Genomic DNA, 55,112 nt, shown 5'->3' on the forward strand with positions numbered 1-55,112 from the left:
GCTTGATCAGGTCCGTTCCCTCACACACCGGACATCGCATGCCATCCTCCCTGTCCCAAATCACCAGAACGAAGAAGAACCCGAAAAGCAGCCACGATAAACAGTCCCCCCTGAAGGGGAGGGGCTAACGTCGAAATGCCATCGCGCTCTAGCCACTCGATTCCCTTGGCCTTCGACTTCGCTCAGGCTGAACGGAGGTAGGGGGCAGACGGAGTTAGGCCTTATCGCAACACCTGCCGCGCCAAGGCTCCACAGGGTGCGTTCTGCGCTTTCGGTCCGGTATCCCCGGTGATCGCACGGCCGATCGATTTGAAGATATTGCCGACCGACCGAACTTCGTGCGGAATGACCAGGTCGGGCTTTTGCAGCGTCCCCGTCACCGTGGCGGCCCCGGACAGTTGCAACGTCGCGCCCTGTTTCGCCACGCCGGTCAGCCGCAGCGCCAGCCGCTCCTCGGGGAAGGTCACCGTGCCGGTCCCCTCCAGCCGGCTGCGCGAGGTGTCGACGATCAACGGATCGGCGCGCCCCGTGCCGCCCTTCATGTCCACCCCCAGGATTATGCAGCGTAAGCTCGCGCGGCCGCTATCGCCCATGAACGCCGCCCCCGCATCGAAGCCCAGCGCCACCGCATAGCGATCGGGCAGGGTGCCGTTGGCGACGACGAGCCCGATCCGACCGTTCGAGCGGCCGATCGCGTCGCGCACCGTCTCGCCGCTGCCGGTCAGCCTGGCATGCGCGGCGACCTGTCCGGTGATCTCGGTCTGCCCCGACAGCGACAGCACATTGGCCCCCGACAGCCGCAGGTTCAGCGCCAGTTGCGGCACGCGGCGGCCACCGCGCTGGTCGATCACCGCCTGACCGCGCACCACGCCCTGGCGCAAGGACATGCGGATGTCGTCGATGGTCAGACGCTGGTGATCCATCGTCATCCGCCCGGCGAGTCCGGTGATGGGCGAGGGGCCTTGCGCGCTGACCACCCGGCCGACCTTGAACCGGATCGTGCCGTCGGTCGTGTCGATCTTGCCGATGTCGATCCGGGTATTGGGCACCAGCCGCGGCCCGATCCGCCGTTCCAGCGCGGCGGCCTCCGCGCGCCCTTGTGCCGAGGACAGATCGTCGAAGTCGAGCTGCCCCGCCGTCACCTCGCCGTCCAAGAGCGTCCGGCCGCCCTTCTTGTCGACCGTGAGCCGCCCGGCCAGGTCCGAACGGCCGATCCGCCCCTTCAGATTGGTGATCGTCCAGCGCGGATTGTCGTGCCGGACATGCGCGGACAGCTGGACGGGCCGTGTCTGGAACAGCCCGGCCTCGATCACCGCGTCGATCCGCTTCAGGTCATCGGCGCGCGCGGTCAGGTCGAGCGTCATCGCATCGGTGTCGAGCGGCCGGTCCATCGTGCCTTGTGCGTTCATGGTCAGCCGATCGCCGGTGATCGCGGCCTTGAAGGGCCATGGCCCCGGCCGCACCGGTGCGCCGGTGAAGCGCAGGGCGACGGGGGCGCCGCGAATCCTGCCCTGCCCCTCGGCGCTCAGGCCGTGATCGGGGTCGGCGGCGATGCGGACGACGGCCTCGCGATCCTCCTTGGCGTCGCGGTAGCTGACCACGCCATCGGTGACGACCAGTCCTTGCAGGTCGCTGGAACTGCCGCCGCCCTGCGGCTCGCCGGGGCGCGACCAGTTGGTGCGGCCCTGCTTGTCGCGGACCAGCGCCAGCCGCAGACCGGAGACGCGAATGTCCTCGGGCACGAAATCGCCCCTGAGCAGCGGCCAGACCGAGAAGCGGATCTCGGCCCGCGCGAGTCGCGCGAAATCGCCCTGTCCCGCCCAGGCGGCCTGTGGAATTTGCAGATCCTCGACCGCGATTACCGGATGAAAGCCGATGCCGTCGACCCGGTGCACCGATCCGATCGTCACCGGCCGGCCGAACCGCGCCGTCGCCTCGCGCGCGACCGCCCCGCGCAGGATGCCCCAGGGAAAGACCGCCAGCACCAATAGCAGGATCAGGGGCAGGGCGATCAGCACCCCGATCGCGATCCGCCCCCAATGCCGCCGCCTGCCCCGACGCTCTGCCACCTGTTCCATGTTAAGCGGGACGCGCGGGCCCCAATGTTCGTTCCGCCTGCGTCAGGACCGGAGGGCGTGATTGTTGCCCCGACAGGCCTCGCGCCCTAGATAAGGGCCAATTGCCATCGGGAGCGTCCTCCGTTGATCCTCATCCTTCAGATTTTGCAGATTCTCCTCAACGTCGTCTGGTGGATCATTATCGTGCAGGCGATCCTGTCCTGGCTGATCGCGTTCAACGTCATCAATACCTCGAACGATTTCATCCGCTCGGTCTGGTACGCGCTGCAGAAGATGACCGATCCGCTCTATCGCCCGATCCGGCGCATCCTGCCCGATTTCGGTGCGCTCGACCTGTCGCCGATGGTCGTGCTGCTGGCGGTGATCATCCTGGGCAAGATCCTGGATACCGCGATCGCCAACCAGATGTATGGGGGCGCGGTCGTCGTCGGCTGATGCCTGCCTGGACCTCGCGCGATGATGGCATCCATATCGCGGTCCGGGTGACGCCGCGCGGCGGTCGCGATGCGCTGACCGCCGGGACCGAGGAGCATTTCGCCGCGCGCCTCTCCGCGCCGCCGGTCGACGGCGCGGCCAATGCGGCGCTGATCCCGCTGGTGGCCAAACATTTCGGGGTGCCCAAGCGCGCTGTCAGCATCGTCGCCGGCGAGACGGCGCGGTTGAAACGCCTGCATGTCGCCGGCGACCCGCACATACTGGCGCGGTTGGCCCAGGCGCTTTATGGCGATCAGCCATGACCCCAAATACCCCAATGACTGGCGCCACGATCATCGACGGCAAGGCGTTCGCCGCCGGCCTCCGCACCCGCATCGCCACCCAGGTGGCTACCTTCCGCGAACAGACCGGCCGGGCGCCGGGGCTGGCGGTCGTGCTGGTCGGCGAGGACCCGGCCTCCAGCGTCTATGTCCGCTCCAAGGGCAAGGCGACGCGCGAAGCGGGCATGGAGAGCATCGAGCATCGCCTGCCCGCCGATACCGATCAGGCGACGCTGCTGACGCTCGTCGAACAGCTCAATCAGGACCCGACCGTCGACGGCATCCTCGTCCAGCTGCCGCTGCCGGGCCAGATCGACGCGCAGGCGGTGATCCAGGCGATCGACCCCGACAAGGATGTTGACGGCTTCCACCCGGTGAACGCCGGGCGGCTGGCGACGGGCAGCGAGGGCTTCGTGCCCTGCACCCCGCTCGGCTGCCTGATGCTGCTCAAGAGCATCCATCCCAGCCTGTCGGGCATGGACGCGGTGGTCGTCGGCCGCTCCAACATCGTCGGCAAGCCGATGGCGCAGCTGCTGCTCGGCGAAAGCTGTACCGTGACCGTGGCGCACAGCCGCACCCGCAATCTGGCCGAAGTGGTGGGTCGCGCCGATATCGTCGTGGCGGCGGTGGGCGTGCCCGGCCTGGTCAAGGGCGAGTGGATCAAGCCCGGCGCCAGCGTCATCGATGTCGGCATCAACCGCACCGAGACGGGCCTGGTCGGCGATGTCGACTATGATACGGCGGCGACCCGCGCGGGCGCGATCACCCCGGTGCCGGGCGGCGTCGGCCCGATGACGATCGCGGTCCTGCTGCGCAACACTCTGGTCTCGGCGGGACGGCGCGAGGGCGTCGCGATCGACCAGACGGCACTGTAAGGCCGTGCTCGAACTCTTCATCTCGTCCTTCATCACCTTTTTCGTGGTGATCGACCCGCCGGGCTGCGCGCCGATCTATGCGGGGCTCTCGGCGGGGGCGACGCCGCAGCATCGCCGGGCGATGGCGATCCGCGCGGTGATGGTCGCGGCGATCATCCTGTTCGTCTTCGCGCTGTTCGGCGAGGCGCTGCTCCACGGTCTGGGCATCGAGATGGCGGCGTTCCGCATCGCGGGCGGCATCATGCTGTTCCTGATCGCGCTGGAGATGGTGTTCGAAAAGCGCACCCAGCGGCGCGAGGACCGCGCGGCCAAGGTCGCGGACGATCCGCACGAGGCGGAGGACGTCTCGATCTTCCCGATGGCGATGCCGATGATCGCCGGGCCAGGGTCGATCGCGACCGTCATGCTGCTGATGAGCCGCAATTCGGGACTGGAAGGCTCGCTGGTCGTGCTGGGCGCGATGGTGTCGATCCTGCTGCTGACGCTGATAGCGTTGCTGGCGGCGGGGCCGATGATGCGCCTGCTGGGCGCCAAGATCGAGGCGGTGATCACCCGCGTGCTGGGCGTGCTGCTCGCCGCGCTGGCGGTGCAGTTCGTGATCGACGGGGTCACGGCCAGCCTCAAGTAATTGCTATTCCTCCCCTGTGAGGGGAGGTGGCGCGCGCAGCGCGTCGGAGGGGTGTCACCCTCTCGATAGCGGGACACCCCTCCGTCAGGCCTGACGGCCTGCCACCTCCCCTTATAGGGGAGGAATTTCTTAGCTGACCCGGTACAGTCTCAGCGGCGAGCCCTTGGGCAGCGGCAGCGGGGTCAGCCAGTCCGGCACCCAGCCATGCGCCATCCGGTCGTAAAAGCCCCCCGGCGCGCGCGCGCGGTAATTGGTCGACTCGGCCATGTCGGGGCAGATCAGCAACAGCGTCGCGCCGTGCCGCTTCATGATCGCACGCGCCCGCACCTCATTGCCCTGAAAGGCGTGCTGGACGTCGAGGATCGCATCGCCATTGCGGTGATAGGGGCCGGCGATCGCATTGTGATGCGTCGTCACGATCAGGCGCGGGCCCAGATCGACGAAGGTGAAGACCGTCGCCTTGGGATAGGCGTTGACCCGCGTCAGCACCGAGGTGCGCACGCACTGCCCGGTCGCGCGGTTGACGCGTTGGGCATAGGCATTGGCCTGCGCGGCGGGCAGCTTCTTCAGGATCAGCCCGGCGACAATCCCCGTCGGCAGCAGGACGGCGGCGACCATCACCGGCACGCGCAGCAGCGGCGAGCGCAGCCGGTTGATCCAGGGCAGCGCCATCCAGAGGAGCGCCGCGATACCCGGCACCGCCAGCATCTGCCCCGCCGGGGCCGCGCGCACCTGCCACAACAGCATGGCACAGGCGAAGCCGGTGAACAGTGCAATCGCGGTCCAGCCCATCGTCCGATAGCGAATGGCGGCGGCAATCGCGCCGATCATCCCGAAGAACGGCATGATCGCCATCGGCAGCGCGACGCGCAAGGGGTGCTTGTAGATCGGCTTGGCCTCGCGGACGTTATTCAGCCAGTTGCGTTGCAGCTCGGGGCTGACCTGTTCGGGCCGGGTCAGGCATTGCGGGAACAGACTGGCGAAGCCGCCCGCGATGATCCCGCCGGCAACCACTGCCAGCCCCAGCCGCGCAGCGCGCGACGCCGGATTGACCCGCGCCATCACGAACAGCAGCGCGCCGGCGACCACCGTCACCGACAGCCAGACCGGGGTCAGCGCGTCGCAGCGCATGGCGTAATTGGCGTTGGAGGCGAAGGCGGCGAACCCCGCGGCGCTCCCCCCGCCCAAGGTCAGCGCATAGACGGCCAAGCGGGGCGCCTCCGCCCGGTCCCAGACCCAGCGCAGCGTCAGGATCGCGCCGGCCATCGCGGCATAGGGCAGCATCTCCAGCCCGATCGCCAGCGACACCGCGCTGGCCAGCCCCACCAGCGCGCCGCCGCGCCGCGCATGGGGATCGCACAGCCCCGCGACGGTGACCGCCAGCATGGCGAGCTGCCACCCATGATGGTCGATGCGCATCGGCATATACATCAGCATCGTCGCATTGGCGCACAGCAGCAGGCCCAGCCCCACCGGCCAGGCGAAGGGCGAGACCAGCCGGCGCAGCGTCGCCGACAGCGCCAGCATGACCACCGACAGCGGCAAGAGCGGCGCCAGGCCGCAAGCGATTCGCTCGGCCCAGGCGGGGGTGGTGAACAGGCGGAAGAACAGGATCAGGCCTGCGATCGGCAGGTCGACAATACGGCTCCAGTGAATGTCGAAGCCGCCCGGCGGATTGAGGCGGTACTGGCGCAGGTCATACCATCCCTGACCGTCCAGCCAGGCGCGCACCTGCATCAGGCGGATATTGTCGTCGGTGTCGCCCAGCGACCACCAGCGGATCTGGCCCCAGCGGTCATAAAGGTACCAGCCGGTCACCGCGAGCCAGACGATCATCACCCATTGCCGCCAGTTGCGGTCGATCTCGTCCTGCAGACGTTCCAAAGACGCTTCCCTCATACCCGCCCGCGGCTTAAGGCGCAGGACTCAGGGCCCGCTCTATCGCGGGTGGCGCAAAGGGCAAGGTCGGGGGCAAGGTAGCGGCGTGGCGACTCTTCAGCATCGGATCGCGCGGTGGCGGGACAGCGGGATGCTGGGCCAGATCATCCGTTTCGGGATCGCGGGCGGGTTGTCGACGATCGTCTATTCGGCGGTCTATCTGCCGCTGACCACCTGGGTGCTACCGAAGACACAAGCCGTGCTGGCGGTGCCGCCGGCCTTTCTGGTGGCGGTGATCTTCGGCTTCTTCGTGCACAGCGCCTGGAGCTTTCGCGGCCACGGCACCCGCGATTCCAGCGGCAGGCAGCATCTGAAATTCCTGGTGGTGCAAGGCTTTGGGCTTGTGCTGAATGCGCTTTTCACGTGGATTGTCACCGGGCTTCTGCATCAACAACCCTGGGTCGCGCTGATCCCGGTGGTCACGATCACGCCGATCGCGACCTTCGCGCTCAACCGCCAATGGGTCTTCGGATAAGTTCATGGACCGTATCGTTTACGACCGCATGGCCGCGCATGATTCCACCCATTGGTGGTATCGCGCCCGCCGCGACATCCTGGCCGATTACCTGACCCGCTATGGCAAGTTGCCTGGCCAGGCGCGTATCCTGGAGATCGGTTGCGGCACCGGGCACAACCTGCCGATGCTGGCAGGCTTCGGCACCGTCGACGCGATCGAGATCGACCCGGCCGCGCGCGAAATCGCGTCCGCCCGGCTGGGCAAGCCGGTCCAGGCCGCGCCGCTGCCCGAACTGCCGGGGATCGAGCGCGGGGCGTACGACCTGATCGCGGTGCTCGACGTGGTCGAGCATATCGAGGACGACGTCGCCGCGCTCGCCGCGATGAAGTCGTGCCTGAAGCCCGGTGGCAAGATCCTGATCGCCGTCCCCGCGCATCAGTGGATGTGGTCGGCGCATGACGTGGTGAACCACCACCATCGCCGCTATTCCAAGGGGACGTTGGTCGCGGCGATCGAGAAGGCGGGGCTGAAACCCCGCAAGCTGACCTATTTCAACTCGCTGCTCTTCCCGCTCGCCGCCGCCGCGCGCATCGCCGGGCGGCTTTCGGGGCGCGACGACAGCGACGACTCGCCGCCGCCCGCGCCGCTGAACAAGGCGTTCGAGGCGATCTTCCGGCTGGAGCGGCATCTGGTCGGCCGCGCGCCGATGACGCCGGGGGTTTCGATCGTGACCTTGGCGGAGCCGGTTTGAGGTAGGTGTTGGGGCGTGGCCTTCGACTTCGCTCAGGCTGAACGGAGTTGGGGAATATGCCCCAAATACAAACCGCCGTTCAGCCTGAGCGAAGTCGAAGGCCACGGGAATCCCCAACCTTTCCGGGTTCCGCTCACCCCCTAACGGCGATACGGAAGCCCCCATGCTGGACTTTCATCGCGCCGATCTGGCCCGGTTGGCCGCGCGGGACCGATTGCGGGTGCTGGCCCCGATGGCGGGCAAGGACTTCGCCTCCAACGATTATCTGGGACTGGCGAACAGCCCGCGCCTCGCCGCCGCCATCGCGCGCGCGGTCGCGGAGGGGGTGCCCGTCGGCTCGGGCGGGTCGCGGTTGCTGCGCGGCAACCATCCCGAACATGAGGCGCTGGAAGCCGAGGCCACCACGTTCTTCGGCGCGGAGGCGAGCCTGTATTTCTCCTCGGGCTATGCCGCCAATGTCGCGATCATGGCGACGCTGCCACAGCGCGGCGACCTGATCGTCCATGACGCGCTGGTCCATGCCAGCATGCATGAGGGGATGAAACTGTCGCGTGCCGGCTCCGTGGCGGCGGCGCATAACGATGCGAATGCCTTTGACGACGCGATCCGGGCGTGGCGCGCGGGCGGTGGCAAGGGCACGGTCTGGATCGCGGTCGAAAGCCTCTATTCGATGGACGGCGACACCGCGCCGCTCGCCGAGCTGATGGCGGTGGCCGAGCGGCACGACACCATGCTGATCGTCGACGAGGCGCATGCCACCGGCGTCTTCGGCGACCGGGGGCAGGGGCTGAGCATCGCCGGCGAGCGGGTCGTCACCCTCCACACCTGCGGCAAGGCGATGGGATGCGAGGGGGCGCTGGTCGCGGGGCCGCGTATCGTGCGCGACTATCTGGTCAATCGCGGGCGGGGCTTCATCTTCTCGACCGCGCCCTCGCCGCTGATGGCGCGCGGGGTACGCGAGGCGCTGCACATCCTGGCCGACGAGCCCGAGCGCCGCTCCGCGCTGCACGATCGGATCGCGCTGGCGGGCGAGCGTCTGGCGAAACATGGCGCGCTGGCGGGGGGCACGCCGATCATGCCGCTGATCCTGCACGACAATGGCCGCACCATGCGCGCGGCGCAGGCGTTGCAGGCGCGCGGTTTCGATATTCGCGGCATCCGCCCGCCGACCGTGCCGGTGGGCGCGGCGCGGCTGCGGCTGTCCATCACCCTGAATGTCGAGGCGGCGGACATCCGCGCGCTCGACGACGCATTGCAAGAGGTTCTGGCATGAGCGCCATCATCGTCACCGGCACCGATACCGAGATCGGCAAGACCGTCTTTTCCGCCGCGCTGACCGGCGCGCTCGGGGCAAATTACTGGAAGCCCGTCCAGGCGGGCACCGACGAGGACGGGCATGGCGATGCCGAGACGGTCGCGCGGCTCAGCGGGCGGCCAGTGCTGCCTTCCGCCTATCGGTTGAAGACCCCCTGCTCGCCGCACCGCGCCGCCGAGATCGATGGGGTGACGATCGATCGCGAGCGACTGGCGCTGCCGCAGGTTGAGGGGCCGTTGGTCGCAGAAGGGGCGGGCGGGGTGCTGGTGCCCGTTACCCGGCAGATGCTGTTCGCCGACCTGTTCACGCATTGGGGCCGCCCGGTGGTGCTGGTCGCGCGGACGGGGCTGGGGACGATCAACCACAGCCTGTTGTCGATCGAGGCCTTGCGGTCACGCGGGGTGCCGATCCTCGGCATCGCATTCGTCGGCGAAGGCGTCGAGGACAGCGAGGCGACCATCGCCGCGATCGCCGGGGTGAAGCGGCTCGGCCGCCTGCCGCGCCTGGACGTTCTCAATCGCGAGACACTGGCGGAGGCGTTCGCCGCGAATTTCGACATCGAGGATTTCCGATGACCTCGCCCGTCTGGCACCCCTTCACCCAACATGGCCTGGGCGAACCGATCCCCAAGATCGCGACCGCCAGCGGCGCGGTCCTGACCACGGTCGACGGGCGCGAGGTGATCGACGCCATTTCCAGCTGGTGGGTGACGACGCACGGCCACAACCATCCGCGCATCAGCGCCGCCATCGCTGCCCAGGCCGGCAAGCTCGACCAGATCATCTTCGCAGGGTGGACCCATGAACCCGCCGAGGCAGTCGCCGCCGAGCTGGTGCGGATCACCCCGCCCGAACTGACGCGGGTGTTCTTCTCGGACTCCGGATCGACGGCGGTCGAGGTCGCGCTGAAGATGGCGCTGGGCTATTGGCTCCACCGGGGCGAGCCGCGCCACCGCATCCTCGTCCTCGAACACAGCTATCATGGCGACACGATCGGGGCGATGTCGGTGGGCGCGCGCGGCGTGTACAACCAGGCCTATGCGCCGCTGCTGTTCGATGTCGGCACCATCCCCTTTCCCAGCGACATGCAGGCGACGCTCGACGCGCTGGAGGCGGAGTGCCGGGCGGGCGCGGCGGCGTTCATCGTCGAGCCGCTGGTGCTCGGCGCAGGCGGCATGTTGCTCTACGCGCCCGAGACGCTGGCCGCGATGCGCGACATCTGCGCGCAGTATGGCGTGTTGTTCATCGCCGACGAGATCATGACCGGCTGGGGGCGCACCGGCACGCTGTTCGCCTGCGATCAGGCGGGGGTGGTGCCCGACATTCTCTGCCTGTCCAAGGGGCTGACCGGCGGCGCGGTGCCCTTGGCGGTGACGCTCGCGACCGATCCGATCTTTCAGGCGCACTGGTCGCAGACCGATCGGTCGAAACAGTTCTTTCACTCGTCCAGCTACACCGCCAACCCCATCGCCTGCGCGGCGGCGGCGGCCAATCTGGCGATCTGGCGCGACGAGCCGGTGCAGGACCGCATCGATACGCTCGCCCAGCGTCAGGCGGCGCATCTGGCGGGCATCGCGCATGAGGGCGCGGTACATAGTCCCCGCCAGCTCGGCACCATCGCCGCGTTCGAGCTGGGCGCGGGGCAGGACTATCTCTCCGACCTTGCCCCCCGGCTGCTGGCACATTTCCGTGAGCGCAATCTGCTCGTCCGGCCGATGGGCAACACCGTCTATGTGATGCCGCCTTATTCGATCACGCCGGAACAACTCGGTACAGTCTGGACCGGCATCCGCGAGGCGATCGACCGTTTCGGGGGTTAGGTACCCTCAGTATTCCTCCCCTGGAAGGGGAGGTGTCGCGCGAAGCGTGACGGAGGGGTGTAACCCTTTCGAGAGCGGGACACCCCTCCGTCAGGCCTGACGGCCTGCCACCTCCCCTCTCAGCGGAGGAACAGATGCCGCGCCCTTTGACTTTAGGGCTTTTCATTTGCTTTATCCCGCGGCGATTCAAAAGGAGCAGGCATGGGCGTGGCGGCGGCAAGAGCGATGGGGGCTCTGGCATCGATGACGGCGCTGATGTGGAGCCTCGCGGCCCCGGCGCAGACGAGCGTGCCTGCGCAACCCCTGGGGCCGATCAACGCCGATCTGCCGCCGGGCGGCGCGTCCTACACCCGCGCGATCGATCGTGCCCCGGTGGCCGCAACCAACTGGACGCTGTCCGCCTGGGTCCAGCCGCGCAGCGTGATGGGCAAGGGCACGACGATGCTGATCGGCGGCTTCGGCGATCCCGCCAGCGGCCCGCGCCGCTATCTCGCGCTGGTCGACGGCCAGCCCGCGCTCGTCACCGAGGCGGGGGTGGTGCAGGGCGGCGGCGACGCCGATCGCAACAAATGGACGCACATCGCCGCCAGCTATGATGGCAAGGTCGTGCGGCTGTTCGTCAACGGCCGTCAGGTGGTGCAGCGCGGGCTGACGCTGGCGCCGCTGGCGGGCGTCGCGACGCTGGCCCCGCGTGAGTATCAGCCGATCTTCGCGGGCAAGATCATCGACTTCCGCATGGTGCGCGAGGCGGTCGATCCGCTCGCCATCCGCGTCGCCGCCAGGCGGGCACCCGATCCGGCGAAACTGGCGCTCCAGACCGGCAGCCCGAGCTGGCCCTATCAGACCCGCCAGATGCAGGGGCAGACCGCGCCGCAGGACGCCTGGACGTTGCCCCAGTCCAAGGCCCCGATTCCGACCAGCGGCACCGCCAAGCCCGAGTCCAAGGACGCCGCGCTCGTCTCGACAGCGACCGGCCAATGGGCGGTCAATGGCTGGCGGCTGATCGAGGCGGCCAAGGTCGGCCCCGGCGGCGCGGACCTGTCGCAGGGCAATTTCGACGCGAGCAAATGGTATGCCGCGACCGTGCCCGGCACGGTACTGACCACGCTGGTCGATCGCGGCGTCTATCCTGATCCGGCGGTCGGGCTCAACAATCTGGCGATCCCGGAGACGCTGGCACGGCAGGATTACTGGTATCGCACCGAGTTCGACACGCCCGCAGAGGCCGCCGGGCGGACCATGTGGCTGACCTTCAACGGCGTGAACTATTCGGCCGAGGTCTGGGTCAATGGCCGGATGATGGGCACGATGAAGGGCGCCTTCATCCGCGGCCGCTTCCCCGTGACGCTGGCCGCCGGGCGTAACGCGATTGCGGTGCGCGTCTCGCCGCCGCCGCATCCCGGCCTCGCGCATGAGGAGTCGATGACGGCTGGCGTCGGTGAGAATGGCGGCGTCCAGATGATGGACGGCCCGACCTTCGTCGCGACCGAGGGCTGGGACTGGATTCCTAGCGTCCGCGATCGCAACACCGGGCTGTGGCAGGGCGTGACGCTGGCCGCGACCGGCCCGGCGGTGATCGGCGACCCGCAAGTGGTCACGACGCTGCCCAAGCCCGACAATTCGGTCGCCGATGTCGAGATCGCGGTGCCCGTCACCAATAACGGCCAGGCGCCGGTGACGACGACGGTGCGTGCGGTGTTCGACGATGTCGTCGTCGAAAAGCCGGTGACGGTGGCGCCGGGCCAGACGGTTCGCGCCGTCCTGTCGCCAGCCGAGTTTCCGCAGCTGTCGGTGAAGAACCCGCGTCTCTGGTGGCCCAACGGCTATGGCGACCCCGCGCTGCACGATCTGGCGCTGACGGCGGCGGTCGACGGTGCGCTGTCGGACAGCAAGGCGCTTCGCTTCGGGATGCGGCAGGTGACCTATGACCTGTCGCTGTTCGACGATGACGGCGATCTGGAGCGGGTGACGCTGGACCTCAACCGCGTGCGCGGCGGGCCGAAGGTGGTGGACACCAGCCACAAGGGCATCCGCAAGACGGCGAACGGCTGGGCGATGAGCTTCACGCCGGGCGGCGACCAGTCGGCGGCGGTCGCCAAGCTGACCGATGATCCGCGCCTCGCCCCCTATCTTGTCCTGCGCGTCAACGGCGTCCGCATCGCGGCGCGCGGTGGCAATATCGGCATGGACGATTTCATGAAGCGCGTCGACCGCGCGCATCTGGAGCCGTTCTTCCGCCTGCACCGCGACGCGCACCTCAACATCATCCGCAACTGGGTGGGGCAGAATACCGAGGAGATCTTCTTCGATCTGGCCGACGAGTACGGCCTGATGGTCCTGTCCGACTTCTGGGAGTCGACCCAGGATTACAATATGGAGGCCGAGGACCCGCAGCTGTTCCTCGCCAACGCTGCGGACGTGGTGCGCCGCTATCGCAACCATCCCTCGATCGTCGCCTGGTTCGGCCGGAACGAGGGTGTGCCGCAGCCGATCCTCAACACCGGGCTCGACACCCTTCTGCGCGCCGAGGACGGAACGCGGCTCTATATGCCCTCGTCCAATGCGGTGAACCTGCAAGGCTCGGGCCCCTATAACTGGCGGCCGCCGGTCGAGTATTTCACGACGCACGCCAAGGGCTTCTCGGTCGAGGTCGGCACACCCTCGCTCCCCACCCTGGAATCCTGGAAGCGAACCATCCCGGCCGAGGCGGATCGCTGGCCGATCGGCGATGTCTGGGCCTATCATGACTGGCACCAGACCGGGAACGGCGCGGTGAAGAGCTATATGGATGTGCTCGAACGCCGCTTCGGCCCCGCCACCGGGCTGGAGGACTTCGAGCGCAAGGCGCAGATGATGGAGTATGAATCCTATCGCGCCATCTTCGAGGGGATGAATGCGGGCCTCTGGACCGAGAATTCCGGCCGGATGCTGTGGATGACCCAACCCGCCTGGCCCTCCTCTGCGTGGCAGATCTTCTCGTCCGACTATGACACCCATGCCGCCTTCTACGGCGTGAAGAAGGCGGCCGAGCCGGTCCATGTCCAGATGAACCTGCCCGACCACCGCGTCGTGCTGGTCAACAACACCCGCGATGCGCTGAAGGGCGTGCAGGTGCGCGCGAAGATCGTCGGGCTCGACGGCCGATCCGAGGGCGAGCAGGAGGCCAAGCTGGTGGCCAATGGCGAGGGGGTGACGCCCGTCTTCACGCTCGACCTCGCCAACGCGATGAAGCGCGGTGCCGTTCTGGTCCGGCTGGAGGCGACCGATGCGGGCGGGCAGCTGCTGTCGACCAACAGCTATTGGCAGGCGGCCGACGATGCGGGCTACCGCGCGCTGACCGGCATGGGTGCCGCGAACGTCACCGCGAGCGCGACGATGCAAGGACAGGGCGAGGAGGCGCTGGCGAGCGTGACGCTGACCAACAACGGCGCGGTGCCCGCGATCGAGACCAAGCTGACGCTCGTCAACGCCGACGGCACCCAGATCCTGCCCGCCTATTTCAGCGACAATTACGTCACCCTGCTGCCCGGAGAGACCCGCGTGATCGAGATTCGCTATCCCAGCGCCAAGGCGGACAAGCCGATGGTCGCGCTTCGCGGCTGGAACGTCACCGCGACCGGCACCGAGCTGCGCCCGTGAGCCGGCTGGTCCTGGCCGCGCTTATTGCGCTGACCCTCGCCACGCCCGCCGCCTCGCAGCAGAAGGAAACCGATGCACAACGCTGGACCCGCGAATGGGAGGAGCGGCTGCATAACGACTTCGCCTATCTGGCGCGCTATCGCGACGACAACGCCAAGCTGGCGGCACCCGTGGCGGGGCAGCCAAGGGTGGTCTTCATGGGCGATTCAATCACCGAGGGCTGGGTCGGCAAGATGCCGCAATTCTTCGTGCCCGGCCGCATCGGGCGCGGGATCAGCGGGCAGACGACCTCGCAGATGCTGCTGCGCTTCCGCCAGGACGTGATCGACCTGAAGCCCGCCGTCGTACAGATCATGGCGGGCACCAACGACATCGCGGGCAATACCGGCCCGACGACCGATGCGCAGGTCGAGGGCAACATCATGTCGATGGTCGAGCTGGCGCAGGCCAACGGCATCCGCGTCATCCTGGCCTCGATCCCGCCCGCCGATCATTTCGAGTGGAAGCCGGGCCTAGCCACCGCGCCGCGCATCGCGACGCTGAATGCGTGGCTGAAGGACTATGCCAAGCGGGTGGGCGCGACCTATGCCGATTACTGGTCTGCCTTACATGTCGGCGACGCGCTGAACCCCGCTTACGGCACCGACGGGGTGCATCCCAATGCGGCGGGCTATGCCGCGATGGCGCCGGTCGCCGATGCCGCGATCAAGCAGGCCTTGGCCAAGCCTCAGCCCCGATCGGCATTCCCTCATTCCTCCCCTGGAAGGGGAGGTGGCAGGCCAAAGGCCTGACGGAGGGGTGTCCCGGTGGCAGCTCAGGGCCAAGTATAACTACCGGGGACCCCCCTCCACCATGCTTCGCATGGTCCCCCTCCCCTTGCAGGGGAGGAATGAGGGCAGCCTATCCACGCAGGATGCGGTAGTTCAGCCGCGCGGTCGCGATCGGATTGTCGCGATCCTCCTGCCAGGCGACCGCCTCGACATTGGCGGTCCGCTGGCCAAGCCGCAGGATGGTGCCGACCGCGCGGGTCGGATGCCGGTCACGCCCGGTGCGCAAGTAATTGGTGGTGATCGTCACCGGCTTGATCCGCGCCGTGCCGTTACCCGCCAGCCGGTGGGTCAGCGCAGCGATGCCGGCGACCTCCAGCAGCCCGGCGATCGCGCCGCCCTGCAGCAGCCCCGGCCAGCCCATGACATGCTCGCCGAACGGCATGACGAGGTGCGGATCACCCTCGACCCAATCGATCGAACAGCCGAGCCATTCGGCATAGGGCGGCAGCTCCATCGCCTGCCCGATGGCGGTCCGGGGCGCGCTCATGCGGCCATGCCGATGAAAGTACCCGCGACATGCGCGACCGGATCGTCGGGGTCGCCGTCATGCGCGATGCCCCGGACAAAGGCGATGCTGCGCGTCAGCCGGTAACATTCGCCGCGCCCGATCACCGTGCGGTCGGGCACGGCGGGGCGGAGATAGTCGACACGCAGGTCGAGCGTCACATGCGCCTCGAACTTGCCCCGCTTCAACCAGACCGCGACGCTGGTCGCCATGTCCATCATCGCGACGATCGGGCCGGAGGCGATGACCCCGCTCGCCGGGTCGCCGATCAGCCGCGCGTCATAGGGCAGCGCCAGCTCGGCCCAGTCCTCGCCATGCGCGCGGTAGCCGATGCCCAGATGCCGTCCATGCCCGCCGCCCAGGCCACCCATTGCGACGAAGCGTTCCATATCGAACCCCATAAGGCGATGGTCTACACCAGCATGCGACAAGCGCAAAAGGAGAGCGATGGTGCAGGACCGGGTGACGATCGAGATGACGGACGGCGTCGCCGATGTCCGGCTGGCGCGCGGGGAGAAGCTGAACGCGATCGATCGCGCGATGTTCGATGCGCTGGCCGAGGCGATCGATGCGCTGGCGGTGCGCGCTGACCTGCGCGTGGTGGTGCTGTCGGGCGAGGGGGATGGTTTCTGCTCCGGACTCGACATGGCGGCGATGGCGGGGGGCGATCTGGCGGGGCTGGACCTGTCGACGCGGGCCCATGGCCCGGCCAATCTGGTGCAGCAGGTGGCCTGGGGCTGGCGCACCCTGCCGGTGCCGGTGATCGCGGCGGTTCACGGTGTCGTGTTCGGTGGAGGCACGCAGATCATGGCGGGCGCCGACATAAGGCTGGCCCATCCCGCCACCCGGTTCGCGATTCGCGAGGTGCATTGGGGGATCGTCCCCGACATGGGCGGCTTCGCGCTGTGGCACGGGATACGCGAGGATGTGTTGCGCGAATGGGTCTATATCGCGCGCGAGTTCGATGCGGCCGAGGCGCAGGCGGCGGGATTCGTGACGCGGCTGGTCGAGGACCCTCGTGCTGAGGCTTTGGCGTTGGCCGCCAAGATCGCCGAGCGCAGCCCCGATGCGGTGAGAAGCGCCAAGCGGTTGTTCGGGGCGATGGGGTCCGCGCCGGAGGAGATGCTGGCGATGGAGAGCGCCGAGCAGGTGGCGCTGATGCAGGGCGCGAACCACCGCGAGGCAGTGCGCGCGAACATGGAGCGGCGGCGGCCGGTGTTTCGCGACGTTTGAGTGGGAGCCGTTCCCTCACCCCAAACGATAGCCCCTCCCGCAGGCGGGAGGGGTTGGGGAGGGTAGGGGGTCTCATAGAGACTGTCGCTTGTGGCCTTTCCCTCCCCCATCCCCTCCCGCCTGCGGGAGGGGCGTGTTGCTTGGCTGGGAGTAGGGCCAAACAAAAAGGGGGGAGCCTCTTGCGAGACTCCCCCGTTCCATCCGGCTCGCGAAAATTACTCCGCGGTCGCCTCCAAAATCTTGCCCGGATTGCGGGGCGGCTCGCCCTTGGGGAGCGCGTCGACATGTTCCATGCCGCTCTCGACCTGGCCCCAGACCGTGTACTGACGGTCGAGGAAGCGCGCGTCGTCGAAGCAGATGAAGAACTGCGAATTGGCCGAGTTCGGATCGTTGGTCCGCGCCATCGAGCAGGTGCCGCGTACGTGCGGCTCGGCGTTGAACTCCTGCTTCAAATTCGGCTTGTCCGAACCCGACATGCCGGTGCCCGTGGGGTCGCCGCCCTGCGCCATGAAGCCGGGGATCACGCGGTGGAACACGACGCCGTCGTAAAAGCCTTCATTGGCGAGGCCACCGATGCGCGCGACATGCTCGGGCGCCAGGTCGGGGCGCAGCGTGATCACGACATCGCCGCTCTCGAGCGTCAGGGTCAGCTTGGAAAAAGTCTCGGCCATAAGGGTCTTCCTTGGTTGATGTGCCGCAGGTAGGCATTCCCGTGCCCGCTGGCAAATGCAGACGCCTCGCGATAGAGGCGTGACACCGCGTTCATGTACCAATTCCGGCATGGTCCAGCGAGGGAGGCCGAGATCAGCGACACCGAACTCCCCGAACTCGAAACCGACGCCCTGCCGCCCGAGACCCAGCTGGACGAGGACGACCGGCTGAAGCCCGAATATGTGACGGCCGTGCTCGACGCGCTGGAGGCGGGCGACGACGAGGGCGCGCGCGCGCTGGTCGAGCCGCTTCATCCCGCCGACATCGCCGACCTGTTCGAGCTGGTCGGCGACGAGGAACGCGTCAATCTGGCGCGCGCGGTCGCCGACCTGCTGAACGGCGACGTGTTCGCCGAGATGAACGACTATGTGCGCGAGCAGCTGATCCAGGCGCTCGAACCGCATGAAGTCGCCGACATCGCGTCCGAACTCGACACCGACGACGCGGTCGCGATCATCGAGGACATGGACGAGGACGAGCAGCGCGCGGTGCTGCGCGCGCTCGACCCCGACGACCGCGCCGCGATCGAGGAGGCGCTGTCCTTCCCCGAGGAGTCCGCCGGCCGCCTGATGCAGCGCGAGCTGATCGCGGTGCCCGAGCACTGGACGGTGGCCGAGACGATCGAGTTCCTGCGCGGCGACGAGGAACTGACCACCGACTTCTGGGAAATCTTCGTCGTCGACCCTGGCCACCGCCCGATCGGCACCTGCCAGCTGTCCTGGATCTTGCGCGCACCCGGCGGGATCGCGATCGGCGACGTGATGAAGCGCGAACAGACGCTGATCCCGGTCGACATGGACCAGGAAGAGGTCGCGCTGCGCTTTCAGAAATATGCGCTGATCTCCGCCGCCGTGGTCGATGCCAGCGGGCGGCTGGTCGGCATGATCACCGTCGACGACATCGTCCACATCATCCAGCAGGAAGCGGGCGAGGACGTGCTGCGCCTGTCGGGCGCGGGTGAGGGCGACATCAACGAGCCGATCCTCGACAGTTACAAGAGCCGCGTCCGCTGGCTGCTCGCCAACCTGATCACCGCGATGGTCGCCTCCTCGGTGATCGCGGCGTTCGAGGGGACGATCGCGCGGATGGTGGCGCTGGCGACGCTGATGCCGATCGTCGCGGGCGTCGGCGGCAATGCGGGGACGCAGACGCTGGCGGTGACGGTGCGCGCGCTGGCGACCAACCAGCTGACCCAGTCCAACACCGCGCGCGCGATCATGCGCGAGATTCGCGTGGCGATGATGAACGGCGTGACCGTGGCGGCGGTGATCGGGGTGGGCGTCAGCCTGGTCTTCGGCAACCCTGCGCTCGGGCTGGTGATCGCGGCGGCGATGATGACCAACATCCTGGTCGCCGGGCTGGCGGGGGTGCTGGTGCCGGTAACGCTCGACCGCTTCGATGCCGACCCGGCGGTGGCGTCGTCGGTGTTCGTGACGATGACGACCGATTCGATCGGCTTCCTGGCGTTTCTGGGACTGGCCACGGCAGCGGGGCTGACGGGCTGAATCATTCCTCCCCTGCAAGGGGAGGTGGCGCGCGCAGCGCGTCGGAGGGGAGTGGTAGGTCGAACCCGCCCCGCGGGTTCGAGGATTGCCGGGGGCAATCCGGCCTACCGCTCGCTATCGAGAGGGCGACACCCCCCCGTCAGGGCTTCGCCCTGCCACCTCCCCTTGCAGGGGAGGAATTTTTCACCCAATCAAAACTATAGCGGTCCTCCCGCGCCATGCTTATGATGCACCCCCGCGCAGCCGGGGGGCCGCGTCATGTCACCACCCGTCAACGTGGATAGTTAAGCAGCGCGCATGAATCGTTTTGCCATCGGTATCGCCGGTATTCTTGTCATTCTGGCGATCGCGGTCGCCCTGTCCACCGATCGCCGCGCCATCCGGCTGCGCGTCGTCGGCGCGGCCTTCGCGCTGCAGGCGGGGATCGCGGTGCTGGTGCTTTACGTCCCCTGGGGCAAGAAGGTGCTCCAGACCCTGTCCGCCGGCGTCGCCGGGCTGCTCGGCTATGCCAATGAGGGGACCAAGTTCCTGTTCGGCGCGCTGGCGTCCGATCCGCTGGGCCGCAACTTCGCGATCCAGGCGCTGCCGGTCATTATCTTCTTCGCAGCCCTCGTCTCGATCCTCTATTATCTGGGGATCATGCAGCTGGTCGTGCGCTGGCTGGGTGGTGCGATCGAGAAGGTGATCGGCGTGTCGAAGGTCGAATCGCTCTGCGCCGCCGCGAATGTGTTCGTCGGCCAGTCCGAATCGCCGCTGGTCATCCGCCCCTATCTGGCCGGACTGACCCCGGCGCAGCTGTTCACCGTGATGACCAGCGGCATGGCGGGCGTCGCGGGCACGATCCTGGCGGCCTATGCCTCGATGGGCATCTCGATCGAATATCTGCTCGCGGCCAGCTTCATGGCGGCACCCGGCGGCATATTGATGGCCAAGATCATCATGCCCGATCGGATGGAGCCGCCCGCCGGGCAGCTGCCGCTGGGCGACGTGATCGAGGACGAGAAGATTGCTCTCGCCGAGGCCACCCATGACGAGGAAAAGCCCGCCAACATCATCATGGCGGCCGCCCAAGGCGCGCAGACGGGCGTGAAGCTGGCGGTCGCGGTCGGTGCGATGGTGCTGGCCTTCGTCGCGCTCGTCGCACTGGCCAACGGCCTGCTCGGCAGCTTGGGCAATCTGGTCGGCCTGCCGGGGCTGAGCTTCCAGGCGCTGCTGGGCTATGTCTTCCAGCCGATCATGGCGCTGCTCAACGTGCCGTGGAAGGAAGCGGGCATTGCCGGCGGGCTGTTCGGTGAGAAGATCGTGCTCAACGAGTTCGTCGCCTATATCGATCTGGGCAAGCAGGCCGCGCAGCTCTCGCCGCGCACCGTCGCGGTCGTCACCTTCGCTTTGTGCGGTTTCGCCAATTTCTCGTCGATCGCGATCCAGATGGCGGTCACCGGCAGCCTAGCCCCCAACCAGCGCCCGACCATCGCGCGCCTGGGCATCCGCGCGCTGATCGCCGGCAGCCTGGCCAACCTGATGTCGGCGGCGCTGGCGGGCCTGCTGATCGGCTGACCCGCTCATTCCTCCCCTGCAAGGGGAGGTGGCAGGCCGAAGGCCTGACGGGGGGCTTCCACACGGGACACCCTTTGCGGCCCGCCCCCTCCACCAGCCTGCGGCCGGTCCCCCTCCTCCGTGCCGGGGAGGAGTTTGGGGTTGATCCCCATCACCAGCGCGTTATGGCGCCCCCTGTCGGCCGTGAGCGCCGACTCACGCTTAGGATCACAATGCCCCGATCTAGTCCCTTGTCCGGCGACGAGGACAGTAGACGCACCCGCGTCCACTATCCCGCCGACCGTCTGACGGGCCTGACGGGGTCGACGATGTCGGCCCGCTAACGCCGTTCCTCGCCGACCTTCCGCCGGGCTCGAACCACGAACCCGAAGGAGGTCCGCCATGACCCGCATGATGTTCCGCGCGCATGTCCGCGCCCAGTCCCTGGCCGATGTGATGGCCAGCGTGCCGCGCGAGCGCGCCCGGCTGCTCCGCGCCGTCGCGACCAGCCGGCCGCAGCCGGTGCGCCGCGCCCGCCCCTCCGCCTGAAACCGGGGTCTGAAGCCGGGGGCGGGGCGGCCGAACGGGGTCAGCGCGTCGGCACCGGCTCCGCACCGGTGTAATCGTAGAAGCCGCGCTTGGTCTTGCGGCCATACCAGCCCGCCTCGACATATTTGATCAGCAGCGGGGCGGGGCGGAACTTGGGGTCGCCCGTCCCTTCGAACAGCACGCGCGTGATCTCCAGACAGGTGTCTAGACCGATGAAGTCTGCGAGCGTCAGCGGCCCCATCGGATGGTTCAGCCCCAGCTGGCACGCCGCATCGATGTCGGGGATCGTCGCCACGCCCTCGCCCAGCGCGAAGATCGCCTCGTTGATCATCGGCATCAGCACGCGATTGACGATGAAGCCCGGCGCGTCATTGGCATGGACCACGCGCTTGCCCAGCTCCTGCGCGAAGCCCTCGACCCGGGCGACCGTCTCGTCCGCGGTGGCGAGGCCGCGGATCAGTTCGATCAGCCCCATGACCGGCACGGGGTTGAAGAAGTGCACGCCGACGAAGCGCCCCGCATCGGGCGCCGCCTGTGCCAGCCGGGTGATCGGGATGGACGAGGTGTTGGTCGCCAGGATCGCGGTGTCCGACATCACCTTGCCGACCTCCTCGAAGATCGCGCGCTTGATGGCCTCGCGCTCGGTCGCCGCCTCGATCACCAGTTCGCAATCGGCCATGGCGGACAGACTGCCGACCGGTTCGATCCGGCCGAGCAGCGCGTCGGCGTCTTGCCGCGTCATCTTTTCCTTGGTCACCAGCCGGTCGAGCGCCTTGGCGATTCCCGCCTTGCCCGCCTCGGCCCGTTCCGCCGAGACATCGGCCAGCTTGACCTGATAGCCCGCCGCCGCCGAGACTTGCGCAATGCCCGCGCCCATCTGCCCCGCCCCGATCACGCCCACTGACTTCATCGCGAAACTCTCCTTATGGTTTTGCCGCATGCCCTATCCGTTTCGGAACGCCACCGCCAGCAAGCGGGTTGAGGGACGCATGATCCCCTTGCGTCTGGCCCCGCTGATCCTGGTTGCCGCCGCCCCGGCCATGGCCGCGTCGGGCGATCCGATGCCGGCCCGGCTGCGCGTCTTTCAGGACTGGATCGTCGCGTGCGATAATGGTGGGCGCTGCGAGGCGGCATCGCTGGCGTCGGAGGACAGCGCATTGCAGGATGCCGGCCTGCTCGTGCGGCGCGATGAGGATGGCGCGCTGTCGGTGCGGGTCGCCGACATGACCGGCAAGGCGCCGCGCGCGACGGTGCGCGTCGATGGTCGCGCCGTCGCCTCCACGCCGCTGACCCGCCAGGTCGAAGGGACGTGGCAGGGCGCACCCGCCAAGGCGCTGGTCAGCGCGCTGGCACGCGGACGCAAGGCCGCGATCCTGACGCCGACCGCGCATCCCTTGTCGCTGCGCGGCGCGGCGGCGGCGCTGCGTTACATGGACGATCGCCAGAAGCGTGCGGGCACGACCACCGCGCTGGTCGCCAGGGGGGCGGCGCGTTATCGCGCGACCCCGCCATCGCTGCCGTTGGTGCGGGTGGTGACGCCGCCGGGGAAGGCCGCCCCGGCGATCCCCGGCGCGGCGATCAACGCGGCGCGGCGGCAATATGGCTGCGCGACCGATGATGGCAGTCCGGTGAGCGCCGACGCCTACCGTCTCGACGCGCGTTCGACGCTGGTGCTGCTGTCCTGTGGCGCGGGAGCCTATAACTATATCGTCCAGCCGCTGATCTGGCGTGACGGGCGACTGACCCCCGCCGCCTTCGACTATGCCTTCACCTTCGGCGAACCCAAGCCCGCCGGCCAGCCCCAGGTGCTGGTCAACACCGACTGGTCGCGCGACGGCCGGCTGTCGAGCTGGGCCAAGGGGCGCGGGCTGGGCGATTGTGGCGACGCCGCGCAATATGGCTGGGACGGGACGCGGTTTCGGCTGCTGTCCGCGGCCAGGATGACCGAGTGTCGCGGGGCGATCGACACGCTCGGCGTGTGGCGTACCCGCGTCGTGCCGGCCCCCGCGCGCTGAGACGTTTCAGGAAGGAGAGGATCATGCTCGAACATCTGCCCGCCTGGCTGGGCAAGGCGATGAGCGGCTGGCGTGCCGGGGTCGAGTCGCTGGCGATCACCCGCGCCGATCTGGTCCCGCCGGCGAGCATCGCGCTCAACAGTCCGGCCTTTGGCGATATGGCGCGCCTGCCCGAACGCTTCACCGCCGATGGCGAGGGCATGTCGCCGCCGCTCTTCTGGGGCGATCCGCCGGCGGGGACCGCGATGCTGGCGCTGTTGGTCGAGGATGCCGATGCGCCGACGCCGCAGCCGCTGGTCCATGCGATCGTCTGGAACCTGCCGGCACGGGCGGGCGAGCTGGCCGAGGGCGAAATCGTCGCCGATGGTCCCGGATCGGCCGAGCGGGGCGATGTCGGCCGCAATTCCTATCTGGGTGAGGGCTGGCTGCCGCCCGATCCGCCGCGCGGGCATGGCGAGCATCGTTATGTCTTCCAGCTCTTCGCGCTGGATGCGGTGGTCGATATCGGCGGTGAGACGCCGGGGCGCGGCGCGATGCTGGATGCGATGGCGGGGCATGTGCTGGCCGCCGGGGTGCTGACCGGCACCTATTCGCGTGAGGAGGAAGCGCCCGTGGGGCCGGTGGGCGCGCTCGCCTGACCCTTATGGGTTGAATGTCTGGTGCGTCGGGCCGGGTGTCGGGACTGGACGACCCGGCCGACGCTGAAAAGCCGGCACCTCGCGCATTAGGCGATCGGGAAGACCGGTGCGGCGCTGGTGATGGCGAGCCCGGCGAACACCAGGGCACCGAAGCAGGAGACGAGGAACTGGCGGGCCTGAACGGTCTGGAACATGATGAAACTCCCTTTTCGATCCGGTCGCCAACCTTTTGGCGACCGATGCAAACTATTTTGCAGGGAGTGTGCCAGTTTTCTAAATGATTGAAATCGCAATGCTATTTTTCAAGTGACGGAAAATATGGGAAATCCCGCCACTCGAAATCCGAAATTCCCGCCATCGCATGGCGGAAATTTCAGTCGGCATAGACGCGATTGCGGCCTTCGTTCTTCGCGCGGTAGAGCAGCGCGTCGGCGCGGGCGAACACCGTCTCATGCGTATCGTCGGGACGGAAGCCGGTGATGCCGGCGGAGAAGGTCACCTCACCGATCGCCTCGCCCGTCTCGCGCACCCGCAGCCGCTTTTCGCGCACCGCATCACGCGCGCGGTCGATCAGCGCCCGCGCCTCGGCCATGGTCAGGCCGGTCATCAGGATCGCGAACTCCTCGCCGCCATGGCGACAGACCAGATGGCCGCGCCCCTCGTCGCTCAGGATCTGGCCGATCGCGCTCAGCACCCGGTCGCCGACGGCATGGCCATGTTCGTCGTTGATCCGCTTGAACCGGTCGACGTCGCACAATGCCAGGTAGCAGGAGGCGGGCGACTGGAAGCACTGGCCGATCGATTCGTTGAACGCCAGCCGGTTGGCCAGTCCGGTCAATGGATCGCGCCGGGCGGAGGCGCGCGCCTCGACCAGCTTTTCGCGCAGCGCATCGGCCTCGGCGGTGGCCTTTTCCAGCCGTCGCTCGCTGTCATGGATGCGCTCCAGCATCTCGCCGGTCAGCTTGGCGAGCGTGGCGAGGCCGATCGACTCGCCGCGCCGGATTTCGGCCGCGCTGCGCTCCAGATTGGCGCTGAAGGCGGAGGTGTCGGCCTGGATCGTGCGGATCATCGCCGACAGCGCCTCGACATGGTCCTGGGTCTGTTCGGCGAGCGCGTCGGTGCGCGACTCGGCGGGGTCGACCAGATGGTCACGCGGGGTGGGCGCGGCGGGCGGGGCGACCGCGCGCTGCCCCGCCGTCGATGGTCCGCCCAGCCGCTGGATGTCGTCCTGATGCAGCCGCACGCCGCCATCGATCAGTTCGGCGGCGGCCTTGGCCAGGCTGCTATTCGGCTGGGTCAGGATGGCGTGGACGAACGCATAATGCGCCGGGTCGGGGACCAGGCGATGATCCTCCAGAAACTGGCCGATCCGTTGATAGAGTTTGTCCGTCGCCGTCATCGCGCGACACCTGTCGCGATCGCCGCGGGCACCAGTCTGCGCTGGCGGGTGCCCCGCGATGATCCGACATCCTTCCCATTATTCATGTTAGGCCCCCGACCGCGCTATACTCAGCGCTTGGTGGTCAGTCCACGCACTGCCGCCAAAGTGGAGGCAACATGCTCGGCGGGGTTCATATCGTCGTGCACGAAGGCGATGCGGCCGTCGCGGCCGATGACATAGCTGGTGCGCGAGGTGATGTCGCGACCCTCGATCTGGCGGCCCAGCGCGACGTCGTAACCCTTGACGATCGCCGGACCCGCGCTCGCCACCGGGAACTTGCCTGCGCATTCGGCCTTGGAGAAGGCGGCGAGCTTGTCGACCGGATCGGCCGACATGCCGATCACGCGGGCACCGGCGGCGCGGAAGGCGTCGATCTTCTCGGCAAAGGCGCGCGCCTCCGCGCTGCACCCGCTGGTGAAGGCGGCGGGGAAGAAATACAGGACGACCGGGCCGTGGCGCAGCTGATCCTTCAGGTTCAGCGTGAAGACCTTGCCCGCCACCGCGCCGCGCGTCGTGAAGTCGGGGGCCGTCGCACCGGTGCGCAAGGCCGCGCTCGCCGGCACCGCGAGAAGCGCAAGAAAGACGCCGAACAACACACGCATTGTGATCCATTCCTTCAAATCGAGGTTAACGCGTAACCTTTCGCGGGGACGCCGTCCATTGCTGATCACGTCCTGCTATCCTATCGCATGTCCCATGTCCGTTCATAAAGCCGATATCGACCTGGCCCTCGCCTTGGCCGACGCCGCCGGCGCCGCGATCCGCCCCTATTTCCGCCGCGACATGGGGCTGGAGATCAAGGCGGACAAATCGCCCGTCACCCTGGCCGATCGCGAGGCGGAGGCGGCGATGCGCCGCATCCTGGAGGCAGAGCGTTCGGGCGACGGCATTCATGGCGAGGAATATGGCGTCAAGGAGGGCGTGACCGGGCGGCAATGGGTGCTCGACCCCATCGACGGCACGCGCAGCTTCACCGTGGGCCGGCCGATCTTCGGCACGCTGATCGCGCTGGTCGACAATGGCTGGCCGGTCCTGGGCATCATCGACCAGCCGATCGCCGGCGAGCGCTGGCTGGGCGTGACCGGGCGACCGACCTTGTTCAACGGCCAGCCGGCGCGCACCCGCTCCTGTCCCGAGCTGGAGGGCGCGACGATCGCGACGACCAGCCCGCATCTGTTCGAGGATGAGGATGTGCCACACTATATGGCGCTGGTCGCGGCGATCAGCGGCAACAGCCCCCGGCAAGGGCCGGTATATGGCGGCGACTGCTATAATTACGGCCTGCTGGCGAGCGGCCATATCGACATCGTCTGCGAGTCGGGGCTGAAGCTGCACGACTTCGCCGCACTGGTACCGGTGGTCGAGGGCGCGGGCGGACGCATGTGCGACTGGAACGGCGATCCGCTGACCGCCGACAGCGCGGGCCATGTCCTCGCGATCGGCGACCCGGCGCGCACCGAGGAGGTGCTCGAGGCGCTGCGCAACGTGCCGCACGGGCATGGCCATCACGATCATTGAGCCGGGACGGCTATGTCTGTTCCTGTTGTGAAGTGGATATTTGAAGGCGGGCCGGGGCAGTGAGCGATGGCTTGTGGCTCAGCGTTTACGGACAGCCTTACGATCCCATGCCAGCCATGGAAGCCTGGCGTGCGGGAGAGGTCGAGCGCGCTTCCCAAGAGTTATGGGATCATCTCTATCATCAAGGCGCGATAAACTCGGCATCGTTCGCTGCGGTAGAATTACTCGTTCGCATGATCGAGGAGCAAGGCGTCCCGGACTGGCGAGCGTACGCTTTGATCGCATCCATTGAAGGGGGGCGGCTCGACCACGGAAATCCGTCCTTACCTGTCACGCTGAGTGACAGCTATCATGCAGCCTGGGCCAAATTATTGCCGCTGGCACTCCGTGACCTATCGACAGTGCAAGCCGACTTGGAGGTTCGTGCGGTGCTGGCGGTGGTTTGCTACGCCAAAGGGCAGCATAGGCTCGCGGCAATCACCCTTTGCACCGAAGATGAACGTGCGGAGATGCTGGGTGAGTGACATTCAGGACACAGGCCGCTGGTGAAGACCTAAAAAATCCCCAGAAACTTCTTCCGCTGCGCCTTGGCCTGACCCTCGGTCTGGCGGCCGTCCTTGGACTTGGCGGTGGTGCCGTTGCCGACATCGTCGCGCGGCGCGCCCTTGGTCGTCCGCTGGGCGCTGGCGCGGGCACCCGACAGCACCGGGCCGCACGCCGCCGCCTTGGCATCGCCGACATCGACGAAGGCCAGCACGCCGGCCAGCGGCGACGCCACCACCGCCAGGCCCAGCCCGGCGCCGGCGCGTGCCAGCAGGTCGCCGCTGATCGGGTTGATCCCCGGCTGGGCGAAGCTGCCCGTCAGCCCGACCGGGGACTGGCCCGAGAACAGGCTGAACTTCTTGGCATCGGCGCGCACGGCCATGTCGATCGCCTCGTTGCGGAAGCTGAAGCCACCGCGCCCGACGATCACGTTCTTCGACGTATCGATCAGGATCGGGTCCGCCGCCGCCACCCCGCCGCGCACGGTGAAGGCGATCAGCCCGCAATTGATCCGGACCGGCTCCTTCAACCGTTCCTCGAACATCTTCTGGACGAAGGTGCCGATGTCGAGTTCAGCCAGCTGCGCATTGCGGGTCCAGAGCGAACCGGCGGGCAGGATGAAGGCCATGCGACCGTTCGCGCTGGCCAGCGAATCGTGAATCGTGTCGCCGCGTCCCTGAAGCTGGATGCGGCCCTTCACCGTGCCCGTCGTCCCCGCCTCCGCCACGCCCCAGCCCGCGAGCAGCCGGCCGAGCGGCGTCGGCGACAGGCGGATGTCATAGCCGATCCGGCTGGGGCGCGGCCGCGTGTCGAAGACCAGATCGGAGGAGACATTGCCGCGCGCCATCGCGAAGTTCAGCGGCGACAGGGTCAGCTTGCCCCGGTCGAGCGCCAGCGTCAGGTCGACATCCGAAATCGGCACCCTGCGCGAGCGGACCGCGCCGATCGTCCATTTCAGATCGGCGTCGAAGCGCTGCATCGTCGCCACCGGCAGCGCGGCGTCGGGCAACAGCCGCTGCGCCCCCGCGCCGGTCGCGGCGGCGGCGGCCTGCGCGCCCCTGGTCGCGACGATGTCGGGATTATAGCCGATAAAGGGCGCGGCATCGATGATGTCGAGCCGCCTGGTGGCCAACGTCGAATCGAGATGCAGCCGCGCACCATTGGTCACGGTCAGCTGACCGGTCAGGTCGCTGTCGCCGAAGGTCCCGGTCATGCGGGTGAAGCGATAGGCGTCGCCATCCTTCACCATCTGCGCACGCACGTCATAGGTGCGGGTGCGCGGGATGGTGGCGCCGATGATCTCCAGCAGCGTCGACATGTCCTTGCCGCGCGCACGGGTGCGCAACGGCACATTCTCGATATCGGCGATCGAGGGCAGGGTGCCCGACACGTCGATGATATTGCCCGCCGCGCGCATCCGCGCGATCAGTGCGTTCCGGCCGCGATTGGCGGTGGCGTCGGGCGACAGCAGCTGCGCGGTCAGGCGGAAGGGCGTTTCGCGGATCACGCCCCGGCCACGCACGCCGACCGCTTTGCCGATGCGCGCGTCCTGCGAGCGGATGTCGTCCAGCGCCAGCTCGGCGGTCACCCGCATCCGCGGATCGCGATAGCGTACCGTCGTCCCCGTCACCTGCGCGGTGTCGATGCGCGGAAACTCGAGCGGCTTGCCGCCCTTCTTCTCGCTGAACGTCCATGTGTTGGTGCGGTGGTCAGGCGTCCATTCCAGATCGACCGCGCCGTTCGTCAGGTCCAGCCAGGTGAAGCGCCGCCTGCCGAACAGCAGCGACAGCGGCGCGATGCGTGAATCGATCCGGTCGGCGGTGAACAGATTGGGGCGGCTGGCCCAATCGGGGTTGGAGATGGCGATCTTCTCGGCGACGAACTTGATCCGCCACGGCGCGAAATAGAGCTGGAAGTCGCCGCCCACCGTCACCTGGCGATGGGTCAGCCGGCCAACGGTCGATTCGAAAGTCGAGCGCAGGAAGCGCCCCTTGGTGACGAAGAGGACCAGCCAGATCGCCGCGATGACGATCAGCAGGCCGATGACGACCCGCAACGCCCATCGCCGCCACGGCGTGCGACGCGCGGGCGACGGGGCGATCGTTTCGGCCGTGGATGGTTGATCCATGGCCCTACCAAGCGTGCGAGCGCAGCGGCGGTTCCCTGGGGCGACATCGGTTGCAATCGTCCGCCACTTCGTCTAAGCGGCCCGCTTCCCGAGCGAGGTGTCACGAACGGCCCGGCCATCAGGGCTGCCGCGGCCGTTTCTGCCTTGCTCACAGCGAAAGGACCAAAATGCCCAAGCTCAAGACCAAGAGCGGCGTCAAGAAGCGCTTCAAGCTCACCGCGACCGGCAAGATCAAGCACGGCGTGGCCGGCAAGCGCCACCGCCTGATCAGCCATAACGGCAAGTATATCCGCCAGAACCGCGGCACCTCGGTCCTGTCCGATGCCGACACCAAGACCGTGAAGGCCTGGGCGCCTTACGGCCTGAACTGATTTCTGGAAGGATAGAGAGATATGGCACGCGTCAAGCGGGGCACGACCACCAAGGCGAAGCATAAGCGGATTTTGGATCAGGCGAAGGGCTATTATGGCCGTCGCAAGAACACCATCCGCATCGCGCGCCAGGCCGTCGAAAAGGCCGGTCAATATGCGTATCGCGACCGCAAGGTTAAGAAGCGGACCTTCCGTGGTCTGTGGATTCAGCGCATCAACGCCGGTGTCCGGGCCGAGGGCCTGACCTATTCGCAGTTCATGCACGGGTGCAAGCTGGCGGGTATCGAACTGGACCGGAAGGTCCTGGCCGACATCGCGATGCACGAGGGCGATGCCTTCAAGGCGATCATCGCACAGGCGAAGGCCGCTCTGCCGCAGGCTGCGTAATTCGCAGACGACGGTTCAGCGCCGGAAATCGAAAAGGGCGTCGGTGGGGTTCCACCGGCGCCCTTTTTCGTGGGTAGCACCCGGCCGGTGTCGCTCAGCGCGCGGGCGGCAGCCATCCCGGCTCGAACTGCGGACGCCGGGGCGGCAGCGACGACAGCCGGCGCAGCGCGACCAGGTCGAGCAGCTGGAACCGGTGGCCCTGACGCGCCAGCAGCCTTTCCTCCTCCAGTCCCCGGATCGTGCGGTTCACATGCACCGCCGTCAGCCCCAGCAGGTCGCCCATGATCTCCTGCGTCAAGGGCAGGTGGAAGCCGTCATCGGTCACCAGCCCGATCGGGCTGAGCCGCGCATGGAAATCGACCAGAAGCCGCGCCAGCCGCTCGCGCGCCGGGGCATTGCCCGTCATGGCCAGCGCATCCATCAGCGCCAGCCGCTCCATCTGGGTGGCGATGGTGAACAGCGCGGCGAGGCGCGGGTGCGATTCGTACAACCGGCCGAAGCGCTCATAGGGCACGAAGGCGGTGATCGATTCGGTGACGGCGGTCAGCGTGTCGGCCGCCTCGGGCAGCACCATGCTGGGCGTGCCGAGCATGTCACCGGGCAGGTGCACCTTCTGGATCAGGCGGTTGCCGTTGCGCAAGACGATCGACGAGGTCACCCAGCCCTGCACATGCAGGTGGAAACCGCTGGTCGCCTCGCCCTCACGCTGAAAAATCTCCCCCCGCCGCCGCCCAACCTCGGCATCGCCCAGCGCTCCCAAAGTCTGGCGCTCTCCGGCCGTGAGGGTGGCGAACGCCTCATAGCGATGAATCGGATATGCTATCTCGGCCTCCCTAGACCCGTCCCGTCGTACGACCGATGACGGTCGCCGATCTTTTTCATCCGCCAGCCATAAGAGAAGCGCGCGCGTCCTTCGCAGACGTGGATCAATCAAGCAGGTGGAAAATATCGTCGGGGCCGCAGCGTTGATCGTCGTGCGGCACCGGCATGAGGGATTGTCCGAATCATCCGAACCATGGAGCGATGCGCCGTGCAAAAGCCCGAAGACAGTTACCGTCGTCGCCTGCAACGGGATGTACCGACTGGAATCGCGGCGTTCCTCTGTCTGATCGCGCTTCTGTTGCCGACCATCGGTGTGACGACGCTTCTGGTCGAAGGCCCGCATCTGGAGGCGCGGGGACATCCGCTATACTGGTTGCTTCTGGGCCTGCCCGCCATCTGGTCGTGGCGTATGATGGATTACACGCCGGGGGCGTTGCGAACGATCCGCCCGACTTTGTTCGCGACGCCGTTCCTGGCGGCGGCTGTCCTGATCGCGGCCCATGTCAGCGGGCGCGACATGGTAGCCTATCGGGTCATGTTCCTATCGACCGTCGTGATCTGCACCGTTGGCGGTTTTCTCTACAACCGCAGTCTGCTGGCACGGGAGGGGGCGGGGGATTGAGCGGTCTTGCGGCTCTGGTCTTCCCGGCACGCCACCCCCACATAGCCCCGCGACATGGCGTTGCATTTGACCAAGGTCGCGTTCGGGGCGGCCAGTATCGATCATCTGGCCGAGCGACTGGCCTTGCGGGCGGCCGATGGCCCCGTGTTCCTGACCACGCGCTATCTGCCCAAGCGGCATGAGGAGGTGGCGGGGCAGGGTTCGCTGTTCTGGATCTTGAAGCATCAGCTGGTCGCGCGCTCGCCGATCCTGTCCTTCGGCGAGGCCGAGGGCGGGCGGTGCGCGATCCATATCGATCCTGCGCTGGTGCTGGTGCAGGCGCTGCCCAAGCGGGCGCATCAGGGCTGGCGCTATCTGGAGGCGGCGGACGCGCCACCCGATCTTAGCGGGGCCGCGACGGGGATCGAGACGATGCCGCCGATGCTGGTCGGCAAGCTGGTGGAATTGGGGCTGATCTGATCCTCCCCGAAACGGGGAGGGGGGACCATGCGAACCATGGTAGAGGGGTGTCACCGGTTGCGACCGAAGCCTGCCCGATCAGCGGGAACACCCCTCCGTCAGGCCTTTTGGCCTGCCACCTCCCCTTGCAGGGGAGGATTTGTAGCGGGATGACACAAGATGGACTTACCCCTCCCCTTCAGGGGAGGGGCCGGGGGTAGGGCGTTTCCACGGGCCAGCAGTTTGCGGTGACGCCCCACCCCAACCCCTCCCCTGAAGGGGAGGGGCTCACGGTGGTTCGATACGACGTCATTACGGTCTAGGGATGATCAGAACTTCGGCCCCGCCACCGCCGCGCGGGTCTTTTTGGGGGTTTCGGCCAGCAGCTTGGCGATCGCGGCGTTGCGCGAGTCCTGGGTGGCATAGTCGCGCGCGGTCAGGCCGGCGATATTGTCGGCCTGATCCGGGTCGGCCCCGGCGGCGAGCAGTTCGCGCACCATCGCGATGTCGTGGCGCTGGACCGCGCGGATCAGCGGGGTCTCGCCGCCCGAATTGCCGATATTGGGATTGGCCTTCGCCGCCGTCAGGATGCGGATCATGTCGGGCTGGCCGCCCGCCACCGCCAGCAGCAGCGGCGTGTTGCCGCGCCCGTCGCGCAGGTTCGGGTCGGCGCCCTTTTGCAGCAGGAAGCGCAAGTACGTCTCGTCGCCGCGCTTGATCACGATGTGCAGCGCGCCCTCGCCATTGGTCACGTCGCGGGTGTTGATGATGCTGGCGCCGGGGCGGTCCAGCATGTTGGTCACCTCGTTGCCCTTGGCTTCCTTTACCGCCTGCAAAAACTTGTAGCTTTCCGACTGCATCATCTGCGCGGTGGCGGGCGCCAGGGCGGGCAGGGCGAGACTGCCCAGAAGCGCGGCGGCAAGCAGGGGGCGAAGGGACATGAAGCGAAATCCTGAACGATAGGGCATGACTTGCAACCGGCGATTTATCACAGCAAGGCTGTCGTCGTCATGACCCGATTATTCCCGTTCTTTGGCGCGGCACTGGCGCTCGCCACCGCCGGTTGCGGCTCCCAATCCCAGGTCCCTGCGGCCGAGCAGCCGCCGCTGGCCGGCGCAAAGATCGGCGGGCCGTTCCGGCTGACCGGCGCCGATGGCCGCACCGTCACCGATCGCGACTTCGCCGGGCGCTACCGGGTCATGTATTTCGGCTACACCTTTTGCCCCGATGTCTGCCCCACCGACATGCAGGCGATCGCCGCCGGCCTGAAGCTGCTCGATAGCCGCGCACCGGCCAAGGCGAAGAAAATCGCGGCCGTGTTCGTCACCGTCGACCCCGAGCGCGATACGCCGGCGGTGGTCGGCCGCTTCGCCGCCGCCTTCGACCCGCGCATCGTTGGGCTGACCGGCACGCCCCAGCAGATCGAGGCGGTGAAGAAGGCCTATGCCGTCTGGTCGCAAAAGGGCGATCCGTCGCCGGGCGGCGGTTATCTCGTCAACCATAGCCGCCAGGTCTATCTGATGGACCCAAGCAACAAGCCGCTGGCGCTGATCCCCTCGGACGAAGGGCCGCAGGCGGTCGCCGCTGCGCTCGACCGCTGGGTGAGGTGATGGAGCGCTTCTGGGAAAAGCCGATCGAGAGCCTCGACCGCGCCCAATGGGAGGCGTTGTGCGACGGCTGCGGCAAATGCTGCATCCACAAGCTGGAGGACGAGGAGACGGGCGAGCTGGTGCCAACCAATGTCGCCTGCCGTCTGCTCGACCGGCGCAGCGGGCAATGCTCCAACTACCGCCACCGGCGTGCCTATGTCAGCGAGTGCGTGCGGCTGACCATGGGCAATGTCCGGTCGATCGACTGGCTGCCCAACACCTGCGCCTATCGCCTGCGCGCGGCGAACGAACCGCTGCCCGACTGGCATTATCTGATCTCCGGCGACCGCGAGGCGGTGCACCGCGCCGGCCAGTCGGTGCGCGGCTGGACGATCAGCGAGGATGATGCCGGCGATTTCGAAAACCATATCGTGGACCGTGAATTGTGATCGACGAAGTCGTGCGGCATCCGACCGCCAAGCGTATCCGCCTCAGCGTCGATCCCGCCACCGGCACCGCCCGACTGGTGGTGCCCAAGCGCGCCGCGCTGAAATCCGCACTCGCCTGGGCCGAGGACAAGCAGGGCTGGATCGCCGAGCAGCGCGCGCGCCTGCCCGAACCGCGCCCCTTCGTGACCGGCGCGGCCATCCCCTTCGGCGACGACATGCTGACGCTGCACTGGGAAGCGGGCAGCCGCCGCGTGATCCAGCGCGAGCAGGACCGTCTGCTCGCCTCCGGCCCGATCGAGACGCTGGGCCGCCGGGTCGAGGCATGGCTGAAGCGGCAGGCGCTGGAGGTGCTGGCGCGCGAGACGGCGGAATTCGCGCGGTCCGCCGGGGTCGCGGTGTCGAAGGTCAGCGTCGCCGATCCCAAGGCGCGCTGGGGCAGCTGCGCCTCGTCGGGGGCGATCCGCTATAGCTGGCGGCTGATGCTGGCACCGGCTTTCGTCCGTCGCGCCACCGTCGCGCACGAGGTCGCGCACCGCATCCATATGAACCACGCGCCGGCCTTCCACGCGCTGGTCGCCGAACTGCTGGGCCAGGACCCGGCGCCCGCCACCGCCTGGTTGCGGCAGCATGGCGCGGGGCTTCACTGGTACGGGCGGTCGTCCTGACGATCGCGCGGCGGCGCGGCGCGCGGGGCGTTGCGCGGATCGCGCGGGTCGCCACGCGGCGCTGAGCCCGCCCCGCGCCCGGTGACGCGGTCGATCCACGCCTGATCCAGCCGCTGCTGCTGCTGGGGCGGCGGGGCCGCGCCATCGGGGGCGTCCGGCGCATCGGGCTGCTGCGGCTGCTGGATCGGGACCGGTGCGCCGGGTTCGCGACGCATCGGAATTTCCACCGCCTCGCTGCCGTCCGGTGCGGCACCGGCGGTCGGCGGGGGTAGCGGATTGCCATCGGCATCGACGCCGGTCACGCCGTCATCGGGCTGACCGAAATAACTCTCCTCATCGGGCTCCAGCTGCCATTCGGGCAGCGTGACCTGCGTCTCGAACTGTTCGATCGGCCGGTTGGCGACCGCGACCTTCATATAATCGGCCCACGCCTTGGCGGGGGCGGTGCCGCCGTGCAGCCCGGCGACCGGCCGGCTATTGTCGCGGCCCATCCAGACACCGGTCGTGATCCCGCTGGAGAAGCCCAGGAACCAGCCGTCCTTGGAGCTGCTGGTCGTGCCCGTCTTGCCCGCGACCGGCCGGCCGATCTGCGCGGCGCGGCCGGTGCCGGTGTTGACGGCGGTCTGCAACAGGTCGGTCATCTGCGCCGCGACATAGGGCGCGACCAGCACATGGCTGCGATCCACCTCATGCGTGTAGATCGTCTCGCCATTCGCCATCACCTTGGTGATGGCATAGGGGGTGACCTTCACCCCCTTGTTCGCGACGCTGGCGAAGGCGCTGGTCATGTCGATCACGCGCACCTCGGACGTGCCGAGCACCATCGAGGGGTGGGTGTTGACCGGCGTGGTGATGCCGAAACGGCGCGCCATGTCGGCGACCGTCTGGAAACCCACTTCCTGGCCCAGCTTGGCGGCCACGGTGTTCAGCGAATAGGCGAAGGCGGTGCGCAGCGTCACGCTGCCCGAATTGCGGCGCGAATCGTTGCGCGGGGACCAGCCGTCGATGGTGACGGGCTCGTCCACCACCCGGTCCTCGGGCTTGTGCCCCGCCTCCAGTGCGGCGAGATAGACGAACAGCTTGAACGCCGACCCCGGCTGGCGCACCGCCGTGACCGCGCGGTTGTAGTTGGTGGCGACATAGTCCTTGCCCCCCACCATCGCACGCACCGCGCCGTCGCGGTCCAGGCTGACCAGCGCGCCCTGCGTACCCTCGGGCGCGTCGGCGCGGATCGCGGCATCGGCCGCGCGCTGCATGTTGAGGTCGAGCGTGGTCCACACGTCGAGCGGTGCGGTCTGCTCGTCGATCAGCGTGTCGAGCTGCGGCAGCGCCCAGTCGGTGAAATAGCGGACCGAATTCTGCTTCGGCTCGGGCGCGAGTTTCAGCGCCTGCGGATCGGCCTGGGCGGCCTGGTCCGCGGTGATGAAGCCGTTGCGCTCCATCTGCCCGATGACGACGCCGGCGCGGCCGACCGCGGCCTCGGCATCAGCGGTGGGCGAATAGTTGGACGGCGCCTTGACCAGCCCGGCGATCACCGCCGCCTCGGACAGACTCAGATGATCGGCGCCATGGCCGAAGAATTTCCGGCTGGCGGCATCGATGCCGTACGCACCGCCGCCATAATAGACCTTGTTCAGATACAGCTCGAGGATCTGGTCCTTGGAGAATTTCAGCTCCATCGCCAGCGCCAGGATCGCCTCGCGGAACTTGCGGCCGAACTTCTTCTGGTTGTTCAGGAAGATGGTGCGCGTGATCTGCTGGGTGATGGTCGAGCCGCCCTGTTTCCAGCGACCCTTTTCCAGCCGGACCTCGACCGATCGGGCGATGCCGATCGGGTCGACGCCGGGATGCTGGCGGAACCGGCGATCCTCGACCGCGATGGTGGCGTCGCGCATCACCCGGGGGATGCGGTCATAGGGCAGCCATTCGCCATAGCTCGGCCCGAGCGAGACGATCACCGTGCCGTCGGCGGCATGGACGCGGATCATCTGGCCGTTGGGCGAGGATTTCAGTTCGTCGAAGCTGGGCAGTTGCGACTTGGCGACGAAGACCGCGATGGCCAGCGCACCGATCGCGAGCACGGCCAGGCCGATCAGGACCTGCAGGGTTACGACGATCCGGCGCCGCCAGGGAGAGCGGGGCTTGGACGAACGAGGCCGGGAAGACCGGGAAGACGGTGCGCGAGGCATGGGACGCCCCGCGAATTACAGGGCTTTGCCGGCGACGACAAGCGGTGCGGTCATCGCCCTGCGACGGGCCGCCTGTCGACGCAGGGAGCAAGAAAGCGCGGTCGGCCGCCGGATATGGTGCCAAAGTTGGTATTTTTTTACAGTTGATCGATTAAGAACGACGGCGGGCCGTGTCGTGGGAGTTGGCGACCGGCGGAAAGGGCAGGGATGGAGCAGGTCGAACAACAGGAGGACGCCTCGGTCGAACGGCGGTCCGGCAAACGGCATTCGGCCGTCCTGTTGCTGGGCAAGCTGTGCGGCGACGTGCCGGGCGTCTGTCTGGTCCACAATATCTCGGCGACGGGTCTGATGGCGCGATTCGTCGAGGTGCCGTCGGTCGGCGATTCGCTGACCATCGAGGTGCGCGGTCTTCCGCCAGTGCGCGGCACCGTGCGCTGGGTGCGCGGCGCGAAGGCGGGCCTCGAATTCGATTCGCCCCAGCCCTATGAACAGATTTTCCTGCACGAGGACGAAGAGGGCACGATCCCGCGCGCCCCGCGCTTCCCCGTCTCGCTGACCGCCGATGTCAAGCTGGGCGACCGCAAGCTGACGGCGGAGCTGCTCGACATCTCGGCCGGCGGCGCCAAGCTGCGCGCGGACGGCGAGGTCGTGGTGGGCGGCGCCGGGCAGATCATCGTGCGGCCGATGGGCACCGCGATCTTCGGCACCATTTGCTGGGTGCGCGACGGACGATTCGGCTTTCGCTTCGTCTCGCCGCTGCCGATCGACACGCTGGCGGGAATCGTCACCCGCCGCTGATCGCGTTCCGCCGATCCTCCATTTTTCAGGACGGTTCGTATCGACGTTCAGCTCTTCCTCCCCTGCAAGGGGAGGGGGACCAGCGAAGCTGGTGGAGGGGTATCACCCCTCTCGATAGCGGGACACCCCTCCGTCAGGCCTTCAGCCTGTCACCTCCCCTTGCAGGGGAGGAAAGGGATGGAGATGTCTGGCTTGCCATATGGCTGGCGACACCGCTTCGCGTACGATCCGCCTGCGCTTGCGGGCAAGAACGGAGCAGGCTCGCGCCCATCACGATGTCTGAAAAAATCCGCTCGCCCGGAGCGGAGATTGGTGCGGTCGAGAAGACTCGAACTTCCACGGCCTTTCGGCCACAACGACCTCAACGTTGCGCGTCTACCAATTCCGCCACGACCGCACTCGATAGTCACCACCGGCAAGCCGGAGGGCTGGTAGGCGGGTGCCCCTAGCAAAGCGATACGGGCAGCGCAAGGGGGCTTTCATGGGATATGACGGGTTTCCCCGCACGACCGGCCCGACTAGGCAGGCGGCATGACCGCGCCGCTTCCCCGCCGCCCTTCATCCCCACGCGCGGAAGTCTTCCGCCTGCTGGGGCTGGCCTGGCCGGTCGTGCTGACCAGCCTCAACTGGACGATCCTGCACGTCACCGATGTGATCGTGGTCGGCATGGTCGGCGAGCATGAGGTGGCGGCACTCTCGGCCAGCCGGTCGCTGACCTATATCGCGATCGTCACAGGGCTGGCCTGGCTGTCGGGCGTGCTGGTGCGGGCGTCGCGCGCCGACGGGGCGGGCGACCTGCCCGCGACGGGGCAGGCGCTGCGCGACGGCATGGTGCTGGGGCTGATCCTGGGCGTGGCGGCGATGCTGATCCTGGGGCTGGGCGGGGCCGCCCTGTTGCGCGGGATCGGCGTCGCGCCCGCGCTGATCGCACCCGGCGCGCGGGTCGTGGCGGTGATGGCGCTGGGCTATCCGTTCCAGATGGTACTGATCGCCGCCAGCTTCTTTCTGGAGGGGATCAGCCGCCCGCGCCGGGTGACGGCGGTCAATCTGTCGATCCTGCCGATCAACGCGGTGCTCGCCTGGGCCCTGGCGGGCGGCGAGCTCGGCCTGCCAGCGCTGGGCGCGGTGGGTGCGGCGTTGGCGACCGTCATCGCCTCGGCACTGGGCGCGGTCGCGATGGTGGTCAGCGCGGTCACCCTGCCACGCGGCGCGGCGCGCGGCGTCCGCCGGCTGGACCGGGCCGCCTGGGTGCCGACGCTGAGTGGGGCATGGAGCCTGGCCAGGTTCGGCACGGTGCCGGCCATCGCCTCAGGGCTGGAACTGGCCGGCTTCGCCATCCTGATCGCGCTGTCGACGCGGCTGGGCGATGCCACCGCGCATGGCTTCCAGATCGTCTTCTCGGTCCATAACGTCACTTTCGCCCTGGCGCTCGGTCTGGGATCGGCGGCCGGCGTACGCGCGGGCAATGCGGTGGGCGAGGGCGTGGCCGTGCAGGCGGTGCCGCGCACCCTGCTGGCGGTCGGGCTGGCGGCGTTTGCGATGGGACTGTGCGGGCTGGCGCTAGTCCTGACGCCTGGACCCGTCGTCACCTTGTTCCCTGCGCTGCCCCAGGCGCATGCGGTGGCGATCGCCATGCTCGCCATCTGGGCGCCCTTCATCCTGTTCGACGGGATGCAGGTGGTGCTGGTCTATGCGCTGCGCTCGCTGGGGGATCAGGTGGCGGCGGGGATCAACAGCATCATCGCTTATTTCCTGGTAACCGGCGGCATCGGCTGGTGGCTGGTGGCGGCGGGCTGGGGCGCCGGCGCACTCGCCTGGGCCTCGGCGGCGGGGATGCTGGTGGCGGCGCTGCTGCATGGCGTGCGGTTCGCCATCGTCGCGCGGCGGCTGGGTTCGTCGCTTGGCCTTCGCCTTCGCTCAGGTTGAACGGGGGGCGGTGAAAGGCCGCATCTCTTTTCTATTTAGAACAGGATGACATGTGATGGAGCCCCCCTCCCCTGAAGGGGAGGGACAGGTATGGTTTCAAGCCATTGTCATCATGATTTAGGCCGGGCGACGTCCAGCCCCTCGCCGCCAACGCCTCAGTTCGCGCTGATACCCTCGCCCGCGAAGCTCAGGTCCAAGCGCTTGGAGCTGGGCGGCACGTCGAGCTTGGCCGAATTGAAGTCCATCGACGCGCCGGGGCCGAGCGTCCGCTGCTGCGGCGCGATCGTCCAGGAGAAGACGACGCGGCCCTGCGCGTCCTTCAGCTCGGCGCGCAGGTCGGGCACGCGCTGCTGGCCCGAGGAGGGGTTGATGATCTGCCCCGAAATGGCGAACAGCTCCGACCCGTTTTCCAGCTCGCGCCGCTCGATCGGGTTGGAGCGCAGCTCCAGCGCCGATTCGGTCGACCCGAAGCCCAGCCAGCCGCCGATGCCCGGCATCCCCGTCCACAGGATCGCGGCCGTCGCGACCAGCATCAACAGGCCGGCGGCGACCGCCCCGATCGTCCAGCGGCGCACCGGATTGCGCCGTGCGCGGAAGGGCGGGCGATGGGCGAAGGCGTCGAAGCCGGGATCGCCCGGCGACAGGATCGGCGGTGCGGGCGGCGGCACGAAGACCGGCGGCGGCGGGGGAGCGGGTTCGTCGACGACCGGTGGTTCGGCAGGCGGCGCGGCCGGTGCCTCGCGGGCCTCCTCGACCGGGGCCGGCGCGTCCGGATCGGCGGGCTCCTGAAACCAGCTGTGCCGGCAATGGGCGCAGCGCACGGTCCTTCCCTCGGGCCCGATCGCGCTGTCGGGCACCAGATAGCGGGTGCGGCACTCAGGGCATTCGAGGATCATGCGGAACGGCACTTCAACGGACAGGGCGAGGCCATCCGGATCAGGCCCCCATGATTTCCAGTAAGCACGCCGCCCCCGGGCGTGGCAAGCGTGAAGCGCGGAACTTGAAGCGCGCGGCGCGCCATGCCAAGGCCAGCAGGGCATGGCGAACATCGTCCAGTTCGAGAATGTCGGTCTGCGATACGGCGCGGGCGAGGAAACGCTGTGCGACGTCAGTTTCACGCTGCGCTCCGGACAATTCTATTTCCTGACCGGGGCCAGCGGCGCGGGCAAGACCTCGCTGTTGCGGCTGCTCTATCTTGCCCAGCGGCCCAGCCGGGGCATCATCCGCCTGTTCGGCGAGGACGCCGTCATCCTGCCGCGCGACCGTCTGCCCGGCTTTCGGCGGCGGATCGGGGTGGTGTTCCAGGATTTCCGCCTGATCCCGCATCTGTCGGCCGCCGACAATATCGCGCTGCCGCTGCGGGTTGCGGGCATGGCCGAATCGGAGATCGCGCGCGCGGTGCGCGAGATGCTGGCCTGGATCGGCCTGACCGAGCGCGCCGGCGCGCGTCCCGCCACGCTGTCGGGCGGCGAGCAGCAGCGGGTGGCGATCGCGCGCGCGGTGATCGCGCGCCCCGAAATGCTGGTCGCCGACGAGCCGACCGGTAACGTCGACCCCGTCATGGCCGAGCGACTGCTCCACCTGTTCCATTCGCTCCACCGGCTGGGCACCACGGTCGTCATGGCGACGCACGACTGGCATCTGATCGACCGGGTGCCGGGTGGCCACCGGCTGCATCTCGATCGCGGGCGGCTGGTCGATCCCGAACCGGTGCCGCCCATGCCGGAGCCGCCGCCCTCGACGCTGGTGCGGAGCGGCCTGTGACGCGCGGAAGCAAGCGGAAGGGGGGCGGGGCGGAGGCGCGGGCGCTCGACGATGTCGGCGGCGCGCACGTCATGAGCTGGGTCATCGCGATCATGCTGTTCCTGACGCTGCTGACCGCCGCCGCCGGGCTGGCGACCGCGCAGGCGGCGGGTGCGCTCGACCGGCAGATGGCGGGGCGGCTGACCGTGCAGATCGTCGAGGGCGAGGCACAGCGGCGCGATGCCGCCGCCACGCGCGTGCTGGCGGTGTTGCGCGGGCAGAGCGACGTCGCGCGCGCGACTCCGGTGCCGCAGGCCGATCTGGCGCGGATGCTCCAGCCCTGGCTGGGCAACGATGCCGCCGCCGCCGAACTGCCCGTGCCGGCGTTGATCGATGTCGATCTCGACAGCGATGGCGGGGACGCGGTGCGGCGGGTCACGGCGGCGGTTACGCAGGCCAGCGCGGCGGCGCGGGTCGATTCGCATGCCACCTGGCTGGGGCCGGTTGGGCGGCTGCTCGACACCGCCGCATGGCTGGCCGGCGGCATCATCCTGCTGATGCTGGGGGCGACGGCGGCGGTGGTGATGCTGGCGGCGCGCGCCGGGCTGGAAGCACATCGCGGCACGATCGAGGTCATCCATATGCTGGGCGCGACCGATCGCCAGGTCGCCCGGCTGTTCCAGCGGCGCATCGCACTCGACGCCGGGATCGGCGCGGGCGTGGGTAGCGTGATGGCGGCGGTCGCGATCTGGATCGTCGCGCGACAGGTGGGGGCGCTGGAATCGCAATTGCTCGGCGGCCTGACGCTGGGCGCGCGCGATCTGGCGATGCTGGTCGCGTTGCCGCTGGGGTTCGTCGCGCTGGCGGTGCTGGCGGCGCGCCTCGCAGTGCTGGCGCAGATGCGGCGGATGCTCTGATGTTGCGGCTGATCGGTCTCGTCGCGCTCGGCTGGTGCCTGGGGTTCGCCGCCTTCATGCTCAGCCTGCCGCACCCGCTGGAGAACAACACCACCGATGCGATCGTGGTGCCGACCGGCGGGGCGGGGCGGATCGATCGCGGCATCGCGCTGCTCCAGGCGCATCAGGCCAAGCGCATGCTGGTAACGGGGGTCGCGCCCGGCGTGCGGCCGATCGACCTGGCGCGCACCTATCGCACCGCGCCGTCGCTGTTTTCCTGCTGTATCGATCTGGGGCTGGAGGCGGTCGACACGCGGTCCAATGCCGAGGAGACGGCGCGCTGGGTGCGCGAGCATGGCTATCGCACGGTGCGGCTGGTCACCTCCGACTGGCATCTGCCGCGCGCGCGGATGGAGCTGGTCGCGGCACTCGGGCCGCAGGTGGTGGTGCTGGGCGACGGGGTACCGTCCGAGCCACGGCTGGGCACGCTGGTGAATGAATATAACAAGCTGATCCTGCGCAGGATCGCGCTTTGGACGGGGATTGGCGCGTGATTCTTCTTCGCAACATCGTGTTCGTCGCGATCTTCTATCCGGTGTCGGCGGTGATGGCGCTGCTGTCGCCGCTGATCGCGGTGGGGGGGCGACGGGCGGTGATCCACTGGGCGACGAGCTGGACGCGATTCCACCGCATTTGCACGCGCTGGATTCTGGGCATCCGCGTGCGTATCGAGGGCACCCGGCCGACCACACCGGCGCTCTACCCCGCCAAGCATCAGGCGATGTTCGAGACGATGGAGCTGCAACGCATCCTGGGCGCGCCCGCCATGGTGCTGAAGCGCGAGCTGGCCAATATCCCGCTCTGGGGCTGGGCGGTACGCAAATATGGCGCGATCGTCGTCGACCGCTCGGCCTCGGCCAAGGCGATGCGCGGCATGATGCGGGATGCGCAGGTCGCGGTGAAGCAGGGGCGGGCGATCATGATCTTCCCCGAAGGCACCCGGGTGAAGCCCGGTGAGACGCCGCCGCTCAAGCCCGGTTTCGCCGGGCTGTACCGGATGCTGAACCTGCCGGTGGTGCCGGTGGCGACCGATTCGGGGCTGGTCTGGCCGCGAAAGGGGCTGAAGCGGCCCGGGGTCGTGACGCTGCGCTTCGGCGAGGTGATCCCGCCGGGCCTGCCGCGCGCCGAGGCGGAGGCGAAGGTACATGCGGCGATGAATGCGCTCGAGAAACATCCTCCCCTGTAAGGGGAGGTGGCAGTCCGTAGGACTGACGGAGGGGTGTCACGGCCAGCGGGGACACCCCTCCACCAGCTTCGCTGGTCCCCCTCCCCTTGCAGGGGAGGACTATCTTACCCCTCGTGGCTGCGCCCAAAATCCTCGCGGGCATCGTCCTGGCCCTGGTCGATGATCGAGCGGCGAATGGTGCGGGTGCGGCTGAACAGGTCGAACAGCTCGTCGCCCTTGCCCCAGCGGATCGCGCGTTGCAGCTGGCTCAAATCCTCGGAAAAGCGCTGGAGCATCTCCAGCACCGCCTCGCGATTGGTCAGGAACACGTCGCGCCACATGGTCGGGTCCGACGCTGCGATGCGGGTGAAGTCGCGAAAGCCACCGGCCGAATATTTGATGACCTCGGACTGGGTCACTTCCTCCAGATCGCTGGCGGTGCCGACGATCGTATAGGCGATCAGGTGCGGCAGATGGCTGGTGACGGCGAGCACCCGGTCGTGATGGTCGGGGGCCATCAGCTCGACATCCGCGCCCAGCCGCCGCCAGAACTCCGCGACCCGCTCGACGCTGAGTTCGTCCGCGCCCTCAGGCGGGGTGACGATGCACCAGCGCTTCTGGAACAGCGTGGCGAAGCCCGCCTCCGGCCCGCTGCGCTCGGTGCCTGCGACCGGGTGGGCGGGGATGATCGTCGCGCCGGGCAGCGCCTCGGTCAGCGCGGCCAGGACCGAGCCCTTGCAGCTGCCCACGTCGGACACGATCGCATCCTCGGGCAGATCGTCGGCGAACTCGGCCGCCACCGTGCCCATCGCGCCGACCGGCACGCACAGGATGACCAGATCGGCGTCGATCACACTCGCACCCGCCGTGTCGGCGACGTCATCGGCCAGATCGAGCGCGCGCACCGTCTCGCGCACCTGCGGGTCGGCGTCATAGGCGGTGATCCGCGCGGTCGGCATCGCCTTGCGCGTCGCCCGCGCGACCGAGGAGCCGATCAGCCCCAGCCCGATGATGGTGATCCGCGCGAAGGGCAGCATCAGGCCCCCTTCGCCTCCGACTCGACCATCTGGCGCAGCGCGGCGACGACGCCCTTCACCTCGTCCTCGGTACCGATGGTGATGCGTAAGGCGTGGCCCAGCCCCTGGCTGGGCAGCCAGCGGACGATGTACCCGGCGTCCATCAGCCCGTGATAGGCGCGCTCGGCGGTCAGCCGACCCTCGAACAGCACCAGCGAGAAGTTGGCCTTGGACGGCACGCAGCGCAGGCCCGCATTGCCGAGGCTTGCGATCTGCGCCTCGAACCAGCCGAGCCACTTGGCGTTGTGCGCGCGCGATGCCTCGACGAAAGCGCGGTCGCGGATCGCCTCGATCGCGGCGTTCTGGCCGGCGATGGTCACGTTGAACGGCGCGCGGATGCGGTGCAGCGCGTCGATGATGGGGGCGGCGGCATAGCCCCAGCCGATCCGTTCGGCGGCCAGGCCGTGAATCTTGGAGAAGGTGCGCGACACCAGCACGTTGGTCGCGGACTCGGCGAGCGCCAGCCCGCCATCATCCTCGCCCACGTCCAGATATTCGGCATAGGCCTGGTCGAGGACCAGCAGGACATGGCGCGGCAACCCGGCGTGCAGCCGTGCGATCTCACCCGCACCCGCATAGGTGCCGGTCGGATTGTTGGGGTTGGCGACGAAGACGACCCTGGTCTTGTCCGTCACGGCGGCCAGGATCGCGTCGACATCGGTCGCGTAATCATGATCGGCGACCACCACCGGCTCCGCGCCGACACGGCGGGTGGCGATCTCATAGACCGCAAAGCCGTAGCGGACATGGATGATTTCGTCCCCCGGTCCCGCGAAGGCGCCCGCCGCCAGATGCAGGATCTCGTCCGAACCGGTGCCATAGATGATCCGCGCCGGGTCCAGCCTATGGACCGCGCCGATCGCCTGGCGCAATTCGGTCGCCCCCGCATCGGGATAGCGTTCCAGCTTCGCGGCGGCGGCGGCGAAGGCGGCGCGCGCCTTTTCGCTGGTGCCCAGCGGATTCTCGTTGGACGAGAGTTTGGCGACCTTGCGCCCGTCATCGGTCGTCGCGCGGCCGGGGACATAAGGCGCGATGGCCTTGACCCAGGAGATCGGTTCGGGGGCGGTAAGCTCGGTCATGGCACCCGCCATAGCGGCCTCGCCCTTGCGTTGCCAAGCATCGCGGCCTAGCGGATAGGGTTCCATGGCCGCTTCCGTTTCCGCTTTCTCTCCCGGCGACGACCAGCGTTTCGGTCTGTCGCGCCATATCGTCCTGCCCGGCCCCCTCCGGCTCGATGGCGGTGCGCTGCTGTCGCCGGTCGAGATCGGCTATGAGACCTATGGCACGCTGAACGCCGATGGCTCCAATGCCATCCTGATCTGCCATGCGCTGACCGGCGACCAGCATGTCGCCTCGCCCCATCCGCGCACCGGCAAGCCCGGCTGGTGGACGCGTCTGGTGGGGGAGGGCAAGCCGATCGATCCGACGCGACATTTCATCATCTGCTCGAACGTCATCGGCAGCTGCATGGGATCGTCCGGCCCGGCGACCATCGACCCCTCGACCGCCGAGCCCTGGGGCATGCGCTTCCCGGTCATCACCATCCGTGACATGGTGCGCGCGCAAGCCATGCTGCTCGACCATCTGGGCGTCGGCCAGTTGAAGGCCGTGGTCGGCGGATCGATGGGGGGCATGCAGGCGCTGAGCTGGGCCGCGACCTTCCCCGAGCGGGTGCGCGCCTGCGTCATGGTCGCCTCGACCGCGCGGCATTCGGCGCAGAATATCGCGTTCCATGAGGTCGGGCGTCAGGCGATCATGGCCGACCCCAAATGGCGCGGCGGGGCCTATTATGAGTCGAACGATCCCCCCGCCGCCGGCCTCGCGGTCGCGCGGATGGCGGCGCACATCACCTATCTGTCGGAGGCTGGGCTGACCGAGAAGTTCGGGCGGCGGCTCCAGGCGCGGCCCGACCGGCCGGACGGCGCCAAGAGCTTCGGCTTCGACGCCGATTTTCAGGTCGAGAGCTATTTGCGGCATCAGGGATTGAGCTTCGTCGACCGGTTCGACGCTAATAGCTACCTCTACATCACCCGCGCGCTCGATTATTTCGACCTCGCCGAGGAACATGGCGGGCTGCTCGCCAATGCGTTCCGGGGGACGAAGACCCGCTTCTGCCTCGTCAGCTTCGACACCGACTGGCTCTACCCGACCTCCGAGTCGCGCGCCGTGGTGCAGGCGCTCAACGCGGCGGGCGCGGCGGCGAGTTTCGTCGAGCTGTCCAGCCCGTACGGCCATGACGCCTTCCTGCTCGAGGCGCCCGAGATGAACCGGGTGATCGACGGCTTCCTGCGGGCCGAGCCATGAGCGAGCCGCTGCGCCCCGACCTCGCGATCATCGCGCGCCACGTCGCGCGCGGTGCCCGCGTGCTGGATGTCGGATGCGGCGACGGGCAGCTGATGGCGGCCTTGCGCGACGACGCGGGAGTGGATGCGCGCGGGTTGGAGATCGATCCGGCCAATGTCGCCTCGGCGGTGGCGCGTGGGCTGGCGGTGGTGCAGGGCGATGCCGATGTCGATCTGGCGGGCTATCCCGACAAGGGGTTCGACTATGCGATCCTCAGCCAGACGTTGCAGACCGCGCGCGCGCCCGACCAGGTGCTCGACCATCTGCTGCGCATCGGCGGGCGCGCTTTCGTCTCCTTCCCCAATTTCGCGCATTGGCGGGTGCGGCTGTCGCTGCTGTGGGGCGGGCGGATGCCGGTGACGACGCTGTTGCCCGAACAATGGTATGACACGCCCAATATCCACCATGTGACGATCGACGATTTTCGCGCCTTCGTCCGCGAACGACGGATCACTGTCGAGGGAAGTTGGTTCCTGTCGCGTGGCCGCCCGACCAGCGCGGCGGCGGCGAATTTCCGGGCCGAACATGCCGTATTCCTGTTGCGTCGCTAAAATCACGACAGTTCAGGAACTTTATCTGGATCAAGACTGTTGATGCGCAAAGTGACAGGAATCTGACATGAGCAAAACCGCCTTGATCGTGGAGGACGAAATTTTCGTCGCTCTCGATCTAGAGCGCATCCTGACCGACGCGGGCTATCAGGTGGCGGGGATCGCGGCGGACAGCCGCACCGCCTTCGAGGTCGCGCCCGGATGCGCCTTTGCCTTTGTCGACGTCAATCTGCGCGACGGCGCCACCGGGCCCGAGATCGCGCGCCGGATCGCGCAGGAGCATGGCGTCAAGATCGTCTTCGTCACCGCCAATCCCGCGCAGATCGCGACCGACATCCAGGCGCTGGGCTATATCCGCAAGCCGTTCAGCGAACAGTCGATCCTGGCGGCGGCGGCGCTGGCGACGGGGAATGGCGCGGTGCAGACCAGCGACGTCATCCCGCTGGGCGCCCACGCCTGAACGGGCACGCCTGATCCGTAAAGCCGGTCGCCGCATCAGCGGCCGATCCCGATCCCGGCCTGCCGGCTGAACGACGCCAGCGGCACATCGATCATCACCCTCAGCCCCTCGGGCCGCCATTCGCGCGCGACCTGACCACCCAGCTGACGCACCGCCGACAGTTCGACCAGCTGCGAACCGAACCCCGCATGGGCCGGTGGCGTCGTGACGGAGGGGCCGCCATGCTCGCACCAATAGAGCCGGACCATATCCTCATGCCGTTCGACGCGTAGATCGACCGCGCCGGTCATCACCGATAGCGCGCCATATTTGGCGGCATTGGTCGCCAGTTCGTGGAACAGCAGCGCCAGCGGCGTCGCCGATCGATCGTCGACGCGCACATCGTCGCCCGACAGATGGACGCGCGGCGCTTCGTCCTGGCGATAGGCGTCGAAGAGATCGCCGAGCAGCCCGTGCAGGCTGTCCTGCGGTGCCTTGGGGCGGGATTGCGGGCTGTGCGGACGGACGAAATCGTGCGCGCGGCCCAGCGCCATGATCCGGTCGCGCAGGTCGCTGGCGATACCGGCAAAGGCGGGATTGTTGCGCGCGGCGAAAGCGATCAGGCCGGAGATCACCGCGAAGATGTTCTTGATCCGGTGGCTCAGCTCCTGGCTGACGATCTCGCGCTCTTCCAGCGCCAGCTTCTGCTCGTGGATGTCGGTGCAGGTGCCGAACCAGCGGGTGATCCGCCCCTCGTCGTCGCGGATCGGCAGCGCACGGCCCAGGACCCAGCGATACAGGCCGTCACGATGCCGCAGCCGGTACTCGATCTGATAGGGGTCGCCAGTGGACAGGCTGTGCCGCCAGGATGCCCAGGCGCGTGTCTGATCGTCGGGGTGGAACATGCCGTTCCACGCCTCGCCATCGGTCGACCCCTCGGGCATGCCGGTGAACTCGTACCAGCGCGCATTGTAATAATCGTGGAAGCCATCGGGCAGCGTCGACCACACCATTTGCGGCATGGTGTCGGCCAGCGTGCGGAAACGCTGTTCGCTGTCGGCGATGCGGGCGTCGGACGCCGCGACGGTCTGGCGATGCTCCAGCCGGGCGCGGCGATCCTGCAGCCGGCCCATGACCGCCGTCGCCAGCACGGCCAGCCCGCGCCGTTGGAAATGGGTCAGCCCCTCGGGGCGCGGCGTGCCCGAAATGACGCAGATCGCGCCAAGCGGCACACCCTCGCGCGAAAGCAGCCGGGCGCCGGCATAGAAGCGGATATGCGGCGGTCCGACGACCAGCGACATTTGGGCAAAGCGCGGGTCGTCGCGCGCATCGGGCACGACCATGACCGCCTCGTCGCCCAGCATGGCATGCGCGCAGAAGGAGGTGTCGCGATGCGTTTCCGGCTGATCGAAGCCGACCGCCGCCAGGAAACGCTGCCGGGCTTCCTCGACCAGACTGACCAGCGCGACCTCGGTCTGGCAGAGTTCGGCCGCGAAGCCCGCCAGATCGTCCAGCCCGCCGGCCTGATGATAGCCGGCCAGGTCATAGGACTGGATGACGTCGGCACGCTCCGCCTCGGACACCGCCAAGGGGCAAGGACGAGTCCCATCTGCCTGGCCGGTCGCCATCCTGTCCTGCGCCTCCGTGATCAGCATCCGCGTATCGTGGCCGTTATCCGCGTCCGATCAGAACGGCACGTCGTCGTCCAGATCGTCGGCGAACCCGCCGCCCTGTCCGAACCCGCCACGGTTGCCGCCGTTCCCGGCGCCACCGCTCTGGCCACCCGCGGCGCCACGATTGCCGCCGCCATAGCCGCCACCCGACGAACCGCCGCCATAACCGCTCGACCCGCCACCGAAGTCGCCGCCGCCGAAATCATCGCCGCCGCCAAAGTCGCCACCGCCGCGCGAACCGCCGCCGCCTTGGCCGCCGCCGGGGCCGTCGAGCATGGTCAGCACCGAGTTGAAGCCCTGCAGCGTCACCTCGGTCGAATAGCGGTCGTTACCCTGCTGGTCCTGCCACTTGCGGGTGGTCAGCGCGCCTTCGATGTATACCTTGGAGCCCTTGCGCAGGAAACGCTCGGCGACATTGGCCAGGCCTTCGTTGAAGATCTTGACCGTGTGCCACTCGGTCTTTTCCTTGCGCTCGCCGCTGTTGCGGTCCTTCCACGATTCGGAGGTCGCGATGCGCAGCTCGACGACCTTGCCGCCATTCTGGAAGGAGCGGCTCTCGGGATCGCGTCCCAGATTGCCGACGAGGATCACCTTGTTGACGCTGCCCGCCATATATCAGTCCCGTTTGATGTCAGAGGCCAGCGAAAACCGCCAACCAGTACGTGATCCCTGCCATGACATAGGCGGTCACGAAAAGGTACCCCACCATGAAGGCCGGCCATTTCCAGCCGTTCGTCTCCCTGCGCGTCACCGCGATCGTCGAGATGCATTGCGGCGCGAAGACGAACCACATCAGAAAGGCCAGCGCGGTGGGCAGCGACCAGTTGCGCTTCAGATTGTCGGTGATCGCCTTCTGCCCGCCCTGGTCCTCGGTATCGTCGATGGCATAGACGGTGCCGATCGCCGCCACCGCCACCTCACGCGCGGCCATCGCCGGGACCAGCGCCAGCGCGATGTCGCGGTTGAAGCCGATCGGGCGCACCGCCACCTCGATGCCGTTCGCGATGCGGCCCGCGACCGAATAGTCGACCGGCGAGATGCCCGACCCTTCCGGCGGCTTGGGGAAGGACAGCAGCGCCCACAGGATGACGGTGGTCAGCGCGATGGTGGTGCCGGCGCGCTTCAGGAAGATCAGCGCACGGCTCCACAGCCCGATCAGCACGTCGCGCATATGCGGCCACTGGTATTTGGGCATCTCCATCATGAAGCCCGACGATGCACCCTTGGTGACCGTCCGGCGGAGCAGCAGCGCGGCGACGAACGCGCCGACGATGCCCATCAGATAGAGGCCGAGCAGCACCAGTCCCTGCAAGCCGACAAAGGGCAGCACCTGGCGATCGGGAATGAAGGCGCCGATGATGATGGTATAGACGGGCAGCCGTGCCGAGCAGGTCATCAGCGGCGCGATCAGGATGGTGGTCAGCCGGTCCTTCTCGTCATCGATCGTGCGCGTCGCCATGATGCCGGGCACCGCGCAGGCGAAGGAGGAGAGCAGCGGGATGAAGGCACGCCCCGACAGCCCGACCTGCGCCATCAGCCGGTCCATCAGGAAGGCGGCACGGACCATATAGCCGGTCGCCTCCAGCACCAGGATGAACAGGAACAGGATCAGGATCTGCGGCAGGAAGACGATGACCGCGCCGACACCGGCGATCAGGCCGTCGGTGATGAGGCTCCGAACCCAGCCCTCGGGCAGCAGCGCGCCGACCTGTGCCTCCGCCCACACGAAACCCTGCTCGATCCAGCCGATCGGCGCCTCGGACCAGGCGAAGACCGCCTGGAACATGATGAAGAGCAGGCCGACCAGCAGGATCGGCCCGGCAATGGGGTGCAGCGCGACCGAGTCGAGCATGTGCGTCCAGCGGCGCGTCGGCGTCTCGGCCACGGTCGCGGCGGCGGCCAGCTGGCGCGCGCGGCGTTGCAGCGTGACGATGTCGTCGATCCGGTCGGCAGCGGTGACCGGCTGCACGCACCCTTCGGTTACCAGCCGGTCGATCTCGGCCTTCAGGGTATCCAGCCCCCGGCGGCGCACCGCGACGGTGGGGATCACGGTCACGCCCAGCTCGCGGGCGAGAATGTCGGCGTCGAGCGTCAGCCCGTCGCGCTCGGCCAGATCGACCATGTTGAGCGCGACGACGACCGGCAGGCCGAGCGCGATAAGTTGCAGCGCGAAACGCAGGTGGTTGTCGAGGTTGGCGGCGTCGACCACGACGACCAGCGCATCGGGGCGGCGCTCGCCCGCCTGCGACCCCATCACGACGTTGCGCGTGACCTGTTCGTCCAGGCTGCCGGGATCGAGGCTATAGGCGCCGGGCAGGTCGACCAGCTCGACCGGGCGGCCATCGTCGAGCACGAGTCGGCCCGAATGACGCTCGACCGTGACGCCGGGATAATTGCCGACCTTCTGCCGCGCGCCGGTGAGCGCGTTGAACAGGGCGCTTTTGCCGGCATTGGGATTGCCGACGAGCGCGACCAGCGGTGCGGCGTTCATTATGTCTGGCTGGGCCTCAAGCGCCCGTCGCGACGCGGATCGAGGCGGCGACCCGGCGACGCAGCGCCACGGTCATGCGGCCGATCCGGCAGGCGATGGGACCGCCACCCAATGTCGCGCGGTGCAGCACCTCGACGCCGACGCCTTCGTCGAAACCCAGTTCGCGCAGACGCCGCGCCTCGGGGATCGCCAGCTGAGCCCAGTCGATCGCGGCCACGGTCGCCGGTTGCCGGCGGGGAAGGGTTTCGAGACTGCTCAACATCGCCATGCGGGGTACATAACCCCCGTGCGACTGATTATCAATTACCCGTTGATGAAATGGGTGTCGGGTTTGGGGGTGGGTTCTGGGCGTGCACTTCGACTTCGCTCAGTGCGAACGGAGTGGGGTATCCAGATCCAAACTCCAACGTCCGTTCAGCCTGAGCGAAGTCGAAGGCCAAGGGAATCCCTACCCCCGCATCCCCCTCAAACCGCCGGATACCGCAACCGCCCGATAAACCGCGACAGGCTGGGCATATTCTCGCCGCGCTTGACCATGCCGGCCTTCCACTTCTCGAACCGCATGATCCCCTCGATCCGGCGGGCGAGGAAGGCACGCGTATCCGCATGGCCTTCGCTGTCGTCGTTCAGGAAGGCGGCGATCGTCGCGGCATAGACGGCGAACAGCGTCGCGCGCTTGGTGTAATGATTATAGTCGGTGGCGGTGTCGCCCGCCTGCGCCCAGATCGCATCGACCGTCCGCCAGCCGAGTCGCGCGCCCGTAGCGGCGTTCTGCGGCATCGCCAGGATGGTCAGCGCGCGGCGTAGCGCCTCGCGATTCGGGGCGGCGGCGTCCAGCCGTGCCTCGACCAGCGCGGTGATGCGCTGGCGGATCTTCATCGCGGCGGCCTGTTCGACCGGCACCGCCGCGACCATCGCCCGGTCGATATGCGCGAACCAGGCGTCGATTATCGCGACCGGCCCGTCCTTGAAGGCGAGGCGGGCGATGTCGCGGTCGACGCCCGCCGCATCCGCCGCCATGTCGCGCGCATCGTCGCCCCAGCCGTCGAAGGCGGCGTTGGACGCGATTCCGTCCGCCAGCAGCGCGCGCACCTCGTCGAGAGTCAGGTCCTGAACATCGGTCATGGCAGCCTCGGTCATATGCGTCTCTCGTCGTCCATGTCGGCGGGCTTGGCAACAGTCTTACCGGGCGTCTTGCCCGATCCGCGTCGTACCAGCACCAGCGCCACGGCGACCATCGCCACGCCGATCAGGTCGGGCAGGGCCAGCGTCTCGCCATAGACCAGCCAGCCGATCGCCGTCGCCACCATCGGCTGGACCAGCAGGGCGAGGCCGACGACCAGCGGGCTGAGCAGCCCCAGCGCGTAGATCATCAACCCCTGACCGATGATCTGGCTCCCCAGCGCGAGCAGGATCAGCGCGCTCCAATGCTCGGGCCAGACCCGCTCGCCCAATAGCGTGGCGAAGACGAACAGCGGCACGATGCTGGACACGGTCGACCAGGCGAGCGCCGGGACCGGGGGCATGAGGCTGCGCACCCGCGACATCAGGATGAAATAGACCGCATAGAGCAGCCCGGCGAGCACGCACAGCAGATCGCCGACCAGATGGCGCGGATCGACCTGATAGCTGCGCCCCATGAGCAGCCCCGCGCCCACCGCCGCCAACAGCAGCGCGATGCCCTGCGTCCGCGAGGGCCAGGCGCGCGCGACCAGGAAGCCGTAGAGCGGGAAGATGAAGGTCGCCGAATTGCCGAACAGCGTGGCATTGGCCATCGTCGTCTGGCGGATGCCGATATGCCAGGTGCCCAGATCGCCGGCAAAGGCGATGCCGCTGATCAGCAGGACCGACCACAGCATCGCCTGCCCCTTGCCCGGCATGCGGGGGCGCGCGGGCGAAAGGAACGCGACGATCGCCAGCACGGGCGCGGCCAGCGTGATCCGCCAGAAGGCCGAGGCCACCGGCCCCGTATCGGCCATGCGCACCAGAAGCGGACCGAAGGCGAGCGCGACATTGGCCAGGATCACGGCGGCGAAGGCGAGCGGCGGCGGCGCGGCGGGTGGCGCCACAATGGTGCCGTCCCGGTCCGAAAGACGTTCGCTTTCAGCGTGTTCACTTTTTCTTGGGGGGCGGGACACGGGCATAGGGTCCCTTAACGCCCTATCTGCGTTGCGTCAGGCCGGAAAGGCCGCAAAAGGATTGCAATACCATGCCAACGCTGTTCGATCCCATCGATCTCGGGGCGATCCACGCCCCCAACCGTATCCTGATGGCGCCGCTCACCCGCGCCCGTGCCACCCGTGAGGCGGTGCCGACCCCGATCATGGCGGAATATTATGCCCAGCGCGCCGGTGCGGGCCTGATCATCTCCGAAGCCACCGGCATCAGCCGCGAAGGTCTGGGCTGGCCCTATGCGCCCGGCCTGTGGACCGATGAGCAGGTCGCGGCCTGGAAGCCGGTGACCGACGCCGTGCACAAGGCGGGCGGCCGCATCGTCGCGCAGCTCTGGCATATGGGCCGTCAGGTCCACAGCTCGGTGACGGGGATGCAGCCGGTGTCCTCCTCGGCCACCCGTACCGAGGGGCAGGCGCACACCTTCGAGGGCAAGCAGGATTTCGAAACCGCGCGCCCGCTCGAACTGTCCGAAATCCCGCGTCTCCTCGACGACTATGAACGCGCGACGCGCAACGCGCTGGCCGCCGGGTTCGACGGGGTGCAGATCCATGCTGCCAACGGCTATCTGATCGATGAATTCCTGCGCGACGGGGCCAACCACCGCGAGGACGAATATGGCGGTTCGCCGGAAAACCGCATCCGCCTGCTGCGCGAGATCGCCGAGCGGGTGATCTCGGTCGCCGGCAAGGAGCGTGTCGGCGTCCGCCTCTCGCCCAACGGCGCCAGCCAGGGCGTGGACGACAGCGATCCCGCCTCGGTCTTCGTGCCCGCTGCCCGGATGCTGTCGGATTTGGGCATCGCCTTCCTCGAACTGCGCGAGATCGGACCGGACGGCAC

57 protein-coding genes and 1 tRNA gene (1 of these 58 running past the window's edge) are annotated in these 55,112 nt (G+C 68.0%); 36 read left to right on the top strand and 22 right to left on the bottom strand.

The annotated features are described in order from the left end of the window. Nucleotides 1-221: 221 nt before the first annotated feature. A complete protein-coding gene (locus GGR48_RS14570) occupies nucleotides 222-2,078 on the bottom strand; it encodes an AsmA family protein (protein WP_183952577.1) in 1,857 nt (618 codons plus the stop codon). 123 nt (nucleotides 2,079-2,201) lie between these two features. Between GGR48_RS14570 and GGR48_RS14575 the strand changes: the two genes are divergently transcribed. Genes GGR48_RS14575 through GGR48_RS14590 form a run of 4 tightly spaced genes read left to right on the top strand, consistent with a single transcriptional unit; the run spans nucleotide 2,202 to nucleotide 4,336 of the window. After that, entirely contained in the window at nucleotides 2,202-2,513 is a 312-nt protein-coding gene (locus GGR48_RS14575) for a YggT family protein (protein ID WP_183952578.1), read from the top strand. Beyond that, on the top strand, nucleotides 2,513-2,815 hold the full coding sequence (locus GGR48_RS14580; protein ID WP_183952579.1) for a DUF167 domain-containing protein: 303 nt from the start codon (nucleotides 2,513-2,515) through the stop codon (nucleotides 2,813-2,815). The genes GGR48_RS14575 and GGR48_RS14580 overlap by 1 nt, the downstream gene beginning before the upstream one ends. 14 nt (nucleotides 2,816-2,829) lie before the next feature. Further along, nucleotides 2,830-3,708, top strand: coding sequence for a bifunctional methylenetetrahydrofolate dehydrogenase/methenyltetrahydrofolate cyclohydrolase FolD (folD, locus tag GGR48_RS14585; protein ID WP_183952647.1), 879 nt, complete (start codon nucleotides 2,830-2,832; stop codon nucleotides 3,706-3,708). Nucleotides 3,709-3,712: 4 nt separating this feature from the next. Then, nucleotides 3,713-4,336 (top strand): MarC family protein, encoded by a 624-nt coding sequence (locus GGR48_RS14590; RefSeq protein WP_183952580.1) that lies wholly within the window; start codon nucleotides 3,713-3,715, stop codon nucleotides 4,334-4,336. Nucleotides 4,337-4,465: 129 nt separating this feature from the next. On the opposite strand, the gene GGR48_RS14595 is transcribed toward GGR48_RS14590, so the two are convergent. Then, nucleotides 4,466-6,235, bottom strand: coding sequence for an AcrB/AcrD/AcrF family protein (locus tag GGR48_RS14595; protein ID WP_183952581.1), 1,770 nt, complete (start codon nucleotides 6,233-6,235; stop codon nucleotides 4,466-4,468). A gap of 130 nt (nucleotides 6,236-6,365) precedes the next feature. Between GGR48_RS14595 and GGR48_RS14600 the strand changes: the two genes are divergently transcribed. The 7 genes from GGR48_RS14600 to GGR48_RS14630 all read left to right on the top strand — a co-directional run bounded on the left by GGR48_RS14600 (nucleotide 6,366) and on the right by GGR48_RS14630 (nucleotide 15,046). Then, nucleotides 6,366-6,749 carry a GtrA family protein gene (locus tag GGR48_RS14600; protein WP_183952582.1) on the top strand — a complete coding sequence of 128 codons (384 nt, stop codon included), beginning with the start codon at nucleotides 6,366-6,368 and terminating at the stop codon, nucleotides 6,747-6,749. Between the two features lie 4 nt (nucleotides 6,750-6,753). Next, a complete protein-coding gene (locus tag GGR48_RS14605; RefSeq protein ID WP_183952583.1) occupies nucleotides 6,754-7,482 on the top strand; it encodes a class I SAM-dependent methyltransferase in 729 nt (242 codons plus the stop codon). Nucleotides 7,483-7,645: 163 nt separating this feature from the next. After that, a complete protein-coding gene (locus tag GGR48_RS14610; RefSeq protein ID WP_183952584.1) occupies nucleotides 7,646-8,755 on the top strand; it encodes an 8-amino-7-oxononanoate synthase in 1,110 nt (369 codons plus the stop codon). Next, nucleotides 8,752-9,372, top strand: coding sequence for a dethiobiotin synthase (bioD, locus tag GGR48_RS14615; RefSeq protein WP_183952585.1), 621 nt, complete (start codon nucleotides 8,752-8,754; stop codon nucleotides 9,370-9,372). Before GGR48_RS14610 ends, bioD begins: the two co-directional genes overlap by 4 nt. Further along, nucleotides 9,369-10,616, top strand: coding sequence for an adenosylmethionine--8-amino-7-oxononanoate transaminase (locus GGR48_RS14620; protein ID WP_183952586.1), 1,248 nt, complete (start codon nucleotides 9,369-9,371; stop codon nucleotides 10,614-10,616). Before bioD ends, GGR48_RS14620 begins: the two co-directional genes overlap by 4 nt. A 207-nt stretch (nucleotides 10,617-10,823) precedes the next feature. Beyond that, nucleotides 10,824-14,255: a glycosyl hydrolase 2 galactose-binding domain-containing protein gene (locus GGR48_RS14625; protein ID WP_342354553.1), complete on the top strand. Its 3,432-nt coding sequence runs from the start codon at nucleotides 10,824-10,826 to the stop codon at nucleotides 14,253-14,255. Continuing rightward, the gene (locus GGR48_RS14630) at nucleotides 14,252-15,046 is read left to right on the top strand and encodes a GDSL-type esterase/lipase family protein (protein ID WP_183952587.1); all 795 of its coding nucleotides are present in this window, start codon (nucleotides 14,252-14,254) and stop codon (nucleotides 15,044-15,046) included. The genes GGR48_RS14625 and GGR48_RS14630 overlap by 4 nt, the downstream gene beginning before the upstream one ends. Nucleotides 15,047-15,155: 109 nt before the next feature. Here the strand turns inward: GGR48_RS14630 and GGR48_RS14635 are convergent, their stop codons facing one another. Both GGR48_RS14635 and GGR48_RS14640 read right to left on the bottom strand, forming a co-directional pair. Beyond that, nucleotides 15,156-15,572 (bottom strand): PaaI family thioesterase, encoded by a 417-nt coding sequence (locus GGR48_RS14635; RefSeq protein ID WP_240456191.1) that lies wholly within the window; start codon nucleotides 15,570-15,572, stop codon nucleotides 15,156-15,158. Then, nucleotides 15,569-15,979, bottom strand: coding sequence for a PaaI family thioesterase (locus GGR48_RS14640; protein ID WP_244954866.1), 411 nt, complete (start codon nucleotides 15,977-15,979; stop codon nucleotides 15,569-15,571). The genes GGR48_RS14635 and GGR48_RS14640 overlap by 4 nt, the downstream gene beginning before the upstream one ends. A gap of 61 nt (nucleotides 15,980-16,040) precedes the next feature. On the opposite strand from GGR48_RS14640, the gene GGR48_RS14645 reads away from it, so the two are divergent. Beyond that, entirely contained in the window at nucleotides 16,041-16,823 is a 783-nt protein-coding gene (locus GGR48_RS14645; RefSeq protein WP_183952650.1) for a crotonase/enoyl-CoA hydratase family protein, read from the top strand. A gap of 215 nt (nucleotides 16,824-17,038) precedes the next feature. Here the strand turns inward: GGR48_RS14645 and GGR48_RS14650 are convergent, their stop codons facing one another. After that, nucleotides 17,039-17,494 (bottom strand): peptidylprolyl isomerase, encoded by a 456-nt coding sequence (locus tag GGR48_RS14650; protein WP_183952589.1) that lies wholly within the window; start codon nucleotides 17,492-17,494, stop codon nucleotides 17,039-17,041. A 93-nt stretch (nucleotides 17,495-17,587) separates the two neighbouring features. Here GGR48_RS14650 and mgtE point away from each other — a divergent pair, with 93 nt between their 5' ends. The 3 genes from mgtE (at nucleotide 17,588) to GGR48_RS14665 (ending at nucleotide 21,124) form a co-directional block, all read left to right on the top strand. Then, complete coding sequence (mgtE, locus tag GGR48_RS14655; RefSeq protein ID WP_221211530.1) at nucleotides 17,588-19,039, top strand: magnesium transporter; 1,452 nt, start codon at nucleotides 17,588-17,590, stop codon at nucleotides 19,037-19,039. Between the two features lie 297 nt (nucleotides 19,040-19,336). Beyond that, a complete protein-coding gene (locus tag GGR48_RS14660; protein WP_183952590.1) occupies nucleotides 19,337-20,596 on the top strand; it encodes a NupC/NupG family nucleoside CNT transporter in 1,260 nt (419 codons plus the stop codon). 381 nt (nucleotides 20,597-20,977) lie between these two features. After that, on the top strand, nucleotides 20,978-21,124 hold the full coding sequence (locus GGR48_RS14665; protein ID WP_183952591.1) for a hypothetical protein: 147 nt from the start codon (nucleotides 20,978-20,980) through the stop codon (nucleotides 21,122-21,124). 40 nt (nucleotides 21,125-21,164) lie between these two features. Here the strand turns inward: GGR48_RS14665 and GGR48_RS14670 are convergent, their stop codons facing one another. Further along, on the bottom strand, nucleotides 21,165-22,034 hold the full coding sequence (locus tag GGR48_RS14670; RefSeq protein WP_183952592.1) for a 3-hydroxybutyryl-CoA dehydrogenase: 870 nt from the start codon (nucleotides 22,032-22,034) through the stop codon (nucleotides 21,165-21,167). A gap of 79 nt (nucleotides 22,035-22,113) precedes the next feature. Between GGR48_RS14670 and GGR48_RS14675 the strand changes: the two genes are divergently transcribed. Then, on the top strand, nucleotides 22,114-23,139 hold the full coding sequence (locus tag GGR48_RS14675; protein WP_183952593.1) for a DUF1176 domain-containing protein: 1,026 nt from the start codon (nucleotides 22,114-22,116) through the stop codon (nucleotides 23,137-23,139). Between the two features lie 23 nt (nucleotides 23,140-23,162). After that, complete coding sequence (locus GGR48_RS14680; protein ID WP_183952594.1) at nucleotides 23,163-23,777, top strand: YbhB/YbcL family Raf kinase inhibitor-like protein; 615 nt, start codon at nucleotides 23,163-23,165, stop codon at nucleotides 23,775-23,777. A gap of 373 nt (nucleotides 23,778-24,150) precedes the next feature. On the opposite strand, the gene GGR48_RS14685 is transcribed toward GGR48_RS14680, so the two are convergent. Further along, entirely contained in the window at nucleotides 24,151-25,176 is a 1,026-nt protein-coding gene (locus GGR48_RS14685) for a GGDEF domain-containing protein (protein ID WP_183952595.1), read from the bottom strand. Nucleotides 25,177-25,286: 110 nt separating this feature from the next. Further along, nucleotides 25,287-25,820: a peroxiredoxin gene (locus GGR48_RS14690; RefSeq protein WP_183952596.1), complete on the bottom strand. Its 534-nt coding sequence runs from the start codon at nucleotides 25,818-25,820 to the stop codon at nucleotides 25,287-25,289. Nucleotides 25,821-25,914: 94 nt separating this feature from the next. On the opposite strand from GGR48_RS14690, the gene GGR48_RS14695 reads away from it, so the two are divergent. Together GGR48_RS14695 and GGR48_RS14700 are read left to right on the top strand one after the other, a co-directional pair. Next, the gene (locus tag GGR48_RS14695; protein ID WP_183952597.1) at nucleotides 25,915-26,736 is read left to right on the top strand and encodes an inositol monophosphatase family protein; all 822 of its coding nucleotides are present in this window, start codon (nucleotides 25,915-25,917) and stop codon (nucleotides 26,734-26,736) included. 107 nt (nucleotides 26,737-26,843) lie between these two features. Then, complete coding sequence (locus GGR48_RS14700; protein WP_206362558.1) at nucleotides 26,844-27,260, top strand: hypothetical protein; 417 nt, start codon at nucleotides 26,844-26,846, stop codon at nucleotides 27,258-27,260. A 29-nt stretch (nucleotides 27,261-27,289) separates the two neighbouring features. On the opposite strand, the gene GGR48_RS14705 is transcribed toward GGR48_RS14700, so the two are convergent. Continuing rightward, a complete protein-coding gene (locus tag GGR48_RS14705) occupies nucleotides 27,290-29,407 on the bottom strand; it encodes an AsmA family protein (RefSeq protein ID WP_183952599.1) in 2,118 nt (705 codons plus the stop codon). 167 nt (nucleotides 29,408-29,574) lie between these two features. Between GGR48_RS14705 and rpmI the strand changes: the two genes are divergently transcribed. Continuing rightward, nucleotides 29,575-29,778 carry a 50S ribosomal protein L35 gene (gene rpmI / locus GGR48_RS14710; RefSeq protein ID WP_179513023.1) on the top strand — a complete coding sequence of 68 codons (204 nt, stop codon included), beginning with the start codon at nucleotides 29,575-29,577 and terminating at the stop codon, nucleotides 29,776-29,778. 21 nt (nucleotides 29,779-29,799) lie between these two features. Next, on the top strand, nucleotides 29,800-30,165 hold the full coding sequence (gene rplT / locus GGR48_RS14715; protein ID WP_183952600.1) for a 50S ribosomal protein L20: 366 nt from the start codon (nucleotides 29,800-29,802) through the stop codon (nucleotides 30,163-30,165). A gap of 94 nt (nucleotides 30,166-30,259) precedes the next feature. On the opposite strand, the gene GGR48_RS14720 is transcribed toward rplT, so the two are convergent. After that, nucleotides 30,260-30,925: a Crp/Fnr family transcriptional regulator gene (locus tag GGR48_RS14720; protein ID WP_240456192.1), complete on the bottom strand. Its 666-nt coding sequence runs from the start codon at nucleotides 30,923-30,925 to the stop codon at nucleotides 30,260-30,262. Nucleotides 30,926-31,195: 270 nt separating this feature from the next. Between GGR48_RS14720 and GGR48_RS14725 the strand changes: the two genes are divergently transcribed. Together GGR48_RS14725 and GGR48_RS14730 are read left to right on the top strand one after the other, a co-directional pair. Then, entirely contained in the window at nucleotides 31,196-31,609 is a 414-nt protein-coding gene (locus tag GGR48_RS14725) for a hypothetical protein (RefSeq protein WP_183952601.1), read from the top strand. A 54-nt stretch (nucleotides 31,610-31,663) separates the two neighbouring features. Then, on the top strand, nucleotides 31,664-32,068 hold the full coding sequence (locus GGR48_RS14730; protein WP_183952602.1) for a DUF1489 family protein: 405 nt from the start codon (nucleotides 31,664-31,666) through the stop codon (nucleotides 32,066-32,068). A gap of 308 nt (nucleotides 32,069-32,376) precedes the next feature. On the opposite strand, the gene GGR48_RS14735 is transcribed toward GGR48_RS14730, so the two are convergent. After that, nucleotides 32,377-32,988 (bottom strand): ankyrin repeat domain-containing protein, encoded by a 612-nt coding sequence (locus GGR48_RS14735; RefSeq protein WP_183952603.1) that lies wholly within the window; start codon nucleotides 32,986-32,988, stop codon nucleotides 32,377-32,379. A 69-nt stretch (nucleotides 32,989-33,057) separates the two neighbouring features. On the opposite strand from GGR48_RS14735, the gene GGR48_RS14740 reads away from it, so the two are divergent. From GGR48_RS14740 to GGR48_RS14750, 3 genes are read left to right on the top strand one after another with little or no spacing between them, the layout of a single operon-like run. Next, on the top strand, nucleotides 33,058-33,657 hold the full coding sequence (locus GGR48_RS14740; protein WP_183952604.1) for an SCO family protein: 600 nt from the start codon (nucleotides 33,058-33,060) through the stop codon (nucleotides 33,655-33,657). Beyond that, a complete protein-coding gene (locus GGR48_RS14745; RefSeq protein WP_183952605.1) occupies nucleotides 33,657-34,085 on the top strand; it encodes a YcgN family cysteine cluster protein in 429 nt (142 codons plus the stop codon). Before GGR48_RS14740 ends, GGR48_RS14745 begins: the two co-directional genes overlap by 1 nt. Continuing rightward, a complete protein-coding gene (locus GGR48_RS14750) occupies nucleotides 34,082-34,750 on the top strand; it encodes a YgjP-like metallopeptidase domain-containing protein (RefSeq protein WP_183952606.1) in 669 nt (222 codons plus the stop codon). The genes GGR48_RS14745 and GGR48_RS14750 overlap by 4 nt, the downstream gene beginning before the upstream one ends. On the opposite strand, the gene GGR48_RS14755 is transcribed toward GGR48_RS14750, so the two are convergent. Continuing rightward, entirely contained in the window at nucleotides 34,726-36,939 is a 2,214-nt protein-coding gene (locus GGR48_RS14755) for a transglycosylase domain-containing protein (protein ID WP_240456193.1), read from the bottom strand. The two genes, GGR48_RS14750 and GGR48_RS14755, sit on opposite strands and share 25 nt — an antisense overlap. Nucleotides 36,940-37,146: 207 nt before the next feature. On the opposite strand from GGR48_RS14755, the gene GGR48_RS14760 reads away from it, so the two are divergent. Continuing rightward, entirely contained in the window at nucleotides 37,147-37,737 is a 591-nt protein-coding gene (locus GGR48_RS14760; protein ID WP_183952608.1) for a PilZ domain-containing protein, read from the top strand. 310 nt (nucleotides 37,738-38,047) lie between these two features. Here GGR48_RS14760 and GGR48_RS14765 read toward each other — a convergent pair. After that, nucleotides 38,048-38,134, bottom strand: a tRNA-Leu gene (locus GGR48_RS14765). A 134-nt stretch (nucleotides 38,135-38,268) separates the two neighbouring features. Here GGR48_RS14765 and GGR48_RS14770 point away from each other — a divergent pair. Beyond that, on the top strand, nucleotides 38,269-39,663 hold the full coding sequence (locus GGR48_RS14770; protein WP_183952609.1) for an MATE family efflux transporter: 1,395 nt from the start codon (nucleotides 38,269-38,271) through the stop codon (nucleotides 39,661-39,663). A gap of 155 nt (nucleotides 39,664-39,818) precedes the next feature. Here GGR48_RS14770 and GGR48_RS14775 read toward each other — a convergent pair whose 3' ends face one another. Further along, nucleotides 39,819-40,559, bottom strand: a complete 741-nt coding sequence (locus tag GGR48_RS14775) for a zinc-ribbon domain-containing protein (RefSeq protein ID WP_183952610.1) — start codon at nucleotides 40,557-40,559, stop codon at nucleotides 39,819-39,821. 142 nt (nucleotides 40,560-40,701) lie between these two features. Between GGR48_RS14775 and ftsE the strand changes: the two genes are divergently transcribed. Genes ftsE through GGR48_RS14795 form a run of 4 tightly spaced genes read left to right on the top strand, consistent with a single transcriptional unit; the run spans nucleotide 40,702 to nucleotide 43,548 of the window. Next, nucleotides 40,702-41,427 (top strand): cell division ATP-binding protein FtsE, encoded by a 726-nt coding sequence (gene ftsE, locus GGR48_RS14780; protein WP_183952611.1) that lies wholly within the window; start codon nucleotides 40,702-40,704, stop codon nucleotides 41,425-41,427. Further along, on the top strand, nucleotides 41,424-42,323 hold the full coding sequence (locus tag GGR48_RS14785) for a cell division protein FtsX (protein WP_183952612.1): 900 nt from the start codon (nucleotides 41,424-41,426) through the stop codon (nucleotides 42,321-42,323). Before ftsE ends, GGR48_RS14785 begins: the two co-directional genes overlap by 4 nt. Continuing rightward, on the top strand, nucleotides 42,320-42,856 hold the full coding sequence (locus GGR48_RS14790) for a YdcF family protein (protein ID WP_037569839.1): 537 nt from the start codon (nucleotides 42,320-42,322) through the stop codon (nucleotides 42,854-42,856). Before GGR48_RS14785 ends, GGR48_RS14790 begins: the two co-directional genes overlap by 4 nt. Then, on the top strand, nucleotides 42,853-43,548 hold the full coding sequence (locus tag GGR48_RS14795) for a 1-acyl-sn-glycerol-3-phosphate acyltransferase (RefSeq protein WP_183952613.1): 696 nt from the start codon (nucleotides 42,853-42,855) through the stop codon (nucleotides 43,546-43,548). The genes GGR48_RS14790 and GGR48_RS14795 overlap by 4 nt, the downstream gene beginning before the upstream one ends. 104 nt (nucleotides 43,549-43,652) lie before the next feature. Here GGR48_RS14795 and GGR48_RS14800 read toward each other — a convergent pair whose 3' ends face one another. Then, nucleotides 43,653-44,564, bottom strand: coding sequence for a prephenate/arogenate dehydrogenase family protein (locus GGR48_RS14800; RefSeq protein ID WP_183952614.1), 912 nt, complete (start codon nucleotides 44,562-44,564; stop codon nucleotides 43,653-43,655). Continuing rightward, nucleotides 44,564-45,682: a histidinol-phosphate transaminase gene (hisC, locus tag GGR48_RS14805; protein WP_183952615.1), complete on the bottom strand. Its 1,119-nt coding sequence runs from the start codon at nucleotides 45,680-45,682 to the stop codon at nucleotides 44,564-44,566. Before hisC ends, GGR48_RS14800 begins: the two co-directional genes overlap by 1 nt. A 64-nt stretch (nucleotides 45,683-45,746) precedes the next feature. Between hisC and metX the strand changes: the two genes are divergently transcribed. The 3 genes from metX to GGR48_RS14820 all read left to right on the top strand — a co-directional run bounded on the left by metX (nucleotide 45,747) and on the right by GGR48_RS14820 (nucleotide 47,957). Beyond that, the gene (gene metX, locus GGR48_RS14810; RefSeq protein WP_183952616.1) at nucleotides 45,747-46,907 is read left to right on the top strand and encodes a homoserine O-acetyltransferase MetX; all 1,161 of its coding nucleotides are present in this window, start codon (nucleotides 45,747-45,749) and stop codon (nucleotides 46,905-46,907) included. Next, nucleotides 46,904-47,497 carry a methionine biosynthesis protein MetW gene (gene metW / locus GGR48_RS14815; RefSeq protein WP_183952617.1) on the top strand — a complete coding sequence of 198 codons (594 nt, stop codon included), beginning with the start codon at nucleotides 46,904-46,906 and terminating at the stop codon, nucleotides 47,495-47,497. Before metX ends, metW begins: the two co-directional genes overlap by 4 nt. A gap of 67 nt (nucleotides 47,498-47,564) precedes the next feature. Beyond that, nucleotides 47,565-47,957, top strand: a complete 393-nt coding sequence (locus GGR48_RS14820) for a response regulator (RefSeq protein ID WP_183952618.1) — start codon at nucleotides 47,565-47,567, stop codon at nucleotides 47,955-47,957. Nucleotides 47,958-47,992: 35 nt separating this feature from the next. Here the strand turns inward: GGR48_RS14820 and GGR48_RS14825 are convergent, their stop codons facing one another. From GGR48_RS14825 to GGR48_RS14850, 6 genes are all read right to left on the bottom strand, one after another. Then, a complete protein-coding gene (locus GGR48_RS14825; RefSeq protein WP_420854086.1) occupies nucleotides 47,993-49,564 on the bottom strand; it encodes a sensor histidine kinase in 1,572 nt (523 codons plus the stop codon). A gap of 57 nt (nucleotides 49,565-49,621) precedes the next feature. Then, complete coding sequence (gene ssb, locus GGR48_RS14830) at nucleotides 49,622-50,221, bottom strand: single-stranded DNA-binding protein (protein WP_183952620.1); 600 nt, start codon at nucleotides 50,219-50,221, stop codon at nucleotides 49,622-49,624. 19 nt (nucleotides 50,222-50,240) lie between these two features. Beyond that, on the bottom strand, nucleotides 50,241-52,100 hold the full coding sequence (gene feoB / locus GGR48_RS14835) for a ferrous iron transporter B (protein WP_183952621.1): 1,860 nt from the start codon (nucleotides 52,098-52,100) through the stop codon (nucleotides 50,241-50,243). A 16-nt stretch (nucleotides 52,101-52,116) separates the two neighbouring features. Beyond that, nucleotides 52,117-52,368, bottom strand: a complete 252-nt coding sequence (locus GGR48_RS14840; RefSeq protein WP_409529591.1) for a FeoA family protein — start codon at nucleotides 52,366-52,368, stop codon at nucleotides 52,117-52,119. Between the two features lie 197 nt (nucleotides 52,369-52,565). Then, complete coding sequence (locus GGR48_RS14845; RefSeq protein ID WP_183952622.1) at nucleotides 52,566-53,240, bottom strand: COQ9 family protein; 675 nt, start codon at nucleotides 53,238-53,240, stop codon at nucleotides 52,566-52,568. Further along, nucleotides 53,237-54,244: a DMT family transporter gene (locus GGR48_RS14850; RefSeq protein WP_183952623.1), complete on the bottom strand. Its 1,008-nt coding sequence runs from the start codon at nucleotides 54,242-54,244 to the stop codon at nucleotides 53,237-53,239. Before GGR48_RS14850 ends, GGR48_RS14845 begins: the two co-directional genes overlap by 4 nt. 65 nt (nucleotides 54,245-54,309) lie before the next feature. On the opposite strand from GGR48_RS14850, the gene GGR48_RS14855 reads away from it, so the two are divergent. Further along, a protein-coding gene (locus GGR48_RS14855) for an alkene reductase (RefSeq protein WP_183952624.1) crosses the window boundary here: on the top strand, nucleotides 54,310-55,112 show its 5' portion. 292 nt of this gene lie beyond the right edge of the window; 803 of the gene's 1,095 nt are visible here — the first part of the coding sequence; it begins with the start codon at nucleotides 54,310-54,312; the stop codon falls past the right edge of the window.

The organism is Sphingomonas pseudosanguinis (assembly GCF_014196255.1).
GTDB lineage: Bacteria > Pseudomonadota > Alphaproteobacteria > Sphingomonadales > Sphingomonadaceae > Sphingomonas > Sphingomonas pseudosanguinis.

Coding starts and splice junctions, on each gene's coding strand:
- GGR48_RS14570 (WP_183952577.1), bottom strand. CDS start 2,078: ATGGAACAGGTGGCAGAGCGTCGGGGCAGGCGGCGGCATTGGGGGCGG.
- GGR48_RS14580 (WP_183952579.1), top strand. CDS start 2,513: ATGCCTGCCTGGACCTCGCGCGATGATGGCATCCATATCGCGGTCCGG.
- folD (WP_183952647.1), top strand. CDS start 2,830: ATGACTGGCGCCACGATCATCGACGGCAAGGCGTTCGCCGCCGGCCTC.
- GGR48_RS14595 (WP_183952581.1), bottom strand. CDS start 6,235: ATGAGGGAAGCGTCTTTGGAACGTCTGCAGGACGAGATCGACCGCAAC.
- GGR48_RS14600 (WP_183952582.1), top strand. CDS start 6,366: ATGCTGGGCCAGATCATCCGTTTCGGGATCGCGGGCGGGTTGTCGACG.
- GGR48_RS14605 (WP_183952583.1), top strand. CDS start 6,754: ATGGACCGTATCGTTTACGACCGCATGGCCGCGCATGATTCCACCCAT.
- GGR48_RS14610 (WP_183952584.1), top strand. CDS start 7,646: ATGCTGGACTTTCATCGCGCCGATCTGGCCCGGTTGGCCGCGCGGGAC.
- bioD (WP_183952585.1), top strand. CDS start 8,752: ATGAGCGCCATCATCGTCACCGGCACCGATACCGAGATCGGCAAGACC.
- GGR48_RS14620 (WP_183952586.1), top strand. CDS start 9,369: ATGACCTCGCCCGTCTGGCACCCCTTCACCCAACATGGCCTGGGCGAA.
- GGR48_RS14635 (WP_240456191.1), bottom strand. CDS start 15,572: ATGAGCGCGCCCCGGACCGCCATCGGGCAGGCGATGGAGCTGCCGCCC.
- GGR48_RS14640 (WP_244954866.1), bottom strand. CDS start 15,979: ATGGAACGCTTCGTCGCAATGGGTGGCCTGGGCGGCGGGCATGGACGG.
- GGR48_RS14650 (WP_183952589.1), bottom strand. CDS start 17,494: ATGGCCGAGACTTTTTCCAAGCTGACCCTGACGCTCGAGAGCGGCGAT.
- mgtE (WP_221211530.1), top strand. CDS start 17,588: ATGTACCAATTCCGGCATGGTCCAGCGAGGGAGGCCGAGATCAGCGAC.
- GGR48_RS14660 (WP_183952590.1), top strand. CDS start 19,337: ATGAATCGTTTTGCCATCGGTATCGCCGGTATTCTTGTCATTCTGGCG.
- GGR48_RS14665 (WP_183952591.1), top strand. CDS start 20,978: ATGACCCGCATGATGTTCCGCGCGCATGTCCGCGCCCAGTCCCTGGCC.
- GGR48_RS14670 (WP_183952592.1), bottom strand. CDS start 22,034: ATGAAGTCAGTGGGCGTGATCGGGGCGGGGCAGATGGGCGCGGGCATT.
- GGR48_RS14675 (WP_183952593.1), top strand. CDS start 22,114: ATGATCCCCTTGCGTCTGGCCCCGCTGATCCTGGTTGCCGCCGCCCCG.
- GGR48_RS14680 (WP_183952594.1), top strand. CDS start 23,163: ATGCTCGAACATCTGCCCGCCTGGCTGGGCAAGGCGATGAGCGGCTGG.
- GGR48_RS14685 (WP_183952595.1), bottom strand. CDS start 25,176: ATGACGGCGACGGACAAACTCTATCAACGGATCGGCCAGTTTCTGGAG.
- GGR48_RS14690 (WP_183952596.1), bottom strand. CDS start 25,820: ATGCGTGTGTTGTTCGGCGTCTTTCTTGCGCTTCTCGCGGTGCCGGCG.
- GGR48_RS14695 (WP_183952597.1), top strand. CDS start 25,915: ATGTCCGTTCATAAAGCCGATATCGACCTGGCCCTCGCCTTGGCCGAC.
- GGR48_RS14700 (WP_206362558.1), top strand. CDS start 26,844: ATGCCAGCCATGGAAGCCTGGCGTGCGGGAGAGGTCGAGCGCGCTTCC.
- GGR48_RS14705 (WP_183952599.1), bottom strand. CDS start 29,407: ATGGATCAACCATCCACGGCCGAAACGATCGCCCCGTCGCCCGCGCGT.
- rpmI (WP_179513023.1), top strand. CDS start 29,575: ATGCCCAAGCTCAAGACCAAGAGCGGCGTCAAGAAGCGCTTCAAGCTC.
- rplT (WP_183952600.1), top strand. CDS start 29,800: ATGGCACGCGTCAAGCGGGGCACGACCACCAAGGCGAAGCATAAGCGG.
- GGR48_RS14730 (WP_183952602.1), top strand. CDS start 31,664: ATGGCGTTGCATTTGACCAAGGTCGCGTTCGGGGCGGCCAGTATCGAT.
- GGR48_RS14735 (WP_183952603.1), bottom strand. CDS start 32,988: ATGTCCCTTCGCCCCCTGCTTGCCGCCGCGCTTCTGGGCAGTCTCGCC.
- GGR48_RS14740 (WP_183952604.1), top strand. CDS start 33,058: ATGACCCGATTATTCCCGTTCTTTGGCGCGGCACTGGCGCTCGCCACC.
- GGR48_RS14745 (WP_183952605.1), top strand. CDS start 33,657: ATGGAGCGCTTCTGGGAAAAGCCGATCGAGAGCCTCGACCGCGCCCAA.
- GGR48_RS14755 (WP_240456193.1), bottom strand. CDS start 36,939: ATGCCTCGCGCACCGTCTTCCCGGTCTTCCCGGCCTCGTTCGTCCAAG.
- GGR48_RS14760 (WP_183952608.1), top strand. CDS start 37,147: ATGGAGCAGGTCGAACAACAGGAGGACGCCTCGGTCGAACGGCGGTCC.
- GGR48_RS14770 (WP_183952609.1), top strand. CDS start 38,269: ATGACCGCGCCGCTTCCCCGCCGCCCTTCATCCCCACGCGCGGAAGTC.
- GGR48_RS14775 (WP_183952610.1), bottom strand. CDS start 40,559: ATGATCCTCGAATGCCCTGAGTGCCGCACCCGCTATCTGGTGCCCGAC.
- ftsE (WP_183952611.1), top strand. CDS start 40,702: ATGGCGAACATCGTCCAGTTCGAGAATGTCGGTCTGCGATACGGCGCG.
- GGR48_RS14800 (WP_183952614.1), bottom strand. CDS start 44,564: ATGCTGCCCTTCGCGCGGATCACCATCATCGGGCTGGGGCTGATCGGC.
- hisC (WP_183952615.1), bottom strand. CDS start 45,682: ATGACCGAGCTTACCGCCCCCGAACCGATCTCCTGGGTCAAGGCCATC.
- metX (WP_183952616.1), top strand. CDS start 45,747: ATGGCCGCTTCCGTTTCCGCTTTCTCTCCCGGCGACGACCAGCGTTTC.
- metW (WP_183952617.1), top strand. CDS start 46,904: ATGAGCGAGCCGCTGCGCCCCGACCTCGCGATCATCGCGCGCCACGTC.
- GGR48_RS14820 (WP_183952618.1), top strand. CDS start 47,565: ATGAGCAAAACCGCCTTGATCGTGGAGGACGAAATTTTCGTCGCTCTC.
- GGR48_RS14825 (WP_420854086.1), bottom strand. CDS start 49,564: ATGGCGACCGGCCAGGCAGATGGGACTCGTCCTTGCCCCTTGGCGGTG.
- ssb (WP_183952620.1), bottom strand. CDS start 50,221: ATGGCGGGCAGCGTCAACAAGGTGATCCTCGTCGGCAATCTGGGACGC.
- feoB (WP_183952621.1), bottom strand. CDS start 52,100: ATGAACGCCGCACCGCTGGTCGCGCTCGTCGGCAATCCCAATGCCGGC.
- GGR48_RS14840 (WP_409529591.1), bottom strand. CDS start 52,368: ATGGCGATGTTGAGCAGTCTCGAAACCCTTCCCCGCCGGCAACCGGCG.
- GGR48_RS14845 (WP_183952622.1), bottom strand. CDS start 53,240: ATGACCGAGGCTGCCATGACCGATGTTCAGGACCTGACTCTCGACGAG.
- GGR48_RS14850 (WP_183952623.1), bottom strand. CDS start 54,244: ATGCCCGTGTCCCGCCCCCCAAGAAAAAGTGAACACGCTGAAAGCGAA.